At 71.6% G+C, this 57671-nt stretch carries 47 protein-coding genes, 2 pseudogenes and 1 riboswitch (1 of these 50 running past the window's edge); of the genes and pseudogenes, 20 read left to right on the plus strand and 29 right to left on the minus strand.

The features are described 5' to 3' along the window. Positions 1-27 precede the first annotated feature (27 nt). Together lysA and AOK03_RS02720 are read left to right on the plus strand one after the other, a co-directional pair. Positions 28-1317 carry a diaminopimelate decarboxylase gene (lysA, locus tag AOK03_RS02715; protein WP_079074437.1) on the plus strand — a complete coding sequence of 430 codons (1290 nt, stop codon included), beginning with the start codon at positions 28-30 and terminating at the stop codon, positions 1315-1317. A gap of 190 nt (positions 1318-1507) precedes the next feature. Next, entirely contained in the window at positions 1508-2344 is an 837-nt protein-coding gene (locus AOK03_RS02720; RefSeq protein ID WP_055563494.1) for a SigB/SigF/SigG family RNA polymerase sigma factor, read from the plus strand. 89 nt (positions 2345-2433) lie between these two features. Here the strand turns inward: AOK03_RS02720 and purB are convergent, their stop codons facing one another. From purB to AOK03_RS02740, 4 genes are all read right to left on the minus strand, one after another. Beyond that, positions 2434-3876, minus strand: a complete 1443-nt coding sequence (gene purB, locus AOK03_RS02725) for an adenylosuccinate lyase (protein WP_055563495.1) — start codon at positions 3874-3876, stop codon at positions 2434-2436. A gap of 130 nt (positions 3877-4006) precedes the next feature. After that, positions 4007-4876 carry a TauD/TfdA dioxygenase family protein gene (locus AOK03_RS02730; protein WP_055563496.1) on the minus strand — a complete coding sequence of 290 codons (870 nt, stop codon included), beginning with the start codon at positions 4874-4876 and terminating at the stop codon, positions 4007-4009. 115 nt (positions 4877-4991) lie between these two features. Continuing rightward, positions 4992-14339 (minus strand): non-ribosomal peptide synthetase, encoded by a 9348-nt coding sequence (locus tag AOK03_RS02735; protein WP_055563497.1) that lies wholly within the window; start codon positions 14337-14339, stop codon positions 4992-4994. Continuing rightward, positions 14339-18322 (minus strand): non-ribosomal peptide synthetase, encoded by a 3984-nt coding sequence (locus tag AOK03_RS02740; protein ID WP_063792405.1) that lies wholly within the window; start codon positions 18320-18322, stop codon positions 14339-14341. Before AOK03_RS02740 ends, AOK03_RS02735 begins: the two co-directional genes overlap by 1 nt. Positions 18323-18765: 443 nt before the next feature. Between AOK03_RS02740 and AOK03_RS02745 the strand changes: the two genes are divergently transcribed. After that, positions 18766-19881, plus strand: a complete 1116-nt coding sequence (locus AOK03_RS02745) for a MerR family transcriptional regulator (RefSeq protein WP_055563498.1) — start codon at positions 18766-18768, stop codon at positions 19879-19881. 17 nt (positions 19882-19898) lie between these two features. On the opposite strand, the gene AOK03_RS02750 is transcribed toward AOK03_RS02745, so the two are convergent. The 3 genes from AOK03_RS02750 to AOK03_RS02760 form a co-directional block, all read right to left on the minus strand. Beyond that, positions 19899-20282: a winged helix-turn-helix transcriptional regulator gene (locus AOK03_RS02750; RefSeq protein ID WP_055563499.1), complete on the minus strand. Its 384-nt coding sequence runs from the start codon at positions 20280-20282 to the stop codon at positions 19899-19901. A gap of 84 nt (positions 20283-20366) precedes the next feature. Beyond that, positions 20367-20789: a hypothetical protein gene (locus tag AOK03_RS02755; RefSeq protein WP_055563500.1), complete on the minus strand. Its 423-nt coding sequence runs from the start codon at positions 20787-20789 to the stop codon at positions 20367-20369. 135 nt (positions 20790-20924) lie between these two features. Further along, entirely contained in the window at positions 20925-21908 is a 984-nt protein-coding gene (locus tag AOK03_RS02760; protein WP_055563501.1) for an ArsR/SmtB family transcription factor, read from the minus strand. A 176-nt stretch (positions 21909-22084) separates the two neighbouring features. On the opposite strand from AOK03_RS02760, the gene AOK03_RS02765 reads away from it, so the two are divergent. Further along, complete coding sequence (locus AOK03_RS02765) at positions 22085-22996, plus strand: glutaminase (RefSeq protein WP_055563502.1); 912 nt, start codon at positions 22085-22087, stop codon at positions 22994-22996. Positions 22997-23029: 33 nt separating this feature from the next. Here AOK03_RS02765 and AOK03_RS02770 read toward each other — a convergent pair whose 3' ends face one another. Further along, positions 23030-23809 (minus strand): SGNH/GDSL hydrolase family protein, encoded by a 780-nt coding sequence (locus tag AOK03_RS02770; RefSeq protein WP_055563503.1) that lies wholly within the window; start codon positions 23807-23809, stop codon positions 23030-23032. A 117-nt stretch (positions 23810-23926) separates the two neighbouring features. Between AOK03_RS02770 and AOK03_RS02775 the strand changes: the two genes are divergently transcribed. Further along, positions 23927-24202 carry a holin gene (locus AOK03_RS02775; protein WP_055563504.1) on the plus strand — a complete coding sequence of 92 codons (276 nt, stop codon included), beginning with the start codon at positions 23927-23929 and terminating at the stop codon, positions 24200-24202. A gap of 60 nt (positions 24203-24262) precedes the next feature. On the opposite strand, the gene AOK03_RS02780 is transcribed toward AOK03_RS02775, so the two are convergent. The 6 genes and pseudogenes from AOK03_RS02780 to AOK03_RS02805 all read right to left on the minus strand — a co-directional run bounded on the left by AOK03_RS02780 (position 24263) and on the right by AOK03_RS02805 (position 31656). Beyond that, positions 24263-25276, minus strand: coding sequence for a hemolysin family protein (locus AOK03_RS02780; RefSeq protein WP_055563505.1), 1014 nt, complete (start codon positions 25274-25276; stop codon positions 24263-24265). Then, entirely contained in the window at positions 25273-26610 is a 1338-nt protein-coding gene (locus AOK03_RS02785; protein WP_055563506.1) for a hemolysin family protein, read from the minus strand. Before AOK03_RS02785 ends, AOK03_RS02780 begins: the two co-directional genes overlap by 4 nt. 168 nt (positions 26611-26778) lie before the next feature. Further along, positions 26779-27222: pseudogene (locus AOK03_RS02790) on the minus strand (GNAT family N-acetyltransferase); the annotation flags it as partial. 63 nt (positions 27223-27285) lie between these two features. Then, complete coding sequence (locus AOK03_RS02795) at positions 27286-28176, minus strand: LLM class F420-dependent oxidoreductase (protein ID WP_055563508.1); 891 nt, start codon at positions 28174-28176, stop codon at positions 27286-27288. A gap of 50 nt (positions 28177-28226) precedes the next feature. After that, positions 28227-30791: an ABC transporter permease gene (locus tag AOK03_RS02800; RefSeq protein WP_055563509.1), complete on the minus strand. Its 2565-nt coding sequence runs from the start codon at positions 30789-30791 to the stop codon at positions 28227-28229. 13 nt (positions 30792-30804) lie between these two features. Then, complete coding sequence (locus AOK03_RS02805) at positions 30805-31656, minus strand: ABC transporter ATP-binding protein (RefSeq protein WP_055563510.1); 852 nt, start codon at positions 31654-31656, stop codon at positions 30805-30807. 164 nt (positions 31657-31820) lie between these two features. Between AOK03_RS02805 and AOK03_RS02810 the strand changes: the two genes are divergently transcribed. Both AOK03_RS02810 and AOK03_RS02815 read left to right on the plus strand, forming a co-directional pair. Continuing rightward, positions 31821-32069, plus strand: a complete 249-nt coding sequence (locus AOK03_RS02810) for a hypothetical protein (protein WP_055563511.1) — start codon at positions 31821-31823, stop codon at positions 32067-32069. Positions 32070-32073: 4 nt separating this feature from the next. Further along, positions 32074-32445 (plus strand): fic family toxin-antitoxin system, toxin component, encoded by a 372-nt coding sequence (locus tag AOK03_RS02815; protein ID WP_208609488.1) that lies wholly within the window; start codon positions 32074-32076, stop codon positions 32443-32445. Between the two features lie 33 nt (positions 32446-32478). Here the strand turns inward: AOK03_RS02815 and AOK03_RS02820 are convergent, their stop codons facing one another. From AOK03_RS02820 to bioB, 4 genes are all read right to left on the minus strand, one after another. Next, on the minus strand, positions 32479-33150 hold the full coding sequence (locus AOK03_RS02820) for a class I SAM-dependent methyltransferase (RefSeq protein WP_055563512.1): 672 nt from the start codon (positions 33148-33150) through the stop codon (positions 32479-32481). Between the two features lie 142 nt (positions 33151-33292). Then, positions 33293-34036, minus strand: a complete 744-nt coding sequence (gene bioD, locus AOK03_RS02825) for a dethiobiotin synthase (RefSeq protein ID WP_055563513.1) — start codon at positions 34034-34036, stop codon at positions 33293-33295. A gap of 1 nt (position 34037) precedes the next feature. Further along, positions 34038-35354, minus strand: a complete 1317-nt coding sequence (locus tag AOK03_RS02830) for an adenosylmethionine--8-amino-7-oxononanoate transaminase (protein WP_055563514.1) — start codon at positions 35352-35354, stop codon at positions 34038-34040. Beyond that, complete coding sequence (bioB, locus tag AOK03_RS02835; protein ID WP_055563515.1) at positions 35347-36552, minus strand: biotin synthase BioB; 1206 nt, start codon at positions 36550-36552, stop codon at positions 35347-35349. The genes AOK03_RS02830 and bioB overlap by 8 nt, the downstream gene beginning before the upstream one ends. Before the next feature lie 120 nt (positions 36553-36672). On the opposite strand from bioB, the gene AOK03_RS02840 reads away from it, so the two are divergent. Beyond that, positions 36673-37866: an 8-amino-7-oxononanoate synthase gene (locus AOK03_RS02840; RefSeq protein ID WP_079074431.1), complete on the plus strand. Its 1194-nt coding sequence runs from the start codon at positions 36673-36675 to the stop codon at positions 37864-37866. Positions 37867-37898: 32 nt separating this feature from the next. Here the strand turns inward: AOK03_RS02840 and AOK03_RS02845 are convergent, their stop codons facing one another. Further along, positions 37899-38123, minus strand: coding sequence for a DUF397 domain-containing protein (locus AOK03_RS02845; protein WP_055563517.1), 225 nt, complete (start codon positions 38121-38123; stop codon positions 37899-37901). A 9-nt stretch (positions 38124-38132) separates the two neighbouring features. Beyond that, positions 38133-38996: a helix-turn-helix domain-containing protein gene (locus tag AOK03_RS02850; protein WP_055563518.1), complete on the minus strand. Its 864-nt coding sequence runs from the start codon at positions 38994-38996 to the stop codon at positions 38133-38135. Between the two features lie 272 nt (positions 38997-39268). On the opposite strand from AOK03_RS02850, the gene AOK03_RS02855 reads away from it, so the two are divergent. Beyond that, positions 39269-39721, plus strand: a complete 453-nt coding sequence (locus AOK03_RS02855) for an ATP-binding protein (RefSeq protein WP_055563519.1) — start codon at positions 39269-39271, stop codon at positions 39719-39721. A 45-nt stretch (positions 39722-39766) separates the two neighbouring features. Here the strand turns inward: AOK03_RS02855 and AOK03_RS02860 are convergent, their stop codons facing one another. From AOK03_RS02860 to AOK03_RS02870, 3 genes are all read right to left on the minus strand, one after another. Beyond that, the gene (locus AOK03_RS02860) at positions 39767-40240 is read right to left on the minus strand and encodes a C40 family peptidase (protein ID WP_055563520.1); all 474 of its coding nucleotides are present in this window, start codon (positions 40238-40240) and stop codon (positions 39767-39769) included. Between the two features lie 3 nt (positions 40241-40243). Continuing rightward, a riboswitch (cyclic di-AMP (ydaO/yuaA leader) is annotated at positions 40244-40420 on the minus strand. Between the two features lie 358 nt (positions 40421-40778). Then, on the minus strand, positions 40779-41087 hold the full coding sequence (locus tag AOK03_RS02865; protein ID WP_055563521.1) for a hypothetical protein: 309 nt from the start codon (positions 41085-41087) through the stop codon (positions 40779-40781). A gap of 7 nt (positions 41088-41094) precedes the next feature. Continuing rightward, positions 41095-41730 carry an ATP-dependent Clp protease proteolytic subunit gene (locus AOK03_RS02870; protein ID WP_055563522.1) on the minus strand — a complete coding sequence of 212 codons (636 nt, stop codon included), beginning with the start codon at positions 41728-41730 and terminating at the stop codon, positions 41095-41097. Positions 41731-42115: 385 nt separating this feature from the next. Here AOK03_RS02870 and AOK03_RS02875 point away from each other — a divergent pair, with 385 nt between their 5' ends. The 9 genes from AOK03_RS02875 to AOK03_RS02915 all read left to right on the plus strand — a co-directional run bounded on the left by AOK03_RS02875 (position 42116) and on the right by AOK03_RS02915 (position 48332). Next, a complete protein-coding gene (locus AOK03_RS02875) occupies positions 42116-42523 on the plus strand; it encodes a hypothetical protein (protein ID WP_055563523.1) in 408 nt (135 codons plus the stop codon). Between the two features lie 158 nt (positions 42524-42681). Continuing rightward, the gene (locus AOK03_RS02880; RefSeq protein WP_055563524.1) at positions 42682-42960 is read left to right on the plus strand and encodes a type II toxin-antitoxin system Phd/YefM family antitoxin; all 279 of its coding nucleotides are present in this window, start codon (positions 42682-42684) and stop codon (positions 42958-42960) included. Between the two features lie 320 nt (positions 42961-43280). Further along, positions 43281-43583 (plus strand): urease subunit gamma, encoded by a 303-nt coding sequence (locus AOK03_RS02885; protein ID WP_055563552.1) that lies wholly within the window; start codon positions 43281-43283, stop codon positions 43581-43583. A 49-nt stretch (positions 43584-43632) separates the two neighbouring features. Then, positions 43633-43944: an urease subunit beta gene (locus AOK03_RS02890; protein ID WP_055563553.1), complete on the plus strand. Its 312-nt coding sequence runs from the start codon at positions 43633-43635 to the stop codon at positions 43942-43944. Then, positions 43937-45658 (plus strand): urease subunit alpha, encoded by a 1722-nt coding sequence (locus AOK03_RS02895; protein ID WP_055563525.1) that lies wholly within the window; start codon positions 43937-43939, stop codon positions 45656-45658. Before AOK03_RS02890 ends, AOK03_RS02895 begins: the two co-directional genes overlap by 8 nt. 28 nt (positions 45659-45686) lie before the next feature. Next, complete coding sequence (locus tag AOK03_RS02900) at positions 45687-46361, plus strand: urease accessory protein UreF (RefSeq protein WP_055563526.1); 675 nt, start codon at positions 45687-45689, stop codon at positions 46359-46361. Between the two features lie 83 nt (positions 46362-46444). Next, the gene (gene ureG / locus AOK03_RS02905) at positions 46445-47128 is read left to right on the plus strand and encodes an urease accessory protein UreG (protein WP_055563527.1); all 684 of its coding nucleotides are present in this window, start codon (positions 46445-46447) and stop codon (positions 47126-47128) included. 74 nt (positions 47129-47202) lie between these two features. Continuing rightward, positions 47203-47997, plus strand: coding sequence for an urease accessory protein UreD (locus AOK03_RS02910; RefSeq protein WP_055563554.1), 795 nt, complete (start codon positions 47203-47205; stop codon positions 47995-47997). A 74-nt stretch (positions 47998-48071) separates the two neighbouring features. Next, positions 48072-48332: a histidine kinase dimerization/phospho-acceptor domain-containing protein gene (locus AOK03_RS02915; RefSeq protein WP_055563528.1), complete on the plus strand. Its 261-nt coding sequence runs from the start codon at positions 48072-48074 to the stop codon at positions 48330-48332. 175 nt (positions 48333-48507) lie between these two features. Here AOK03_RS02915 and AOK03_RS02920 read toward each other — a convergent pair whose 3' ends face one another. Both AOK03_RS02920 and AOK03_RS42380 read right to left on the minus strand, forming a co-directional pair. Continuing rightward, complete coding sequence (locus AOK03_RS02920) at positions 48508-49716, minus strand: MAB_1171c family putative transporter (protein ID WP_055563529.1); 1209 nt, start codon at positions 49714-49716, stop codon at positions 48508-48510. After that, complete coding sequence (locus AOK03_RS42380) at positions 49709-49981, minus strand: hypothetical protein (RefSeq protein WP_157868841.1); 273 nt, start codon at positions 49979-49981, stop codon at positions 49709-49711. The genes AOK03_RS02920 and AOK03_RS42380 overlap by 8 nt, the downstream gene beginning before the upstream one ends. An 827-nt stretch (positions 49982-50808) precedes the next feature. Here AOK03_RS42380 and AOK03_RS02930 point away from each other — a divergent pair. Together AOK03_RS02930 and AOK03_RS02935 are read left to right on the plus strand one after the other, a co-directional pair. Continuing rightward, positions 50809-52644, plus strand: coding sequence for an ABC transporter ATP-binding protein (locus AOK03_RS02930; protein WP_079074432.1), 1836 nt, complete (start codon positions 50809-50811; stop codon positions 52642-52644). Continuing rightward, positions 52641-54476 (plus strand): annotated as a pseudogene (locus AOK03_RS02935) (ABC transporter ATP-binding protein); the annotation flags it as partial. The gene AOK03_RS02930 and the pseudogene AOK03_RS02935, both read left to right, overlap by 4 nt. A gap of 24 nt (positions 54477-54500) precedes the next feature. Here the strand turns inward: AOK03_RS02935 and AOK03_RS40465 are convergent. From AOK03_RS40465 to AOK03_RS02950, 4 genes are all read right to left on the minus strand, one after another. Next, complete coding sequence (locus AOK03_RS40465) at positions 54501-55133, minus strand: LysE family transporter (protein WP_079074433.1); 633 nt, start codon at positions 55131-55133, stop codon at positions 54501-54503. Continuing rightward, positions 55126-55890 carry a class I SAM-dependent methyltransferase gene (locus AOK03_RS02940; RefSeq protein ID WP_055563533.1) on the minus strand — a complete coding sequence of 255 codons (765 nt, stop codon included), beginning with the start codon at positions 55888-55890 and terminating at the stop codon, positions 55126-55128. The genes AOK03_RS40465 and AOK03_RS02940 overlap by 8 nt, the downstream gene beginning before the upstream one ends. Beyond that, the gene (locus AOK03_RS02945) at positions 55887-57011 is read right to left on the minus strand and encodes an aromatic ring-hydroxylating oxygenase subunit alpha (protein ID WP_055563534.1); all 1125 of its coding nucleotides are present in this window, start codon (positions 57009-57011) and stop codon (positions 55887-55889) included. The genes AOK03_RS02940 and AOK03_RS02945 overlap by 4 nt, the downstream gene beginning before the upstream one ends. A gap of 77 nt (positions 57012-57088) precedes the next feature. After that, positions 57089-57671 carry the 3' portion of an SDR family oxidoreductase gene (locus AOK03_RS02950; protein ID WP_055563535.1) on the minus strand. It continues 554 nt past the right edge of the window, so 583 of the gene's 1137 nt are visible here — the last part of the coding sequence; its start codon lies off the right edge, out of view — the gene reads right to left on this strand; its stop codon occupies positions 57089-57091.

Below are 57671 nucleotides of genomic sequence, written 5' to 3' on the forward strand. Positions count from 1 at the left end.
GTCCCCGCCACCCCGCCCGACGCCGACCTGTCCGTCTGGCCCACGACCACCACGACCCCGGCCCACGGTGACCTCACCGTCGGCGGTGTCCCGCTCACCGACATCGCGGAGCGCTTTGGCACCCCCGCGTACCTCATCGACGAAGCCGACGTACGCACCCGCTGCCGCACGTACCGGCAGGCCTTCCCGGACGCCGAAGTCCTCTACGCCGCCAAGGCGTTCCTGTGCCGCGCCATGGCGCACTGGATGGAGGAGGAAGGGCTCGGCCTGGACGTGTGCTCCGCCGGTGAGCTGGAGCTCGCCGTCACCACGGGCTTCCCCGCGGAACGCATCGTGCTGCACGGCAACGCCAAGAGCCCGCACGACCTGCGGGCGGCGCTCCGGCTCGGTGTGGGCCGGATCGTCATCGACAGCGCGTCGGAGATCGCCCGGCTCGCCGCGGCCGTGCCGCCGGGCAGCCGCCAGAAGGTGATGGTGCGGGTGGTGCCCGGCATCGCCGCCGGCGGCCACACCAAGATCCGCACGGGCACGGACGACCAGAAGTTCGGCCTGTCGCTCGCGGACGGCTCGGCTCAGCACGCGGTCGCCCGCATCCTCGGCCAGCCGACGCTCGAACTGGTGGGCCTGCACTGCCACCTCGGCTCACAGATCACGACGGAGAAGCCCTTCCTCGCCGCGGTGCGCCGCATGGTCGGGCTGATGGCCCGCATCAAGGACCAGCACGGGCTCACACTGCCCGAACTGGACCTCGGCGGCGGGCACGGCGTCGCGTACCGCCCCGGCGAGGACGCGCTCGACGTTCCCGCGCTCGCCCGCCGGGTGCGGGCCGAGCTGGTCGAGAGCTGCGCGGTGGCGGGCCTTGCCGTGCCCCGCCTGATCGTGGAGCCGGGGCGGGCCATCGCGGGCCCGGCGGGAGTGGCGCTCTACCGGGTCCTCGCGGTCAAGCGCACCGCCGGGCACACCTTCGTCGCCGTCGACGGCGGCATGAGCGACAACCCGCGTCCGGCCCTGTACGGCGTGCGCTACCTGCCCCGGCTGGTCGGGCGGCGCTCCACGGCCGAGCCCGCCGCGGTGACCGTGGTCGGACGGCACTGCGAGGCCGGTGACATCCTCGCCTCGGACGTCCTGCTGCCCGGTGACGTACGGCCGGGGGACCTGCTCGGCGTTCCTGTCGCCGGGGCGTACCACCTGTCGATGGCCTCCGGCTACAACCTCGTCGGCCGCCCACCCGTGGTCGCCGTGTCCGACGGGCACGCCAGGCTGCTGGTCCGCCGGGAGTCGCTGGAGGACTTCCGGAGCCGGGACGTGGGCCTGTAGCGCCTCGGCACGGGCATTCCCGACTGCCTTGTGCGGACACCTGTTTGGTGCCGGATCGCAAGGGCAGGCGAATGTCGTGCTTCGGACCGGAGGCGCGTTCGCGGGAGCGGTGTGTTTGCTCCTGGTGGATGCCCGCCGGGGCGCCCCGTTTCTCGCGGTCCATGTCGGCGCACCGTTGAGGAGCGAACTGATGCTCACGAATCTCACTGAATACTCGACCCGCCACCGCACGGCGGTCCGGCACTCCCACCACGACGCACCCGACACCACCGCGGAGTTCGCCCGGCTCGCCGCGCTGGAGGACGGCCCGGAGCGGGACGTCCTGTGCGAGGAGATCGTCGGCGCATGGCTGCCCATGGCCCACCGGCTGGCCGCCCGTTACCGCAACAAGGGCGAGAGCCTGGAGGACTTGAGGCAGGTCGCCGCGATGGGCCTGGTCAAGGCAGTCAACCGGTACGAGCCCGGTCGCGGCGCCTTCGAGAGCTACGCAGTGCCCACCATCACGGGTGAACTGCGCAGGCACTTCCGCGACCGCATGTGGGACGTACGGGTTCCCCGGCGCGTCCAGGACCTGCGCAACAAGGTCCGGGTCGCGCGCCGCGAACTCCGTGACATGCCGGGCGGCGGACCCGAGCCCGCCATTGCCGACATCGCCGCGCACGCGGGGCTGACGGAGGACGAGGTGCGGGACGGCATGCAGGCCATGGAGGGCTACAGCGCCCTGTCGCTGGACGCGGAGCTCTCGTCCACCGAGGCCGACGGGTTCAGCCTCGCCGACACCTTGGGGGCGCCCGACGCGGCGTACGACGTCGTCACCGACCGGGAGGCTGCGAAGAGGGGGCTGCGGAAGCTGCCGGAGCGCGAGCGGACCATCCTGTACCTGCGCTTCTTCGAGGACATGACGCAGAGCCGGATCGCGCAGGAGCTCGGCATCTCGCAGATGCACGTCTCGCGCCTGATCAGCCGCAGTTGCGCCCGCGTGCGCGCCGAGGCCGACCACGGGTCCCCGGCCACGCGGGCGGCCTGACCCCCGGCCCCGGCACGCGAAACGGCTCGGCCCGCCCACCGACGGGTGGGCGGGCCGAGCCGCTCGGACGCGGGCCGCGGGCTCCGGGGCTAGAGGATCGCGCCCGGCGTGTAGGCCGCGGCCTCGGGGTGCTCCTTCAGCAGGGCCTCGATCTGCCCGACGACCGCGGTGACCTGGTCGCTCGCGGCGCCGGTGAACGACAGCTTGTCGGCCATCAGCTCGTCCAACTGTGCGCGGTCCAGCGGGATCCGCTCGTCCGCGGCGAGCTTGTCGAGCAGTTCGTTGCGCTCGGCGCCCTGCTCGCGCATCGCCAGCGCGGAGGCGACCGCGTTCTCCTTGATGGCCTCGTGGGCCTCCTCGCGGCCGACGCCCGCGCGCACCGAGGCCATCAGGACCTTGGTGGTGGCGAGGAAGGGGAGGTAGCGGTCCAGCTCGCGTGCCACGACCGCAGGGAAGGCGCCGAACTCGTCGAGCACCGTCAGGAAGGTCTCCAGGAGGCCGTCGAGCGCGAAGAACGCGTCGGGCAGGGCGACCCGGCGCACGACGGAGCAGGAGACGTCGCCTTCGTTCCACTGGTCGCCCGCCAGTTCGCCGGTCATCGAGGCGTAACCCCGCAGGATGACGGTGAGGCCGTTGACGCGCTCGCAGGAGCGGGTGTTCATCTTGTGGGGCATCGCGGACGAACCGACCTGGCCGGGCTTGAAGCCTTCGGTGACCAGCTCGTGACCCGCCATCAGACGGATCGTCTTGGCCAGCGAGGAGGGCGCCGCGGCGACCTGCACCAGGGCGGTGACGACCTCGTAGTCGAGCGAGCGCGGGTAGACCTGGCCGACCGAGGTGAAGGCGCTGTCGAAGCCGAGGTGCCCGGCGATGCGCCGCTCCAGGTCGGTCAGCTTGGCGGCGTCGCCGCCGAGCAGGTCGAGCATGTCCTGGGCGGTGCCGACCGGGCCCTTGATGCCGCGCAGCGGGTAGCGGCCGAGCAGGTCGTCCACGCGGCGGTAGGCGACGAGGAGCTCGTCGGCGCCGGTCGCGAAACGCTTGCCCAGCGTCGTCGCCTGCGCGGCGACGTTGTGCGAGCGGCCGGCCATGACCAGCTCGCCGTACTCACCGGCGAGCTTGCCGAGCCGGGCGAGGACCGCGACGGTGCGGGAGCGGATCAGCTCCAGGGAGAGCCGGATCTGCAGCTGCTCCACGTTCTCGGTCAGGTCGCGCGAGGTCATGCCCTTGTGGACGTGCTCGTGCCCGGCGAGGGCGTTGAACTCCTCGATGCGGGCCTTCACGTCATGGCGCGTGACCTTCTCGCGCTCGGCGATCGAGGCCAGGTCGACCTGGTCGAGCACGCGCTCGTAGTCGGCGATGGCGGCGTCGGGAACCTCGATCCCGAGGTCCTTCTGGGCGCGGAGCACGGCGAGCCAGAGCTGACGCTCCAGCTTCACCTTCTGCTCGGGCGACCAGAGGGTGGCGAGCTCGGCGGAGGCATAACGTCCGGCGAGGACGTTCGGGATACGGGGCTTTGCGGGCGCGGCAGTCACGTGTACGGAGTTTACCGGGCGTCCATACAGGCTCCGAACCATCTGCATGTGTAGGAACCTCCAGGTCAGAGGCGCCTGGATCTTCACTTCGGCGCCCGGGCCGCCCCGTGGGCGGCCCGGCACGCGACGGTCAGCCCTTCAGCGGGCCCCCGTTGATCGCGACGCGTCGGCCGTAGCGGGTCATCGGGTAGTAGTCGTACGTCGCATGGTGCTGGACGCACCGGTTGTCCCAGAAGACCAGGGTGTTCGGGGCCCAGCGGACGCGGCAGGCGAGCATCGCGCGGTGCGGGACGAGGGCGAAGAGCATGTCGAGCACCGCACGGCTCTCGTCCTCCGACAGCTGCGGGATGCGGGAGGTGTACGCCTGGTTCACGTAGAGGATCGGGCGGTCCGTCTCGGGGTGCCGGACCACGAGCGGGTGTTCGTTGACCGGGACCTCGTAGTTCGGCGGCACGGTGTAGCCCCGGAAGCTCTGGTAGCCGTCGTGCACGGCGGTCAGACCGTCGAGGAGCCCGCGCCAGGTGGGGGAGAGCATCTCGTAGGCCAGGTGCATGTTGGCGAACAGCGTGTCGCCGCCGCTCCCGCCCGCCGGCGTCTCGGTGATGTACAGCATCGAGCCGAGAGAGGGCTCGGCGTCCGCGGTGCCGTCCGCGTGCCAGGCGTTGCCCGCGACGTTCACCGCCGCCGCGCTGGTCTTGATCTCCAGCACGTACGGGTCGCCCTCCGGCGGCGGGGGGTTCACCGGGCGCAGCTCGCCGAAGTGCCCGGCGAAGCGCTTGTGCTCCTCGTCGGTGATCTCCTGGTCGCGGAAGACCAGCACGTGGTGGTCGAGGAAGGCGGTCTTCACCTCGGCCAGCTGGGCTTCGGACAGCCGGGCGAGGTCCACGCCGGAGACCTCGGCGCCGATGACGGGGGTCAGGGGAGCGACGGATATCTCCCGGTAGTCCCTCGGCGGCCTGGTCGTGATGGCTTCGAGGGCGTCCAGCTCGTACTGCTCCACAGGGTCCTCCTGGGTTGCGGCGGGTCGGGGTGTCCGGATGGTGCACTGGGGCCGGGGCCGTGGCGCGGCCCCGGCGGGGACTGCGGGTCAGGGGCGGTGCGGTGGTGATCGCGGGTCAGGGACGGCGCGGCACGGCGCCGCTCGCGACGTTGATCGCCTCCGCCACCGTCCCGGCGTGCGGCGGCCGGACGACGCCGTAGTGATCCGTGGCCAGCACGCCCCACTCCAGCGATTCCGGCAGGTGGGCATGCCACCGGGCGCGCTGCTCCGCCGGGCTGCCGAGCGCCGGAAGCCCGGCGAACGGCCGCTCGGCCTGCCAGAGCCGGGTGACGGTGGTGGCGATCCGGGGCACCTGGTGGGTGGCCATGCTGCGCAGGTTGGTCCGGCAGCAGCGGGCGAGCCGGTCGGCGTACGCGCGGGCCTGCTGCCCCCCGGGGCCGTCCCCGGCGATGCCGAGCTCGGCGGCGAACACCGTGCTCAGCCGGGTGTCGTCGTACGCCTCGAAGACCGGGCCGCTGCCGGGCGGCGGCGGGTCGACCAGGTGCAGCGAGCGGGCCGGGTGTCCGGCCGCCTCGGCCTCGGCCGCCATGTCCGTGGCGACCCATGCCCCGAAGGACCAGCCCGCCAGGTGCCAGCGCCAGGCGTCCTGGGGGAAGCGGGCCCGCAGCGCCGAGGCGTACCGCCGGGCGCGGTCGCGCAGCGTCCAGTCGGCAGGTGCCGTCTGCCGCAGGCCGGGGTCGGCGATCAGTACGACGGACAGGCTCGGGTCGAGGGCGGCGACCAGGGGACGGTAGGACTGGATGTCCCCGCCGACCGGGTGCACGAGGCACACCACGTCGGTGCCGGTGCCCTCCTGCCACACCTCCAGCGCGACCTGGTCGGTGCCGGTCTCCGTGCCCGCGCCTTCCTGGCCCGTCGGCTCGCCCCGCTGTTCGGCCAGGAGCCGCACGATCTCGGTGAGGCTGGCCCGGTGGCTGAAGGAGGCCAGGTCCAGCTCCACCCCGAAGTGCCGGTCGATCTTCTCGATGAGGTCCAGGAGGGTCAGCGAGTCGGCCCCCAGGTCGTACAGCGACGCGTCGGGGGCGAGATCGTCGACGTCCAGCGCGTCCCGCGTCCACTCGGCCAACAGGTCGCAGGGCTCCCGGTGCTCCTCGGCGGGCCGCTCGGCGGGTGCGCCGTCCCGACGCGGCGTGCCGGGCACCGGTCCGGCGTAGAAGACGCGTGACCGGTCGAGGTCGGTGGTGGACACCAGCACGTGCGGCAGCCGGAGTTCGAGCGCCCGCGCGAACGTGCGCGCTCCCTCGGCGGCGGTCAGACCGACCGCGAGGTGCGCCTGGTGACGGCTGTCGCTCCGGGTCCCGCGCACCGCCATCCCGGCCTCCCGCCACACGTCCCAGCCGATGCCGATCCGCGCGGTCCGCCCCGTCCCGTCGCCGCCGTACCGGGCGAACGCGTCGAGCAGGGCGTTGGCAGCCGCGTAGTCGTACTGGCCGACTCCGCCGAGCTGCGCCGACATGGAGGAGCAGTAGACCGCGACGTCCGGCCGGAACTGCTCGACGAGGAGTTCCACCAGCAGGGCGCCGCGCACCTTGGCGGCATGGGCCCCGTGCGCGGAGCCCGCCTCACGAAGGGACAGCAGACCGCCCGCAGGCACCCCTACGGCGTGCACCACGGAGGCCAGTGCCACCGTGCGGGCGGCGATCAGGGCTGCCACCTCCTTCGGCGGCGTGACGGCGAGATCCGCCTCGACGAGATCGACGCGGTCCGCCCAGCGGGTGAGTTCCTCGGGCAGCCGAGGCCGCCGGGACAGCAGCAGCACGCGTCCCTCGGTGTGCTGCAGCAGCCAGGCGGCGAGGCCGGAGCCGATGCCGCCGGTGCCGCCGAGGATCAGATGGTCACCGCCCGCGGGCGCCGCGGCGGCCGTCTGTACCGCGTCTCCCGACGCCGGAGCCGCCGCGCGCAGGGGCAGCGTCACCTGCTCCCACCAGTAGCCCTCGCGCAGCGCCAGATGGCGCGGCGGCGGTGCGGAGGCCGACGCGACCAGCAGCGCGGACAGCCGCGGGGCCCAGCCGTCCGGGTCCTCGACGTCCACCCAGTGCCCGTCGGGGGCACCCTCCTGCGGCGCGACCTCGGTGACGCCGGCGAGCAGCGCAGCCTCGGGGCGGGTGACCGCGCCGAGTACCGGCCGGGCCCCGCACGACAGCCACCACGGCCGTACGGTCAGCTCCCGTGGCGCCCCCTGGAGGGCGCGGACCACGGCGGCGGGGGTGTCCAGGCAGGCCCAGGCCGCCCGGTCGAGCGACTTGTCGCCGACCGACCCGTCGATGCCGAGCGGGAGCGTGTGCAGCCAGTCGACCTCCGTGCAGCCCTCGTCGACGAGGGTGTCCAGGACGCGTCGCAGCTGCCCGGGGTCGGCCGGGTCGGCCTCGAATCGGTCGTGTTCGGGGCGGGCGAAGTGCTCCGCGGCCCTGACCCACACCACGCGGCGGTGGCCCGCGGCGAGCGCGCCGGGGGCGGCGCCGTCCGGCGGCCCGTCCGCGACGACGACCAACGTCCGCGCGCACGGCGCGACGGCGGCGCCTGCCGTGGCCCGCCGCAGCCGGGTCCACTGCGGCTGGTGCAGCCAGTCCGCCTCGGGCAGCCGAACCGGTACGGCCACGACGTCGGGTGCGGTGTGCCCGCCGGTCGACGGGGGCGCCGAGGGCCGGGCGGTCGCACGGGGGAAGTCGTACGGGGCGAGGTCGAACGCCGGGGCGGGGAAGTCCCACGGCGGCTGCGCAGGGCCGTCCGGCCAGGCGAGCGTGCGGCCCGCCAGCCAGGCGTCGGCCAGCTCCGCTGCCGGGCGGCCACGGGTCTCCAGGGCGGGCCCGGGAACGGGCTCGGGGCGCGCCGCGGCCGCCGTACGCAGCCAAGCGACGGCGGTCCCCGCGTCCCGGCAGACGGCTGCCGCCCGCAGCGGACCCTGCGGGCGGCCCGCCTGAAGGTGCCGCAACGTGCGGGCGTAGCTCTCGGGATGCCGTGCGAGGTGGGCGGCCACGCGCGCGGCGTCCGCGGCGAGTTGGGCCTCGCTCACGGCCGACAGCACGACGAGCGGCACCGTCCCGGCACCCGTGGCCTCCTGCGGGTCCGTGACCACGGACGGAGCCGGCGCCTCCACGATCACGTGCGCGTTGGTGCCGCCGATGCCGAAGCTGCTCACCGCGGCGACCCGCTCCCGGCCCTCCGGCCAGGGAAGCGCCTGCGTCGGTATGTAGAACGGCGCCGGGGAGGGACCGATCTCCGGGTTGAGCGCGCGGAAATCACGGGTGGGCGGAACCTGCCCGTGGTGGACCGCGAGCACGGCCCTGATCAGGCCGACGGCCCCGGCGGCGGCGCCCAGATGACCGATCTGGCTCTTCACCGAGCTGAGGGCGACGTGGTCCGGCTCGTCCACCCCGAGGGCCTGGCGCAGCGCACCGGCCTCCACCGGGTCGCCGAGCCGGGTACCGGTGCCGTGCGCCTCGACGTACGCCACGTCGGAGCCCGCGCGGCCGCTGCGGGTCAGCGCGCTGCGGATCACCTCGCGCTGACCCGCCAGGGACGGGGCGCTGTAACTGAGCTTGGCCGCGCCGTCGTTGTTCACCGCGGAACCGCTGATCAGCGCGTAGACGGTGTCGCCGTCGCGGCGCGCGAGGGCGAGCGGCTTCAGCACGAGCACCCCGGCGCCGCTGCCCCCGACGGTGCCGCCCGCGTCGTCACTGAAGGGCCGGCAGTGGCCGTCGGGCGAGAAGATGTGCTGCGGACGGTAGCGGTATCCGTCGGTCAGCTCCGGGTCGACGAGCACACCGCCCGCGAGCATCACGTCGGCGTCGCCGAGCCGCAGCAGCGAAGCCGCCAGGTGTACGGCGACGAGCGAACTGGAGCACGCCGTCTGGGCGGCGAGCGCGGGTCCGGTGAGCCCGAGATGGAAGGCGACCTTGGTGGCGAGGAAGTCCTTCTCGTGGTGGAGGGCCAGCTGGAAGTCGTCGGGCAGCGCGTCGGAACCGGTCTCGCGGAGCATCGCCCGGAAGTAGGTGTTCTCACCGGCGCCCGCGATCAGGCCGGTCCGCAGCGCACCGGGATCGGCGATGCCCGCGTGGGCGAGCGCCTCGACACAGGTCATGAGCAGCTGGCGCTGCTGCGGGTCCATCAGCCGGGCTTCCTGACGGCTGATGCCGAACCGTGCCGGGTCGAAGTCCAGCATCCCGTCCAGTTGGCTGCGCGCGCCGACCAGGCCGTCCGGCGCGTCGAAGTGCTCGATGCCGCTCCGCCCGGAGACCACCAGGTCCCAGAAGGCCGCGAGGTCCGGTGCGCCGGGCGCGCGGACGGCCATCCCGATGACGGCGACGGGGTCGTCCGCGGCGGCAGTGGGGGAGTCGGTCGTACGCGGGTCGGTCGCCGGATCCGTGCCCGGGTCCGTGCGCCGGAGGAATCCCGCCAACTCCCTGGGAGTGACGTGTTCGAAGAGGTCGGCGACGGTGAAGCGGAGCCCGAGCCCCGCGGTGCAGCGCAGATGGAAGCGCATCAGGCCGAGGCTGGAGGCGCCCGCCGCGAAGTAGGTCTGGTCCGGCGCGATGGGCAGGCCGGTCACTTCTTCGAAGACGGCGGCCAGTTGCGCCTCCCGCGCGGACGGCGGCGGCGCGGTGCCGCTGCCGCCGTCGGGGGTGCCCGTGAGCTCCCGGCCGGGCGCGCGCAGCGCGGCGTCCCGGTCGAGCTTGCCGCTCGGGGTGCGCGGCAGCCGTTCGAGGAGACGGAAGCGCTCGACCCGTATGTGCCCGGGGAGCAGCCCGGCCAGGTGCTCGCGCAGCTCGGCGGGCGACGGCGCGTCGCCGCGGCACTGGAGACAGGCGACCAGCGCGGACCCCTCGACGGCGACGACGGCCCCGAGGACGGCGTCGTGCCGCGTCAGCGCGGCCTCGACCTGCCCCGGCTCCAGCCGGTGGCCGCTCAGTTTGATCTGGTCGTCCGCGCGGCCGAGGCAGTGCAGAAGACCGTCGTGGTCGAAGCGCGCACGGTCGCCGCTGCGGTAGAAGAGCCCGTCGCCGGGGAGCCGGACGAACCGCTCCCGGTTCAGCGGGGTCTCACCCAGATAGCAGGGCTCGTCCGGCACGCCGCCGATGAGCAGTTCACCGGCGCAGCCGGGCGGCAGTGGGAGGTCGGCCTCGTCGACGACGCGCAGCACCGCACCGGCCACCGGGTGACCGATCGCCGGACGGTCCGGCCAGTCCGCCGGATCGCCGTCCAGGCACAGACCGCTGACGACGTGCGTCTCGGTCGGGCCGTAATGGTTGAACAGCCGTGAGCCGGGCATGCCCGCGAACCACCTGCGGACGGCGCCGGTGCAGACCAGCTGCTCGCCCGCGGTCACCACCTCCCGCAGCCGGGACGGGTATCGGCCCAGGTGCACGGCGTGCTCGGCGAGCAACTGCAGGGCCACGTACGGCAGGAAGAGCCGTTCGACGCCCTCCGACTCCAGCTGGTCGAGCAGCGCGGGGACGTCGCGTCGCAGGGCGGGATCGATCAGCCGCAGACAGCCGCCGGTGCACAGGGTCCCGAAGATCTCCTGGAAGGAGACGTCGAAGGAGAGCATGGCGAACTGCTGGGTCAGCGCGGGCGCGCCCAGGCCGCCGGGCCCCGCCTGCCAGTGCAGCAGGTTGCTCAGCGTGCGGTCGAAGACCCGCACACCCTTCGGGCGTCCGGTGGAGCCGGAGGTGAAGAGGGTGTACAGCGGCCGGGTGCCCCGGTGCGCGGGGAGCGACGGTCCGTCGGCGGCATCCTCGGCCCCGGCGTCGGAACCCGCGCCGGACCCCGCCTCGGACAGCGTGACGTGCAGGCGGGGCGCGCCGCCGGGGTCCACCCCGTCGAACGCCGTCCCGTCGCCCGGCAGGAGCAGCACGCACAGCGGGTCGGTCTGCTCCAGCACCTGCCGGAGCAGCGCGGGTGGGTACGACGGGTCGAGCGGGACCGCCGTCAGGTTCAGCCGGGCCAGCGCGAGGAGCGCCACCACGTGCTCGACGGACGGTTCGAGGAAGAGCGCGACGTGGCTCTGTTCGTGCGCTTCCGGCAGCCGCAGCGTCGAGGCCAGCTCCGCCGCGAGCCCGGCGGCGTACCCGTCGAGTGCCGCGTAGGAGACGGTTCCTGTCGCGGTCCGCAGCGCCGGTGCGTCCGGGGTCCGGGCCGCCTGGCGGGCGAAGCCCTCGGCGACCGTGGTCCACGGCAGCTCGGCGGGTACGCCCCGGCCCGGCTCGGGCAGCGAGCCGCGGTACGGCGCGACCAGCTCCGCCGGTGTGGTGTCCGGGGTCCCGGACAGCGCGGTCAGACCCTGCCGGAACAGGGACGCCAGTGCGGCGGCCTGGTCGGCGTCGAGGCGGTCGTCGGCGTACTCCCAGAGACACTCCAGGCCCTCGGGACGGTCGACGACCGTCAGGGTCACCGGGCACTTGGCCTCGGCGGGCACCGGCCACAGCGGGCGCGCGGCGCATCCCGGCAGGGTGAGGGAGTCGTAGTCGGTGTTCTCCAGTACGAGGAGGAAGTCGAACGGCGCGTCGTTCTCGGCCCCGCGCGCGAGCGCGGGCAGGACGTCGGCGAGCGCCACGTCCTGACGCTGCATCAACGCGCGTACGGCCGTGCCGGTCCGCGCCACCTCGTCCCGCACGGACGCCCGCGGGTCCACGGACAGCGGCAGGAGCACGGTGTTGGCGAACATGCCGACGCTGTCCGTGAACTCGCGCACCGGCCGGTGCGCGACCGGCGCCGCGACGCGCAGCCGGGTCCGGCCGGTCACGCCGTACAGCGCCCAGGCGTAGACACCGGCCAACAGCTCGAAGCGCGTCAGCCCGTGCTCGCCGCAGAGCCGGTCCAGAGCGGCGCGGCCGGACGCGTCGAGCGCGTCGCACAGCAGCCGTCCCCCGGCGTCGTGACCGGGCCGGGGCAGCGGGAGCGACTGCGCTCCGGCGGAGTCCGCCGCGGCGGCGGCGGTCCCGGCGTACAGGGCGGACAACTCGTCGCGCTGCGCCGCGTACCCGGGGCTCGTGTGCCAACGGTGCTGCCAGTCGGCGAAGTCCAGCGGGGTGGGAGTCCCGTCGGACGACGTGGGCACCGCGTCGTCGGCGACGGCCGCCGCGTACCCGGCCGACAGGTCGCGCAGCAGCACGTTGACCGACCAGCCGTCCACGGCGACGTGGTGCAGGTGCAGCAGCAGCGTGCCGCCGTCCTTTGACGGCAGCCAGCACGCGCGCAGCATCCTGGGCGACGACAGGTCGAACGGCACGGCGAAGAAGGCGTCCTGCGGACCGTCCGCTCCGCCCGCGCTTCCACCACTGGTCGCGTCCACGGACGGCGCGGTCGACGGCGCGGTCGTCCAGGGGTCGTACGGCTCGCCCACCCGCTGCCGCAGCCCGTCGGCGGTCGCCGCGAAACCGGTGCGCAGCGCCGGATGCCGCGCGACCAGCGCGGCGAGAGCCGCACGCAGCGCCTCCTGGCACACCGGGCCCGTGACGTCGAAGGCCAGCCGGACGTCGTAGGCGCGGGAGTCCGGCGACCGCTGCTGCAAGAACCAGAGGCGTTCCTGCTCGCCGGTGGCGGGGCCGGACAGGGCCCCGGCCGCGGTGGCTTCCGGCAGCGCGGGAGCGTCGTCGGTCCGCGCCTCGCGCACGGCGTCCGCGACACCGGCGAGGTCGCCGTGCAGCACACGGTGCGCGGGCACCTCGCAGCCCAGACGGCGACGGATCCCGTACCGCAGCCGCAGCGCCTTCAGCGAGTCGCCGCCGGACGCGATCCACCGGTCCTCGGGGCGGAGCCCTGGAACGCCCAGGATCTCGCCCGCGAGGCCGAGCACCACGCGCAGCGCTTCGTCCGCGGGCTCCTGAGCGGGGTCCGTCGGGCGGCTCGCGGCCTCGGGGCGCCACGGCGCGGCGCCGCTCGCGCGAAGCGCCGCCTCGTCGACCTTGCCGTTTGCGGTGAGCGGCAGGGCGGGGACGCGGTAGAGGTGGTGCGGGCGCATGTAGCCGGGCAGCCCGGCAGCCAGGTGTTCCTCGAACCCGGCCCAGGTGAGGGCGGGTTCGGCGACGAGATAGGCGAGCAGCTCAGCCGGGCCGCCCTGCTCGTCCCGGCGGGCGCACACGTGCACCTGTCGCACGGAAGGGTGCTCGGCGATGTGCCGCTCCACCTCGCCGGGCTCGATGCGGAAGCCGCGCACCTTGACCTGCCGGTCGGCGCGGCCGACGTAGGTGAGGTCGCCGTCGGCGGAGCGCACCAGGTCGCCGGTGCGGTAGTACGCGGTGGCCGTGCCGTCGTCGCCGGGCAGCGTCACGAAGCGGCGGGCGGTCTCCGCGGGCAGGTTGCGGTAGCCGGCCGCCACGCCCGTGCCGGAGAGGAGGAGCTCGGCCTCCTCGCCGGGCGCGGCAGGACGGGTGGTGCCCGGCGCGACCAACGCCATGCCGGTCTCCGGCAGCAGGCGCCCGAGGGGCACGACGGAGGCGTCGAAGTCCCGCGGGATCGGGTGGTGCAGCGCGAACGTCGTGCACTCGGTGGGGCCGTAGACGTTGTGGACCCGGGTGCGGCTGCCGGGCGCGGCGTTGTGGCGGTACCAGCGCCGGACGAGCGGCGCGTTGAGCTGCTCGCCGCCGACCAGCAGATCCGTCAGCCCGGAGAAGCAGCCGGGCTCCGTGTCCACCACGGCGTTGAACAGCGACGTGGTGACGAAGGCGGTCTGGACCCGTTCGCGGCGCAGCACGGCGGCCAGCCGTTCCGGGGACTGCACGTCCTCGTCGGCGAGGACGACGCAGCAGCCGCCGGTCAGCAGCGGCGCCCACACCTCGAAGCTCAGCGCGTCGAAGGCGGGGTTCGACAGGAAGGCGAAGCGGGCGCCTTGCGCGTCCGGCAGGAACTCCGGGTCGGCCAGGCGCAGGATGCCCGCGTCGCGCACCTCCACGCCCTTGGGGCGGCCCGTGGTGCCCGAGGTGTAGAAGACGAAGGAGACCGGCGCGGGCGCGGCGGGCGGCGGCCCGTCCGCCGTACGGACCGGAACGCCGAGCAGCGCGTCGGCCGACAACGCGGTGACCCCGTCGGGCAGCTCGGAGAGGAGAGCCCGGGCGGACGGGAACGTGCCGTCGTGCACGAGGAGCCGGGCGCCGGAGTCGTCGAGGATGTGACCGATGCGGTCGGCGGGGCTCAGCCGGTCGGTGGGGACGACCCGGCCACCGAGCCGGAGGATGCCCAGCATGACGCAGACGAGCCGCCACGACCGGGAGAGTCCCACGGCGACCGCGTCGCCGGGGCCGATCCCGCGTGCGCGCAGCCCGGCCGCGACGGCGGCTGCCGACGCGTCGAGCACGGCGTGGCTGAGGGTCTGATCACCGTCGACGACGGCAGGGGCGGTGGGGGTCCGCAGGCTCTGTTCGTGTACCGCTCGGGCCAGGCCGACGGAACGGGATGAGGTGCGCATCAGTCCTCGGTCGTAGCGGTCGTAGCGGTCGTAGCGGTCGTAGCGGTTTCGGCGGTCGTGGCGGGTGCGTCGCCGGGCCGGGCGAGCCGGTCCGCGATCAGGTCGGCGATCCGGGGTATCCGCTCGCCCTCCAGGACGTCCCAATGGCCGCCGTCGACCATCTCCACGGTGAGCCCGGCACCGGCGCGGTCGCGCCAGAACCGTCGCAGCGCCTCGCCCGCGGCCACGGGGTCGCCGCCCTCGACGACCTCCGCCTCGGCGGCCTGTACGAGGAGCAGCGGGGCGTCCGAGCGCTCCGGCACGTAGTCGCGGGCAGCCTCACGGTTGTGGTTGTAGATCCTGAAGTAGCGGTCGATCTGGGCGTCGTCGATCCCGGGGTACATGCCGTTGAAGCGGACCAGCTTGTCGCGGAACTCGGCGGCGTCCACCGGCGCGAACCTCGCCCGTTCCACCGGGTCGTCCGTCCCGTGCGTGTCGAGCAGCACGACGGACACCCCGTGGTGCCCGGCCTGCGCGAGCCGCCGCCCCATCTCGTGGGCGACGAGTCCGCCGAAGGAGAGACCGCAGATCACCAGGGACTCGTCCGGTTTGGCCTGCAGCAGCGTCAGGTAGTGCTCCGCCATCGCCTCCACCGAGCGCAGCGGCTCCTCGCCCGGGTCGATGCCCTGTGCCTGGACGCCCTGCACGTGGATGCCGTCCGGCAGGGCGCCGGCCAGCGGGAGATAGCAGAAGGCGGTGCCGCCCGCCGGATGGACGCAGACCACCCGGCGTCCGTCGTCCCGGCCCGCCCGGATCTCGACGAGGCCGTCGTCGGGCGTCACCGGTGTCTGCCCGCGCAGCCGTGCCGCGAGCCGTTCCACCGTCGGGTACTGGAGGACGTCGCGGGTCGACAGGGTCTGGCCGAACTCCTCCCGGATCAGGTGCGCCACCTTGATGGCGGAGAGCGAGGTGCCGCCCACCGCGAAGAAGTCGTCGGTGATGCCGATGTCGCGGTGCAGCAGCACCTGCCGCCATATTCGGTACAGCGCCATCTCGACCCGGTCGCGTGGCGCCAGGGTGTTGACCTGGTCGGACCGCGACGCGCGGGCGCGCTCCAGGACTTCCTTGCGGTCCAGCTTTCCGTTGCGGTTCAGCGGCAGCCGGGGGAACTCGGCGAAGAGCGACGGAATCATGTAGTCCGGCAGCCGTTCGGCGAGCGCCGCGCGCCACTGGGCGGGTGTGGAGTCCGGGGCCTCGCCCCGGCCGATGCCCGCGACGAGGCACAGTTCCCCGGTCTCGTCCCGGTCGGCGAGGACCGCGGCCTCCTGCACACCGGGCAGCTCGCGCAGGGCCGCCGCGACCTCACCGGGCTCGATGCGGAATCCGCGCAGCTTGACCTGGTCGTCGGCCCGGCCGACGAACTCGTAGTTCCCGTCGGGCAGGCGGCGTGCCAGATCACCCGTGCGGTACACCCGCTCGCCCGGTACGAACGGGTCGGCGGGGAAGCGCTCCTCGGTCAGGTCGGGCCGGTTGAGGTAGCCCCGGGTGACACCGGCCCCGCCGATGTACACCTCGCCGACGACCCCGGGAGGCACCGGTTCGCGGCGCCGGTCGAGCAGATAGATCCGGGTGTTGTCGACCGGCCGCCCGATCGGGGAGCGACGGTCCAGGTCCCGCGGCTCGTTGTGGGTGATGCTGTAGACGGTGGTCTCGGTCGGCCCGTAGACGTAGCAGACGCGCAGGCCCGGCAGGGCCGCACGGAGCCGCCACAGCGCCTGCTCCGGCAACGGTTCGGCGCCGGTGGCCAGTTGACGCAGCGACAGCCCGTCGAGGCGGGTGTCCGGGTCCTCGTCGATCCAGGTGATGTACGAGGCGGGCAGCCATGCGTGCGCGATCCGGTGCTCCCGCATCCAGTCGAGCAGCACCTCGGGGTCGCCGCGCACTTCGTCGGGCACGAGATGCAGTACGCCACCGGTGGTCGGCGGCAGGAACAGCTCGTGCACGGACGCGTCGAAGCCGATGCTGGCCCATACGGAGGACGGCTCACCGGGCAGTGCGCCGTAGGCGGCGAGCCAGTTCTCCAACAGGTTGGCAACGTTGCCATGGGTGGCCGCGACGCCCTTGGGGCGCCCGGTCGAGCCCGACGTGTAGATCACGTAGGCGAGCTGAGACGGCGACGGCGGCTCCCAGGGCGCGTCGTCGCGGTCCCCCTCGGCCTCCACCGCCGCCAGCTCCTGCCACGGCCCCGGCGGGTCGGCGACATCGCCGATCACCAAGGTGGGCGCGGCCTCCTCGACGATGGCCCGGAGCCGCCCGGGCGGCTGGCCGGGATCCAGCGGCAGATACGCGGCACCGGCCTTCAGGACGCCCCAGATGCCGACGATCAACTCGGCCGTGCGGCCGCAGTGCAGGCCGACGACCTGCCCGGGCCGCACACCACGGGCGTGCAGGGCGTGCGCGAGCCGGTTGGCCCGCCGGTCCAGCTCGGCGTAGCTCAGCCGCGTACCGCCGCAGACCAGCGCCGGTGCGTCGGGCCGCAGCCGTACCTGCTCGGCGAACCGCTCGACGGGCCCGGCCACCGGACCCGAGGTGACCCGGCCCTGCCCCTCCGCGAGGAGCTCCGCGCGCTCGTCCGCGTCGAGCAGCGCGTATCCGGTGATCTCGCGCTCGGGGTGCCGGGCCAACTGCTCCAGCACACGGGTGAAATAGCGGCCGAACCGCTCGGCCGTGTCGTGGTCGAACAGCGCGCGGGCGTAGTCGAGGTGCCCGACGACGCCACCGTTCTCCTCGTGCACCGACAGCGTGAGGTCGAACTTCGCGGGTGCGTACGGGATGTCGAGGGGCTCGACCCGTGCCCCGGGCAGCCGCAGCTGGCCCCGACGGGTGGCGCCCCACGCGAGCATCGTCTGGAACAGCGGGCTGTGCGAGAGGTCGCGGTGCGGGTTGACCGCGCTCACCACCCGCTCGAAGGGCAGGTCCTGGTGGTCGAGCGCCCCGCGCAGCGCCGCACGTACGCGGCCGAGCGCCTCGGCGCCGGTCGGGTCGCCGGACAGATCGGTGCGCAGCGCCAGGGAGTTGACGAAGAAGCCGATCAGCTGTGCGTCCTCCGGGCGGCGTCGGCCAGAGACCGGAATGCCCACGACCGTGTCCGACTCCCCGGAGAGCAGACCGAGGAGGACGTGCCAGCCGGTGAGGACCGCGGTGAACAGGGTGCCGCGCTGGGCGCGGGCGGCGGCGCGCAGCGCGTCCGTGAGCCCGGGGGAGAGGCGGATCGGAACCCGGCCGCCCGAGTGGTCCTGGAGCAGCGGACGCGGCCGGTCGGTCGGGAGCGCGAGCAGCGCGGGAGCGTCCGCCAACTGCTCCCGCCAGTACGCGGTCTGCGCGGCGGCCTCCTCGCCTTCGACCCATGCGTGCTGCCGCGCCGCGTGGTCGGCGAACTGCGCGGGCAGCGGCGGCAACGGGTCCGGCTCGCCGCGCAGCAGGGCGGCGTAGACCGTGCTCAGCTCCGGCAGCATGATCTCCATCGACCGTCCGTCGAAGACGGAGTGATGCAGCGTCAGCAGCAGGGCGTGCCGGTCCGGCGCGAGCGTGAGGAGCCGTCCCCGGGCGAGCGGCCCGGCGCCGAGGTCGAAGGGGGTCTCGCACTCCTCGCGCTGCCGGGCGACGAGGAGTTCCTCGGCGTCGGGGCGGCCGGACAGATCCTCCGAGCGCAGCGCGAACCCGGCCCCGGGCGGCGCGACTTCCTGCCGCGCCTCGCCCTCCACCGCGACGAAACGCGTGCGGAGCGTCTCGTGCCGCGCGGCCACGGCGTCGAGGGCCCGCGCGAGCAGTGCCCGGTCCAGGTCCCCCTCGATGAGGTAGGCCATCTGCTCGTTGTACGCCGCGTGGGAGCCCTCGGCCTGCTCCAGCGCCCACAGGCGCTGCTGGCCGAAGGAGGAGAGCGGCCGTGCACCGGATCGCGGTGCGGTGGAGGACTCGGGGCGGGGGGTGTGTATCGCCGTCAAGGAGCGGTCCTTCTGCCGTGAGGTGAACGATCTGTGCCGACGAGAGCCGCTGTCGCGGTGTTGCCGCTACGGGGGCGGGGGAGTGGGAAATGCCGGGTCGGCGGAGCGCGGACGATCTGGTGGGGCTCCGGGCGCCGACGCGTCTCCGGTCTCTCGTGGGGGACGGGTTCTGTTGCGCGAATGGGGGCGGCGTGGGCTGCGTGGGCGAATCGCGGGCCATCGTCAGGCCTGGTCAGAGGGGCGGGGGTCCGGCCAGCCACAATCATTCGCTCCGGTTCTTCGCTGTGTCAACGGACGCATGTGCCCCGATTGCTGCCCGTTTGGGCATTGCGGGCAGCAACCCGGGCATCCTGGAGTGCCCTTCGGGCACGGGGGCGGGCGAGCGCGGCACCGGAAGGGGAGTGCTTGACCCTCACGTGGCGTGATGCCCGATAGTCCGTGGCATGGAGGAGCACCTGACCGTGGGGCGTGTGGCCGAGCTGGCCGACGTGAGCGTCCGCACGCTGCACCACTACGACGAGATAGGCCTCGTACGACCGTCCGCGCGGACCGGGGCCGGGTACCGGGCCTACTCCGCGGGCGACGTCGAGCGACTGCGGGAGGTGCTCGGCTACCGACGGCTGGGCTTCGGACTGCGGGAGATCGCGGACCTGGTCGACGACCCGGCCACCGACGCCGTCGCGCACCTGCGCCGGATGCGCGGTCTGCTGCTGGAACAGCGCGATCGCGCCGCCGCCACGGTGACGGCCATCGACAGGGAACTGGAGGCACGTGCCATGGGGATCAGGACGACGCCGGAGGAGCAGTTGAAGGTGTTCGGCACGCAGTTGTACGACACCATCGGGTCCGCCTACCCGGCGACGCGGCGCACCGAGCCGCGGATCGCCGCGCGGATCTGGGATGCGCTGGGGGACGCGCGGACGGTGCTGAACGTCGGGGCGGGCACCGGTTCCTACGAGCCCCAGGACCGCGATGTCACGGCGGTGGAACCGTCGGCCGTCATGCGGGCGCAGCGTCCGGCGGGCGCGGCGCCGTGCGTGGCCGCCGCCGCGGAGAGCCTCCCGTTCGAGGACCGGTCCTTCGACGCCGCGATGGCGGTCAGCACCGTTCACCACTGGCCGGATCCGGTCGCCGGGCTGCGCGAGATGCGGCGCGTGGCCCGCCGCGTGGTGGTGTTCACGTACGACGCGAGTGACACCGGCTGGCGTCAACGCTTCTGGCTCACCCGCGACTACCTGCCCGAATTCGCCGGCCTTCTCGCCGACTGGCCCTCTCTGGCCGATCTGACCCGTGCGATCGACGGCCGCGCGGAACCGGTGCTCGTCCCGTGGGACTGCGCCGACGGCTTCTTCGAGGCCTACTGGCGCCGTCCCGAGGCGTATCTGGAGGACCATGTGCGCCGCGCGGTGTCGGTGTGGACCCGAGTCGGCCCGGAGGCCGAGCGGCGCGCGGTGGACAGGCTGCGCGACGACCTCTCCTCGGGCCGGTGGGCGGAGCGCAACCGCGACCTCGTCGCCCTGGACGCGGCGGAGTTGGGCCTCCGCCTGCTCGTGGTCTGACGGGAACGGCCTGCCCGTCAGGAGTCGAAGCGGCCGCGGGCGCTCTCGATGTGACCGAGGTGCTGCTGGGTCCAGTCACAGATGACGTCGACGGCGGCGCGCAGGGCCCGGCCCGGCGCGGTGAGGGTGTACTCGACCCGAGGCGGCACGGTGGGGTGCACCTTCCGGTCGACCAGGCCGTTGCGCTCCAGCATGCGCAGGTTCTGGGTGAGCATCTTGTGGCTGATGCCCTCGACCTCGTCGCGCAGTTCGCTGAAGCGCAGCGTGCCCTCGCCGAGCGCCTCGATGATCAGAAGCGCCCACTTGTTGGCGACGTCCGAGAAGATCTCCCGCGCCAGCGAGTCCGCGCGCCGCAGATCGGCGTCCTCGGGCAGGCCGTTGAGCTGCAGTTTGGATCTCATCAGGTTCCTCGGTCACCGAAAAGCACGTTCTTCCAGGTCGGCGCCGACTCTCCTACAGTTCCCGAGTCACCACAAGAGAGCACGTCAGCAAGGGCGGATGTACCACGCGTCGGACCAGTTGCCCCAGCCCTTCTTGTTGTTCGGCGGTATCTCCGGCCACACGAGCTTCTTGTCCGCGTTGAGCACCTTGGCGTACGCGCCGTCCTGGTTGTTGATGTAGGCCCCGACCTTCTCCCAGTTGGAGAGCTCGTAGGTGCCGCACTTCCAGAACACGTGGATCTTCCAGCTCTTCTTCGCCTCGTCCCAGGTCTCCGTGCAGAAGCGGCCGCTCGGACAGGAGCTCAGCCCGTCCGTGGTGTGGAAGACCCTCTCGGGCGCGGGAGAGACCGTCGGTGATACCGCCGCCGGCGACACCGGCCCACTGGCCTGGGCCTGGGTCGTCACCAGGGCTCCTGACAGGGCGGCCAGGGCGACGGCTGTCGTGAGTACGGAGTGTTTGATCGGCATGGGCTCGAACTCCCTCGGTTGCGTTCGGCGTGGTGCGGGCCTTTCGCGCACAGCCTGGGCGAGCCGGGGAGGGGAGCGCCCGTGGTTTTGGCTCCAGCCGAAACGTCGAGGGGCCGCAACATCGAGGGGGCGTCCTCAGCAACCGCCGAGGAGCCGGAGCCCCAAGGGGGTCGCGGTGTGCAGGATCCGCTTTCCGTCGCGTCGGGACGCGATGAGTCCTCCCTCCCGCAGTACGGCCAGCTGCTGGCTGGCGCTCGGCAGGGAGACGCCTGTCGCGTGGGCGAGTTCGGAGGTGGTGGGGCAGGTGAGCGCGGCGGTCTCGTACAGGAGCGCGGCGCGGGTGGGACCCAGCAGCCGGGCCAGCGACGAGGGGGAGCCGGCAGGCGCCGAGGGTGTCTTGTCGACCGGGTAGATGAGCACCGGCCGCAGTTGGGTGTCGGCCAGCGTGATGGGGCGCCGCCAGCAGAAGTACGACGGGATCAGGAGCAGGCCCCGGCCCTGTAGATGCAGGTCGTGCCGGACCGGATAGTCGACCGTCAGCACGGGCGGCTCCCACACCGCCATCGGCCGCAGGCTGTCCAACAGGGCCCGTGTCCCGCCGTCCGCGAGGGCGCGGGTGCGCAGGGCCCGGTCCGCCGCCGTCGCCGCGTCGATCCGGTCCCACACCGGCGTGATGAGCTCCCGGTGGTAGGTGCGGAGCTTTCCGCCGAGCTCAGTGAGCGCGGCCCTGTCACCGCGCGCCAACTCCGCACCAGCCCAAGGGCGTCCACCGCCCGCCGACAGCAGGGACAGCTCGTGGCGCAGTCGGCGGCGCGGCGTCGCGAGCACCCGGTCGATGCCCACCCGCAGCTCAGGAGGTCCGCCTTCGACGGGCGGGGTGAGGAAGTCGGGGAAGTAGGACGCCCGCGGCACCAGACTCGTCAGCGCCGACGCCGCCGCTCGGCCGCCCCGCCCCTGCCGCAGCAGTCCTCCGGCCATCCGCCGCCACGGCGCGAAGGCGAGGGCCCCCTCGCGCGTCTGCAGGCGGCACAGGCTGCATACGATCTCCCACAGCGGGTCCGGATTCCGGGCGAGTCGTACGTTCGCCAAGTCGTCGCCGGTGAAATGGATGCGCAGCATGGCTTCCCCCCCCGTTGGCCTTCGACGCTCCACCAAGACTCTGACACGCTCGACATCCCGGACGAGGGCACATCTCGGCCAGGCGTTATCCTGTGGCCGCGACCGACCACAAAGCCCCGTAACCAGCGGCTTTTCAGGAGGAAACGGCCGCGTCATACAGGCAGAAAGCTCAGATTGTGGACTACCAGGCCGTTCTCGAAGAAGTCGCCGCCTACGTCCGGCCGTTGGTGGGCCGGGGCCAAGTGGCCCAGTACATCCCGGCGCTCGCGGACGTGGACGCCGAGCGCTTCGGCATAGCGGTCGCCGACGTCGACGGCCAGGTGCACGGGGTGGGGGACTGGCAGGAGCCGTTCTCCGTCCAGTCCATTTCCAAGGCCTTCAGTCTCGCGCTGGTTCTCGCGGAGGGCGGTGAGCGCATCTGGGACCGGGTCGGCACGGAGCCGTCCGGCAACCCCTTCAACTCGCTCGTCCAACTCGAGTACGAGAACGGCATCCCGCGCAATCCCTTCATCAACGCCGGTGCGCTGGTCGTCACGGACCGGCTGCAGAGCCTCACCGGGGACGCGGGCACGACGATGCTGGAGTTCCTGCGCGCGGAGAGCGGCAATCCCGATGTCGCCTTCGACCCGGTGGTGGCGGCCTCCGAGGCCGAGCACGGCGACCGCAACGCGGCCCTCGCGCACTTCATGGCGAGCTACGGCAACCTCGACAATCCGGTGTCCACGGTGCTGGAGCACTACTTCCGGCAGTGCGCGATCCGGATGAGCTGCCGCGACCTCGCCCTCGCGGGCGCCTTCCTGGCCCGGCACGGGCTGCGCGGCGACGGCACGCGCCTGCTGCCCGCGCGCGAGGCGAAGCAGGTCAACGCGGTCATGCTCACCTGCGGTACGTACGACGCGGCCGGCAGCTTCGCCTACCGCGTCGGCCTGCCCGGCAAGAGCGGCGTCGGCGGCGGCATCGTCGCGGTGATCCCGGGCCGCTGCACCCTGTGCGTCTGGAGCCCTGGCCTGGACACGTACGGCAACTCCGTGGCGGGCGTCTCCGCGCTCGACCACTTCACCACGGTGACGGGCTGGTCGGTGTTCTAGACGCCGAGCGGCGCCGGTGCCGCTCGGGCGTGGCTAGGAGAGCGGGCCGTCGTACGGGAGCAGGTCGGGGCGCTTCGGGGCCCGTCCGTCGCCGGACGAGCGGCCGGTGAGGCGGCGGCCGATCCACGGGCCGAGGTACTGCTTCGCGAACCGGGCGTCGGCGATGCGGCGCGTGGCCCAGCCCGGCGGCACGGCGAGGGGCAGCGGCGCCTGCCAGTCGTCCTCCGGGGCGTACCCGAGCGCCTGCCACACCGCCTCGGCGATCCTGCGGTGACCCTCGGCCGTGGGGTGCAGCCGGTCCACGTCCCACATGCGCTGGTCGCCGAGGACGGCCGAGCCGTAGAGGTCCACGACGATCGCGCCGTGCCGGGACGCCAGGTCGTCGACGTACGAATAGAGCTCCTCCATGCGCGGACGGAACCGCTCCATCACCGGGCCGTTCCGCCCCGGGCTGCGCATCAGGACGAGCTGCTTGCAGGAGGGGGCGAGCCGTTCGACGGCCTCCTCGAGCAGGCCGCGGACCCGGCTCATGTCGCACTTGGGGCGCAGGGTGTCGTTGAGGCCGCCCACCAGGGTGACCACGTCCGCCTGCATCGCGGCCGCGACGTCCACCTGCTCGTCGACGATCTGGCCGATGAGCTTGCCGCGCACGGCGAGGTTCGCGTAGCGGAAACCGGGGCTCTGCGCGGCCATCCGGGCGGCGAGGAGGTCGGCCCATCCGCGGTAGGTTCCGTCGGGGAGCAGATCCGACATGCCCTCGGTGAAGGAGTCGCCCACCGCGACGAGACTGGTGTAGTTGGCATTCATCTGCATGGCGAAAGTGATGGTAACCCGCCGGGGCGCCCGGCGGTGCGGTGCGGCGGATCTGGGCAGCGCGGCTCGACGGCGGTATGTCATAGGCACGCCATCGTCACGAGAGAGCGAGCCGCCATGTGGACCGCAGCCTTCTGGAAGGCCACCACTGAACGCGCGATCCGCACCTTCGCGCAGGCGCTGGCCGCCGTGCTGGTGGCGGGGGCGACCAGCCTGCTGGACGTCGAGTGGGGCGCGGCCTTCGCGACGGCGGGGCTGGCCGCGGTCCTGGCGGTTCTCACGGCGATCGGCACCGCGGAGGTCGGGGCGGCAGGCCCCGGCATCACCGAGCAGCCGACCACGAAGCCGAAGAAGCCGCAGAAGCCGAAAGAGGCGGGCGAGCCCGCGGCCTGAGCGTGGGACCGGGCCGGGGCCACGACACCGCCGCCCCGGCCCGGTCCCACCGCTACCCGCTCACACCGGCTGGCCGAACAGCCTCTGCAGGACGTCCTCCATCGTGACCATCCCGGCGAGACGTCCGTCCGAGCCGAGAACCGCCGCCACATGGGTGCGGCTGCCGCGCATGGCGGTCAGGACGTCGTCCAGCGGTGTCGTCTCGCGCACCTGGGCGATCTTGCGCATGTCCGGCACCCGGAACGGCAGATCGCGCGGCGCCCGGTCCAGGGCGTCCTTCACGTGCAGATAGCCGACGATCCGGCGGCCGTCGTCGACCACGGGGAAGCGGGAGAAGCCGGACTCCGCCGACAGCTGCTCCAGCCGCTCCGGGGTGACGCCCACGCGTGCGTAGACCACGTCCTCCAGCGGCAGGACGACGTCCCTGACCGGGCGGCGGCCCAGTTCGAGGGCGTCGTGCAGCCGCTCCTGCGCACGGTTGTCGATCAGACCCGCGTCCCCGGAGTCCTTGACCATGCGGGCGAGGTCGTCGTCGGAGAAGCTCGCCGACACCTCGTCCTTGGCCTCGACGTGCAGCAGCTTCAGCAGACCGTTGGCGAACGCGTTGATCGTGAAGATCACGGGGCGCAGCGCCCGCGCGAGCGCCACCAGCGGCGGGCCGAGCAGCAGCGCCGAGCGCACGGGCTCCGCCAGCGCGATGTTCTTCGGGATCATCTCGCCGAGCAGCATGTGCAGGTACGTGGCCAGGGTCAGCGCGATGACGAACGAGATGGGGTGGACCAGGCCGTGCGGCACGCCCACCGCGTCGAACGCGGGCTCCAGCAGATGCGCGATCGCCGGCTCCGCGACGATGCCGAGGACGAGGGTGCACAGCGTGATGCCCAGTTGCGCCGCGGCGAGCAGTGCCGACACGTGCTGCAGGCCCCACATCACGCTCTTGGCGCGCTTGTTGCCCTCCTCCGCGTGCGGCTCGATCTGGCTGCGGCGCACGGAGATCAGGGCGAACTCGGCGCCCACGAAGAAGGCGTTGACGACGAGCGTCGCCAGACCGATCAGCAACTGAACGGCGATCATCGGACATCCCCCTTGTCGTGGTCGTCGTCGGCGAGCGGGGCGTGCAGCATGACGCGGGCGGCGCGGCGCCCGGCCGCGTCGACGACGTCGAGCCGCCAGCCGCCCACCTGGACGCCGTCACCGACGGCGGGAATGCGGCCGAGCTCCGTGGCGACGAGACCGGCGAGCGTCTCGTACGGCCCGTCGGGCACCCGCAGGCCGACCCGCGCGAGCTGGTCGGTGCGTGCCGAGCCGTCGGCGGAGTAGAGCGTCCTGCCGTCGTCGTCGGTGCCCGCGTGGGCGATGTCGGGCGTCTCGTGCGGGTCGTGCTCGTCCCGCACCTCGCCGACGACTTCCTCGACGATGTCCTCCAGGGTGGCCACCCCGGCGGTGCCTCCGTACTCGTCGATGACCACGGCCATCGTGCGCTTGCCCGACAGCCGGTCCAGGAGCCGGTCGACGGTGAGCGTCTCCGGCACGAGCAGGGGCTCGCGCATCAGCTCGGCGACGGGCACCCGCTGCCTGCGCTCCGCGGGCACGGCGAGGACGTCCTTGATGTGCGCGACGCCGACGACCGTGTCCAGGTTCCCGCGGTACACGGGAAAGCGGGAGAGGCCGGTGGCGCGCGTGGCGTTCGCGACGTCCTCGCACGTGGCGTGCACGTCGAGGGCCATGACCTGCACGCGGGGCGTCATCACGTTCTCCGCGGTGAGGTCGGCGAGGTTCAGCGTGCGCACGAACAGCTCGGCGGTGTCCGCCTCCAGGGCGCCCTCCTTGGCGGAGTGGCGGGCCAGGGCCACCAGCTCCTTGGGGCCGCGCGCGGAGGCGAGCTCCTCGGCGGGCTCGATGCCGAAGCGGCGTACGGAACGGTTCGCGGTGTTGTTGAGATGCGCGATGAACGGCCGGAACGCGGCGCTGAACAGCCGCTGCGGCGTGGCCACCCGCTTGGCGACGGCGAGCGGCGAGGAGATCGCCCAGTTCTTGGGCACCAGCTCGCCGATGACCATCAGGAAGACCGTCGACAGGGCCGTCCCGAGCACCAGGGCGATGGACGCCGCCGCTGACCGGGGCACGCCGAGGTCCCGCAGCGGGCCCGCGATCAGCGCGGCGATGGACGGCTCGGAGAGCATGCCGACGACCAGATTGGTGACGGTGATGCCGAGCTGGGCGCCCGAGAGCTGGAAGGTGAGGTTCTTGACGGCTTTGAGGGCTCCGGCGGCGCCGCGCTCGCCGCGCTCGACGGCCCGCTCGAGCTCACTGCGCTCGACCGTCGTGAGGGAGAACTCCGCGGCGACGAACACACCGCACGCCAGGCAGAGCAGCACCGCCACGAGGAGCAGGAGCACTTCGGTCATCGGGTCACCTCCGTCCCATGATCGGGCAGGGGCAGGAGGAATGCGCGATGTCGGGTACTGGGAGGCTCGCCCATGGGCGGACGCTCACACCTTTCAGTTGGATTCGAGTGGTGCATCCATGGTAAAGGATCAGCAAAGCCGCTCGAACCTCTGTCGGGATTTAACCGACTACCCCGGATGAAGCGGCTTCACCCAGCGGCTCCACTGCGGTTCCGGAGCGTAGCCCGCCGCGCGCCACGCGTGGTGGGCGAGGTCATTGCGGTCCAGGACCATGGCGTCGCCGCGGCGGCCGCCGAGCCGCACGAACCGCTCCTCCGCGGCGGCGAGCAGCGCCGCGCCCACGCCCCGGCGGCGGTGGTCCGGGTGCACGGCCAGGCGGTAGAGGTGGCAGCGCCAGCCGTCGAAGCCCGCGATGACCGTCCCCGCCAGCTCACCGTCGCGCTCGGCGAGGATCAGGGACTCCGGGTCACGGGCGACGAGCCGCTCCACGCCCGAGCGGTCGTCGCTGATGCTCGTGCCTTCGGCGGCCGCCTTCCAGAAGGCGAGCACCGCGTCCAGGTCCCCGGCCGCAGCGGCCCGTATTCGAAGATCGCTCATGCGGCCATCCCACCACCGGCCGCGCCTCGGCGCGCGAAGATTTCCACGATGTGGACGGCGGGGCGCGGCAACCGCCCGTCAGCTGCCGGCGAGCTCCTCGATGACGGGGCCGAACGCCTCGAAGGAGGGCTCAAGGACCGTGATGTACGAGAAGCCGTACCGCTCCCGCTGCGCGCGCAGCTGGTCGGCCATCTGGCGGACGGTGCCGATGAGCAGGATCGGGAGTGCGAGCGCGGTGTCCTCGGTGAGGTGCGGGACGTGCTGGAGGAGGGGCCGGACCGCGGCGCGCCGGTCGTCCGTCACCTCGACCAGCTGGATCAGCAGATTCAGCTCGGCCGGTTCGGCGCGGTCCGCGGCGAACCGGTGGTAGGCGGCGACCCGCTCGTCCAGCTCCTCGGCCGTGAGGTGGCGCAGCGCACCGCTCGTGTCGCCCGGAACCGCCTTGGCCCCGGTGAAGGCCGCGATGTCGGCGTGCTCGGCGGTCAGCTTCATCATGCGGTCCCCGTTGCCGCCGACCAGGAGCGGCGGGCGGGGCTTCTGCAGCGGCTGCGGCTGGTGTTCCGTCGAGCCGAGGAGCGTGTCCAACTCCTCGATGGTGCGCCGCAGATGGTCCACCCGCTCACCGGGCGAGCCCCAGGGCAGCCCGGCCGCGTCGTGTTCCGGTTTGACGTACCCCGTACCGAGCCCCAGTTCGAGCCGACCACCGGTGAGGGCGTCCGTCGTGGCGACCTCGCGCGCAAGGAGTGCGGGGTTCCAGAAGCCCGTGTTCAGCACGAAGGTGCCGACCCGGGGGCGCTCGGTGGCCTCGGCGGCCGCGACGAGCGCCGGGAACGGCGCGGGTGCGCCCAGATGGTCGGGGACCAGGATCACGTCGTAGCCGAGCTCCTCCGCTCGGCGGCACTTCTTGCCCCACTCCACTCCTGCCGCCGGAGTGACCATGTTGACACCGAAGCGGAACGGCCGTGTCATGAACTCCCCTTGTCTGTCGTGCGGTCGAGGTGATCCGAGGGATCGGTCCATCACTCGTGCGCGATGGCCGCCAGTACATTCATGCGCGACGCGCGCAGTGCGGGCAGCAGCGCCGCCGCGAGGCCGACGACCACCGAGCCGATCACCACCGCGACGATCGTCGTCCAGGGGAACGCCAGCTCCTTCATGCCCTGCAGCGCGAGCACCTGCTGTACGGCGACGCCCCAGACCAGCCCGAGTGAGAGTCCGAGCAGCGCCCCGAACACCGCGATCACCACCGACTCCAGACGGATCATCCGGCGCAGCTGACGGCGTCCGAGCCCGATGGCGCGCAGCAGCCCGATCTCCCGGGTGCGCTCCACGACCGACAGGGCCAGCGTGTTCACGACGCCCAGCACCGCGATGACGATCGCGAGACCGAGGAGGGCGTAGACGAGGTAGAGCATCACGGCGATCTGCTGCCGGATCAGCTCCTTGTAGTCGGCCTGGTCGCGCACCTGCACCTGCGGATACGGGTCGAGGGTCCTGTCCAGGCGCTCGCGCAGGGTGTCCGCGTCCGTGCCGGACGCCGCGTTGACGTACAGCGCGGAGTCCTGGCCGCCCGGCACGTACTTCTCGACCGTGCCGAACCCCATGAAGAGCCCGCCCTCGACGCCGAAGCCCTCGGGCGAGTCCTGGTCGGTGAGCGCGCCGACCGTCAGCTTCGTCCCGCGCCCGCCGGGGAACGTGGCGTCCAGCGCGTCACCGACGCGCACCTTGTGCTTCTTCGCGAAGTCCACGTCCATGCCGATCCGTCCCGCGGCGAGCGCGGCCCGTGAACTGCCCTGCGCGTACGTCACCTTGGCCACGTCGTCGAGGCGCGGGTCGTAGCCCGCGGCGGTCGACTCGACGTTCTTCCCGTCGGGCAGCGCCAGTTCGATGGGGGTGAAGCGCTGGCGTACGACGAGGCCCGCGCCCTCGGTGTCCTCGACCTTCCCGGTGATCTCCGACGAGAACGGCATGAAGTTGCTGTTCTGCACGACGAAGTCGGCGCCCAGCGTCTTGTCGATCTGCCGGTCGAACGACTTCGTCATCGACGCGCTCGCCACCGACAGCCCTCCGACCAGCGCGAGCCCCACCATGAGCGCGGCCGCCGTGGCCCCCGTGCGGCGCGGGTTGCGCAGCGCGTTGCGCTGGCTCATCCGGCCGACGGACCCGAAGACCGCGGGAAAGACGCCGCCGAGGACCCGGATCACCGGGCGCACCAGGAGCGGCCCCGCGATGACCGTGGCGATCAGGGTCAGGACGATGCCCAGGCCGAGCAGGGACGCCGCGGACGAGGTCTTCTCCGCGGTCGCGCAGCCCACCAGCGCGGCGGCACCGGCCGCCCCGACGAGGCCGCCGGCGACCGCCCGTACCTTCAACGGCCGCCCCACACCGGCGATCTCGGCGTCCGCGAGCGCGGCCATCGGCGAGACGTGCGCGGCCCGCCGCGCGGGGAGGTACGCCGCGACGAACGTGACGCCGACCCCGACGACGTACGAGGCGACGGGCGTCGCCCACCCGATGACCATCTCCGTGGACTTCAGGTTCATCCCGAGCAGGCCCATCAGCTCGATCAGACCGAGGGCCAGACCTATACCGGCGGCGAGTCCCAGCGTCGAGCCGACGAGACCCAGCAGGAGCGCCTCGATGAGCACCGACCGGCGCACCTGCCTGCGGTCGGCGCCGAGCGCGCGCAGCAGCCCCAGCTCCCGGGTGCGCTGCGCGATGAGCATCGAGAAGGTGTTGACGATCAGGAAGATGCCCACGAGCACGGCGACACCGGCGAAGCCGAGCATCACGTACTTGATGACGTCCAGGAAGCCGCCGAGCTCGGACGCCGCGGACTCGGCCTGCTCGTCGGCGGTCTCCAGGTCGTAGCCGGAGCCCAGTTCGGCGCCGATGCGCCGCTTGAGGGCCGTGTCGCTCACGCCGTCGTCGGCGGTCACGTCGATGCTCGTCGCCACCCTCCGCGAACCGAGCAGCTCGCGCTGGGCGCTCGCGGTGTCCAGGAAGACGAGCGCGGCACCCGGGTTGGTGGTGGTGAAGGTGGCGATGCCGACGACCCGGACCTCGAACGAGCCGGGGCGGGCGAGGACGGTGAGCGTGTCCCCGATCTTCACGTCCTTCTTGTCGGCCGTGTCGGCGTCGATCAGTGCCTGGCCGCCGCCGCGCGGGGCGTGGCCCGAGGTGAGCTCCACGGGGCTGCGGTCGGTGGGGTACCAGTTCGTGGCGATCGTGGGAGCGCCCGTCGTGGAGCCCACGGATTCGTTGTCCCGGTCGACGATGGTGATGTTCTCGACGGACACGTCGATGTGCGCGGCCGCGACCCCGGGGACCGTGGACACCCGCTCCTTGAGGCGCGCCGGCACCGTCGGCGTCTGCCCGGAGGGCACGGCCTCGTCCAGGTCCTCCTTCGGCGCCACCGTCACATCGGCGGAGGTGGAGGCGAACAGCCGGTCGAAGGTGCGGGTGACCGTGTCCGAGAAGATCAGGCTGCCCGCGACGAACGCGACCGAGAGGATGACGGCAAGCGCGGAGAGCGCGAGCCTGCCCTTGTGCGCGAGGAAGCTCCTGAGCGTCGCCTTCAGCACCGAGGCCCCCCGCTCAGCTCTGCTCGGACGGGCGCTCGGCGGGTGCGGGAGGGGGTGAGCCCGGTTTGTCGTGCGCGCCGGGCGCCCCCGTGTGCAAGGCGTCGAACCGCTTCATCCGCTCCAGGACCGCGTCCGCCGTCGGCCGCGTCATGTCGTCCACGATCCGCCCGTCACCGAGGAAGAGGACCAGGTCGGAGTGGCCGGCCGCGCTCGGGTCATGGGTCACCATCACCACGGTCTGGCCGAGCTGGTCCACCGCGTCGCGCAGGAAGCCCAGGACTTCGAGCCCGGCCCGCGAATCGAGGTTGCCCGTCGGCTCGTCGGCGAAGATCAGCTCGGGCTTCGCGGCGAGCGCCCGCGCGCAGGCCACCCGCTGCTGCTGGCCGCCGGACAACTGCGCCGGACGGTGCTTCAGCCGGTCCCGCAGACCCAGCGTGTCGATGACGTGCTCCAGCCAGTCGCGGTCGGGCCGCTGCCCCGCGATGTCCATCGGGAGCGTCATGTTCTCCAGGGCATTCAGCGTGGGGATGAGGTTGAAGGACTGGAACATGAAGCCGATGCGGTCGCGCCGCAGCCGCGTCAGCTCACGCTCCTTCAGGCCCGTGATCTCGGTGTCGCCGAGCCACACCTGGCCCGCCGATACGCTGTCGAGCCCGGCCAGGCAGTGCATCAGGGTGGACTTCCCTGAACCGGAAGGGCCCATGACGGCCGTGAAGCGCCCGCGGGCGATGTCCACGTCGACCGAGTCGAGGGCGAGGACGGTCGTCTCGCCGGAGCCGTACGCCTTGGTGAGGCCGCGGGCACGCGCGGCGATCCCGGCGGGCTCCGAACTGTCCGTGAACGGTGCCGAAGCAGGTGTGGACAAGGCGGCCTCCTGGGTTGTGGCCGTTCCAACTCCCGTATTGCCGCGAAGAGTAGTAGGGCTCCCCGGGTGTCCGGTATCCCTCCGAGGTCGGGCCCCAGGACGTATGTAAGGGACATGGTCCTGGCGGTCTTGTCGTGCTAGCACTCCGGCGCTAGCTTGACGGTATGGCGAAGACTCAGCTGAACGTGCGAGTGGACGAGGACACCGCCCGGGCCGCGCGCGAGCGCGCCCTGGCCCGCGGCATGAGTGTCAACCGCTACATAGAAGAACTGGTCAAGCAGGACGCCGGCGAAATCGGACACACCTTCGTGGAGTCCGCCGCCGACTTCATGAAGCAGTACGAATCCGTCTTCGCCGAAGAGTTCGGCGTCGGGCGCGAGGGCAGCCGCCCGGTGCGTGAAGGTCGTCGCTGAGCCGTTGGACCTCAGAATCGACCTTGCCTGGCTCCTGATGATCGCCGAACACAAGACGCCCGGAGACCCCCAGGTCACCGACTGGGGCGCACTCGTCGCCGCCGTCAGCAGACACGAGGCGGAGATATTCGGCGTTCCCGTCTACGAGACCCCGCACGACCGTGCGGCGGCGCTGCTCCAGGTCCTGCTCCACATCCCGGCGCTCGAACGCTCCAACGCCCTCTTCGCCTCCTCCGTCGCCTACGCCTACCTCGTCTCCAGCGGCCTGAAGGTCGTCACATCGCCCGAGCAGGTGCGTGACCTCGCCCGGCTGGTGAAGGAGGGCGACGCGAGCGTGCACGCCATCGCCGAACAGCTCCGCAAGTGGAGTCTGTGAGCCCACCACGGGCCGGACGCCGACGCGGGCGCGTCAGGGAGCGTCGGAGCGGTGGGCCGTACCGAGCACGCAGTACGACGTCGGCAGGCGCGGCCCCTTCGCGGGCACCAGAAGCCGTCGGTACGCACCGAGCTCGAACCCCGCCTCGCGCAGCGCCTCCGGCGTGTCCCGCGAGACGTGACAGCCCCCGAACAGGGGAGGCCACACCGTGCGGTCCAGGACGCGCTGGGCGCCCGCCATCAGCCTCCCCGGCGCCCTGCCGTGCTCGAAGAACCGCAGCTCGCCGCCGGGCCGGAGCACTCGGCGCAGCTCGCCCAGCGCCCGCGGCACGTCCCGCACACTGCACAGCACCAAAGAGACGACCGCCGCGTCGAACGCCTCGCTCTTGACGGGCAGCGCCTCGGCGGCGCCCGGCACGACGTCCACCGGCACGTCCGCCCGCAGGGCCGCGGACACCGCAAGCCGCCGCAGCAGCCGCTCCGGCTCGATCGCCACCACTTCGGAGACCGCGCCCGGGTAGTGCGCGAAGTTCAGCCCGTTGCCCGCGCCGACCTCGATGACCCGACCCGAGAGACCGGCGAGCAGCTCCCGGCGGTGGGTACCGATCACGGGCTCGGCGGCCACGCTCTGGCGGGCGTAGAAACGGGCGAAGACGGGGTGGTGCACGACATCCCGGGACGTGGGCTTGGCGGAGCGCGGCGACATGGGCCCTCCTCGGTGGAGATCCTCGGCGGAGCGAGCGGATACCGCCATGGTGCCCGGACGGCGGGGCAGTCGACCCTGCAGAGCGGACGCGCCTCGCCGGCCGCGTCCCGGGGTCACCCGCCCCGCCGTCCTGCTCACCGCGTCAGTGCGCCGATGCCCCGGGCGCCCCGGGCGCCTCCCGCTCGGCGAAGGACACCGCGTCCCACGTGCCGCCCAGCTCCGGCCCGAGCCAACCACCGGCCGCGGCACGGAAGGCGGCCCCGTCGAGTGCCCCGGCCCCCTCGGGAACGGCACCGAGCAGCGGTGTGCCCGCGTCCTTCGGCAGGTCCGCGAGGTTGCAGCGGGACGCCAGGTCGGGCCGGGACGGCCAGCTGCCGATCAGCGGACCCAGTTGGCGCACCCCGCGCGCCCGCAGCGCCTCCGCGGTCAGGCCCGTCGTGTTGAGCGAGCCGAGGCCCGCCGACACCACCATCAGCACCGGCGCGCCGAGGAGCCGGGCGGCGTCCGCGAGGGTGCCGCCCTCGTCGTCCAGGCGTACGAGCAGGCCGCCCGCCCCCTCGACGAGCACCAGATCGTGCTCGGTCGCGAGCTTCGCCGCCGCGTCGGCCACGTCGCTCGGGTGGACCTGGGCGCGACCCGACCGCCGCGCCGCCACGTCGGGCGCCAACGGCTCCGGGTAGCGGGCGAGTTCACGCGTGGTGATGCCGTCCCCCGCGAGCCGCAGCACCTCCTGGGCGTCGCCGGGCTCGCCGGGGCCGACGCCGGTCTGTGCCGGTTTGAGCACCGCGACGCTGCGCCCGGCCGCGCGGGCGACGGCGGCCACCGCGGCCGTCGTCACCGTCTTGCCGATCTCCGTGCCCGTACCGGACACCACGATCACCGTCACGTCAGCCCTCCTTCGCCGCCGCGCACACCGCGCGCGCGATCCGTGCCACGTCGTCGTCGCCCGTGATGAACGGCGGCATCGTGTAGATCAGGTCGCGGAACGGCCGCACCCACACGCCCTCGCGCACCGCCGCCCGGGTCGCCGCGGCCATGTCCACCGGGTGGTCGAGCTGTACGACGCCGATGGCCCCGAGGACACGGACCTCCCGGACCGAAGGGAGGGCGGCCGCCTCCGCCAGACCGCCCCGCAGACCCGTCTCGATCCGCTTGACCTCGGTCTGCCAGTCCTGCCCGAGCAGCAGGTCGATCGAGGCACCGGCCACCGCGGCGGCCAGCGGGTTCCCCATGAACGTCGGGCCGTGTGCCAGGACCGGCACCTCGCCCCGCGAGATGCCGTCGGCGATGCGGGAGGTGCACAACGTCGCCGCCATCGACAGATAACCGCCGGTCAGGGCCTTGCCCACGCACATCACATCGGGTGTGACAGCCGCGTGATCCGCCGCGAAGAGCGCCCCCGTGCGGCCGAAGCCCGTCGCGATCTCGTCGAACACCAGCAGCACGTCATGGGCGTCGCACGCCTCCCGCAGCGCGCGCAGATAGCCGGGGGAGTGGAAGCGCATCCCGCCCGCGCCCTGCACCACCGGCTCGACGATCACCGCGGCCAGTTCGTGGGCGTGTCGGCCGATCAGCTCATGTAGGTGATCGGCGTACGACTCCTCGTACGCGTCGAATCCGCTGGGCGGCGCGTCCGCGAACACCTGTCGCGGCAGCACGCCCTGCCACAGCTCGTGCATGCCCCCCTTGGGGTCGCACACGGCCATCGGCTGCCAGGTGTCGCCGTGGTAGCCGCCGCGCCAGGTCAGCATCCGCTGCTTCTCGGGGCGGCCGAGCGAGCGCCAGTGCTGCAGACACATCTTGACCGCGACCTCGACCGCGACCGAACCCGAGTCGGAGAGGAAGACGTGCTCCAGACCGTCCGGCGTCATGTCGACGAGGCGCTTGGCGAGCGAGACGGCCGGCTCGTGCGTGAGCCCGCCGAACATCACGTGGCTCATGCGGTCCAGCTGGCCGCGCACCGCCTCGTTCAGGACCGGGTGGTTGTAGCCGTGGATCGCCGACCACCAGGACGACATGCCGTCGATCAGCTCGCCCCCGCCGCCCGCCAGACGCATCCGGACGCCGCTCGCCGACTCGACGACCAGGGGTTCCTGGCGGCCGGGCATCGGCCCGTAGGGGTGCCAGACGTGCTGCCGGTCGAGTGCGAGCAGCTGCTCCGTGGACAGGGGGGACAGGGGAGACTGGGGGGACTGGTCAGGCATTGGGCGCCAGATCCGTTCCCGCGCCCCGACGGCGTACCGCCACCAGGTCCGTACGCGCCTCGTTGGAATCCGCCCCGGTCCCGGCCTCGGCCCCGTCCACGGCCTCGGCGGCGGGCTCGGCCGACCCGCAGGGACCGCAGCCGCCACCCCCGTGCGAGCCGCAGCCCGCCGCGTCGGCGGCCGCGGCCGCGTCGACGCGGTGCTCCGGCAGCGTCACCTGGTCCGTGCCCTCGACCTCGAACCCGGCGTCCGCGATCATCGCCAGGTCGTCCTTGCCCGCCTGGCCCTCACTGGTCAGATAGTCGCCGAGGAAGATCGAGTTGGCGATGTTCAGGGCGAGCGGCTGCATGGAACGCAGATGCACCTCGCGGCCGCCGGCGATGCGCACCTCGATGTCGGGGCAGACGAAGCGGGCCATCGCGAGGATGCGCAGGCAGCGCTGCGGCGTGAGGTTCCACTCCTTGGCCAGCGGGGTGCCCTCGAAGGGGATCAGGAAGTTCACCGGCACCGAGTCCGGGTCGAGTTCGCGCAGCGAGAAGACGACGTCGACGAGGTCCTCGTCGCGCTCGCCCATACCGGCGATCAACCCCGAACAGGCGGAGAGGCCCGCCGCGTGCGCCTTCTGGACGGTGTCGACGCGGTCGGCGTACGTGTGCGTCTTGGTGATGTCCGCGTACGTCGCTTCCGACGTGTTGAGGTTGTGGTTGTAAGCGTCCGCGCCCGCGCCCCGCAGGCGCTCCGCCTGTCCGTCCGAGAGGAGACCGAGGCAGGCGCACACCTCGACGCCCTCGTTCTGCTCCTTCACCGCCGCGATCGTCTGCGCCACCCGGTCGACGTCCCGGTCCGTCGGGCCGCGGCCGCTGGCGACCAGGCACACCCGCTTGGCGCCGCCCGCGACCCCGGCCGCCGCGGCCTGCGAGGCCTCGTCGGGCTTCAGCCAGGTGTACTTGAGGATCTCGGCCTTGGAGCCGAGGCGCTGCGAACAGTACGAGCAGTCCTCGGGGCACAGGCCCGACTTGAGGTTGACCAGATAGTTGAGTTTCACCCGTCGCCCGAACCAGTGCCGCCGCACCTTCCCGGCGGCGGCCACTACGTCCAGGAGATCGTCGTCGGAGGTGGCCAGTACGGCCAGCGCCTCTTCACGGGTCGGCAGCTCGCGCCGAAGCCCCTTTTCCACCAGCGTGTTCAGCAGGTCCATGGCGCTGATCCTTACGCACGGCAGCCTCCCCGGCCAAGGAGAGTTCGCACAACAGAAACGGTTTGAGGTGTGGGTATTGCCACACCCTGGCCAGGTGGTCCGGCGGCTAAGGTCTGTGCAATGTCTACAAACAGGCACCCCCTGACGGGCGCGTCCACCGTGTCGGGCACCGCGTCGAGCGCGGCCTTCGGCTGGCTCGACGAACAGGCACGGCTGCGCGCGGACGCCGGACTCGTCCGCACCTTGCGCCCGCGCTCCGCGGACCCGGACGGCCTCCTCGATCTGGCGGGCAACGACTACCTCGGGCTGACCCGGCACCCGGAGGTCACCGAGGGCGCGGCGGCCGCGGCACGGCGCTGGGGCGGCGGAGCCACCGGTTCGCGGCTCGTCACCGGCTCCACGGAGCTGCACGCCGAACTGGAGCGTGAGCTCGCCGAGTTCTGCGGCTTCGAGGCGGCCCTCGTCTTCTCCTCCGGTTACGCGGCGAACCTGGCCGCCGTCACCGCTCTCGCCCCGCACGGTTCGCTCGTCGTCTCCGACGCGGGCAACCACGCCTCGCTGATCGACGGGTGCCGTCTCGCGCGCGGCACGACCCAGGTGGTGCCGCACGCCGACCCGGAGGCGGTGCGCAAGACGCTGGACGCCCACGACGGGCCTGCCGTGATGGTGTCCGACTCGGTGTTCTCGGTGGACGGGGACATGGCGCCGCTCGGCGAACTGGCCTCCGTCTGCCGGGAGTTCGGTGCCGGGCTGATCGTCGACGACGCGCACGGACTCGGGGTGCTTGGCGAGGGCGGCCGGGGCGCGCCGCACGCCGTCGGGCTCGCGGGAGCGGACGACACCGTCGCCACCCTCACCCTCTCCAAGTCCCTCGGCAGCCAGGGCGGCGCCGTGCTCGGCCCCGCCAGGGTCATCGAGCACCTGGTGAACGCGGCCCGCACCTTCATCTTCGACACGGGTCTCGCGCCGGCCGCGGCCGGCGCCGCGCTCGCGGCCCTGCGCCTGCTGCGCCGCGAGCCCGAACGTGCGGCGCGGGCCCGCGAGGTCGCCGCCGAGCTGCACCGGCAGCTCACGGCCGAGGGGTTTGCGGCGGTGCGTCCCGACGCGGCCGTGGTCTCCGTGCGCGCGCCGTCGCCGGAGCGGGCCGTCCGGTGGGTGGCCGACTGCCGGGCCGCGGGCCTGGCCGTGGGCTGCTTCAGGCCGCCGTCGGTGCCGGACGGCATCTCAAGGCTGCGGCTGACCGCCCGCGCGGATCTCACCGACGCGCAGATCGCCGGTGCCGTACGGGTGATCAGCCGCAGTGCACACCGGTAGCGTGCCGGGCCCCGACCGGGGCCGGGAACCGCTTACCGGAGGCTGTTGAGGAACGACTCCCAGGGGCCGGGGGAGATGAGCAGGGCGGGCCCTGCGGTGTTCTTGGAGTCACGCACGGCGCACAGGCCGGTCAGCGGACCCGAGTCGAGTGTGGCGGTCTCGACGCAGTTGTTCATTCCGTTGCTGTAGCTGCTGCGCTGCCACCGCGCACCTTGAAGTCTCGTGCTGGAAGGTACGTACCGAGGCATTGCGGTCATGGTGCCTCCTTACGCGCCGTCGCATAGCCCGGCGATGAATTCCGTTGAGTCCTCGGGTGAGAGCGCTTGTACCTGAAGGGAGGTGAAGGCCTCCGAGTACGCCTGGAGGTCTTCTTTCCGTTCGATGTAGAGGCTACTCGTCAAATGGTCGAGAACAACCACATCCAGATCAGCAATGTCCGGAAACGAAAAAATAACGAAAGAACCGATCAGACCTATGTGCTCCCCGGCGGCGAACGGGAGTACCTGCAGCTGGACGTGGGGCAGGAGGGACGCCTGGCGCAACCGGTCCAGCTGCTCGGCGAGGACCTTCGCGCCGCCCACCGGCCGCCGCAGCACCGCCTCGTCCATGACCACGCTCAGGCGCAGCGGCGGATCCGCACGCAGCACGTCCTGGCGGGCGAGCCTGACCTCCACCAGCGCGTCGACCTGCTTCTCCGGCAGCCCGCCGAGCGCGGCCCGGGTGACCGCACGCGCGTAGTCGGGCGTCTGCAACAGACCCGGAACCACGGTGGTTTCGAGCGTGCGCACCCAACTCGCCTGTGACTCCAGGCTGATGAAGTCGCGGTAGGTGGCGGGCAGCAGATCGCGGTACGCCTTCCACCAGTGGTGGCGTCCGGCCCCCGGGTCGTCGGCGCCCGTGAACGCTATGAGCAATTCGCTGAGCTGCGGGTCCTCGACCTGGTACACACCGAGGAGCAGCCGCACGTCGGCGGCCTTCACACCGCTGCGCCCTGTCTCGATCCGGCTCACCTTGGACTGGTGCCAGCCCGCCCTGGCGGCGGCCTCGCTGCTGGTGAGGCCGGCGTGTAAGCGCAGCGCTCGCAGTTCGGCACCGAGCTGACGACGGCGCACCGCGGGGCCGTACTGCATGCCCGTCTCCTTCCGGACGGAGCCGTCGGACATCCCGGCGGCGGGGCAGGGCAGTAGGCGAGATTAGAGGAAGTACCGGTCTCTCGCCCAAATACGGTCTGCCGTAGCAGAGTTCACCGCTTCGAGCGACAGATATATGCACATCTCGGTGGATCGCCACCCGTGACCGGCCAAGGAGTGGCAGGCTGGCGCGAAGCACCAGTCCGGGACTGTCCTCGAGTCATCCGCCGCGGGTCGGAGACCGGTCCCGGTGGGAAAGGGACAGCGCCGCCATGGCAGACCACCAGGAAGCCTCCGTCACCCTGCCGAGCGATCCTGCCTCGGTCCCCGCCGCTCGGAAATACGTCTCGCGCGTGCTCGCGGAATGGGGCCTGCCCGGTGACGCCGAGGTGGCCGACACGATCAGACTCATCATCTCCGAGCTCGCCACCAACGCCGTGCAGCACACCTTGGGGCAGTCGCCCACCTTCACGGTCGACGTCGAGCTCGAACGCGACGAGCATCTGAGGATCGGCGTCACCGACAGTCACCCGCGCTATCCCAAGCGCCTTCCCGCAGCCGTCCAGCAGGACAACGGCCGGGGCATGGTGATCATCCGCTGGCTGACCGCGGAGTGCGGCGGCAGGCTGTCGGTCAGTCCCACCGACGAGGGGGGCAAGACGGTGTGGATCGCCCTGCCGTGGCGCGCCCCGGTCCAACGCAAGGACCGCGACGCCGCACACTGACCGGCGGGCGCCGTGAACGGCGCCCGCCGGACCGGTCGCGGTGGGTCAGCGGACCCTGCCGTACCAGACGCTGTTCGACCAGATCTTCTCCAGGCGGACCACGGTCCCCGTCTTGGGGGCGTGCCAGATGCGGTTGTTACCCGCGTAGATCCCGACGTGGTACACGTTCCGACCGGAGTGGAAGAACACCAGGTCGCCGCGGGTCCGCTGGGACTTGGAGATGTGCTTGGTCTTGTTGTACTGCGCGGCGGCGGTGCGCGGCAGCTTCTTGCCCGTCTTCTTGAACGAGTAGAGCGTCAGCCCCGAGCAGTCGAACCGGTGGGGCCCTGCCGACCCGTAGCGGTACGGGGAACCCTTCTTGGACGCCGCGATCTTGAGCGCCTTCGTCCCGTGAGTGGCCGCCTCGGCCTCCGACGCGAGCCCGGGGGCCAGGACGGTGCCGCCTACGACGGCGAGCGTGAGGACCGATGCGGCACCGGTCCTGCTGAGCAGCGACGGAACATGATTCAGCGCGGTCATGCGCAACCCTTCGTCAGCCGCCTGTGAAAGATGACCTGTCGGGTTCGGGCAGGCGAAGATGCCCGGCCGCGTCGTGCTCTGCGGCTTCACCCCAAGGGCGTCGTCCGGACTGTCCGGACGGGCCCGTCGTACCTGGGTCCTCCACTCCTGCCGTTGCACAGATGTCGACCGGTCATCCGGGTGGCGGCAGGACTCGGCGTCCGCCCGGACCGCCCCGCCGCTGTGGCGGGGGCTTGTCGTCGGAAGGGATCTTGACCCGACATGGGTCAAAAAACCGAGCCGAAACGGCGTTTTGTGAGGCTCCTCACGACTGACCTGTTCAGGTGGACACTGCCGAAATCGTCTCGTCGCCGTGTGGTCCGACGACGGTTCGACCAGCACCGGAATGCGTAATTCCGCCGGTGCTGTACTCGCTCGACGCAACTTTCGTCGGTGTGGACGACGACGTCTTCCTACGCCGTCCGAGGTAGCCCGACTGGTCCGTTTCGAAGTGCTCCCGGACGTCGTGGTGTCCGGTGCGGGGTGGGCCGACGGGGTTTCAGCAGCTGTGCGGGGGCGGCACGGTGACCCGTCCGGCCCGCCGCTCGCCGTCGAGGACGCGCAGCGCCTGGGCGAGGGTCTCGGCGTGCACCTCGCTCTCGCCGCGCCGGTGCATGGTGGCCAGGGCGTCCCGCAGGGCGCTCGCCCGGCCGACAAGGGCCTGGGCGGCACGGAGTCCGCCGTAGGTGTGCTCGGCGCGGGCTGGATTGATCCGGCCGATCAAGTCGACGACCTCGAGATAGCGGTCGATCAGCTCCGCCTCGGCGCGGGTCAGCGCGGGCAGGGGCGGCAGTTCGGGCGGCAGCATCGGCGGGTCACCTCGGGTCGCGGGCGGCGAGCGAGGTCTTGCGGCTCGGAATGATCCGGTCCACGAGCCCGTACTCCTGGGCGGCCGGGGCGTCGAGGATCTTGTCCCGCTCGATGTCCGCGGTGATTCGCTCCCGGCTCTGTCCGGTGTGGCGGGAGAGCAGCTCCTCCAGCAGGCTCCGCGAGCGCAGGAGTTCCTCGGCGTGGATCGCCAGGTCCGAGGCCTGGCCCCGGATCGGTTCGGCGATGGCGGGCTGGTGGATCAGGACCCGCGCCCCGGGCAGCGCGAACCGCTTGCCGGGCGTGCCGGCGGCGAGCAGGACGGCGGCGGTCGATGCGGCCTGGCCCAGGCAGGTCGTCTCCACGTCACAGCTGACGAACTGCATCGTGTCGTAGATCGTGGTCATCGCGCTGAACGAGCCCCCGGGGGAGTTGATGTACAGCGCGATGTCGCGGTCCGGCGCCTGGTATTCGAGGTGCATGAACTGCGCCATCACGTCGTTCGCCGAAGTGGCGTCGATGGGGGTGCCGAGAAACACGATCCGCTCCTCGAGGAGCTTGGAGTACGGATCCATGGTCCGGGCCCCCGAGCTGGTGCGTTCGGTGAACTCGGGCAGGACGTAGCGGGCAGACGGACGATTCATGGCACGCCTCTCTTCCTCCGGTCGCTGGGCGGTCCGGTCTCTGTAAAAAATGTACAGGACGTACGTTACGTGAGGAGGGGGAGCCGGGATGTCTTGCCGCCCGGGGTGCCGCGTACCGTCTCCTAGGCATGGGGCGGATCAGCGGCGAAGAAGAGTTGCTGGCCCTCGAAGTGGACGTCATCCACGGCCTCGGACCGGGGCGACGGGTTGCCGAGGGTGACCGACCCGTCGGTGAGGGCGGTCGTGGCGTGGTCGCCGGAGGTGCGCGTGCTGGCGCTGGGCGCGGCGGAGCCCGGTGGGCCCGGTGCGCTGTGTGACGTCGACGGATTCGGTGATCTCGGTGACGCGGAGCAGGTGTACGCGCCGGGGGGCTCCCGATGTCCTGGTGCGGATCGCCGCCGCCTGCGCGGCCGCCGGTGACCCGGCCTCGCTCCGGGGCGGCCCCTGCTTCACCTTCCCCGAACGGCTCGGCGCGGACTTTCCGTCGCCGCTCCCCCTGCTGCTCTCGGACGCGGAAGGGCGTTCCGCGGCGCGGGAGTTGGCCCGCCCGGACAACTGGCGGCCCGGCGAGTGGGCGGAGCCGGTCTCCGGCGCCGCGGGGGAGTGGGCGATGGCCGTGCGCGACGGCTCACCCGTGTCGATCTGTCACACCCCGGCGGCCGCCTGGTCCCGCCGTGCGCGCCACGGCAAGGGGGTGCTCTTCTACAGCACCACGGCCGACAACCACGCCTCCCGCTCGGTGGCCCGCACCCTGGACCTCGCGCCGCTCGGCCGGATCTGGACGGTGCGCTGAGCCCTCGTCCCGGCCATCGCGCCGGTTCGCCGAACCCATCAGGGTGGACTTGCCGGCGCGCGCTGAAGGCCCGGCCCCCGCGCGCTCCTGCGGAGTTCGCTGTTCAGTGCGTCCCCGGTCACCGGATCGGGGCGAGGCGGGGCGTTTAAGCTGGGTTCATGGCCTACGAGATTCCGGTGACGCAAGCCCGTGCAGAGCTCGCCGAGCTGATCAACCGCGTCGTCTACGGAGGCGAGCGGGTCGTCGTCACCCGGCACGGCAAACCGCTCGTGGCGCTCGTGTCCGCAGCCGACCTGGAGCGCCTCGAAGCACTCGCGGACGCCTCGGAGGAGCGGACGGTCAGCACGGTCACCTCCATCGGGTCCGCGACGCCCGCGTCTTCGGAGCGGCAGCGGTTCGGCATCGCGGCCGAGCACCGCGGTCCCCACGCCACGTGACCACCTACGTCGCCGCCCACGTGACCGCGTAGTCACGCACGGAATCCGCCTGTGTCCTGCGCCGCCCCAAGGATACCGAAAGTTGCCCAGGGCATCGAAAGGTATGGCGTAGACCAGTAGACGGTCATGCGACGGTCAATGACTGGTTAACCTCGTTGAAACTCCTCCCAACTACCCTCCCGTGCCACGCCACCAGCGGTTTCTCTATCCGGGGTGCGCAAGATCGTGCGCATTCGCTGTGTGTTACATCTATATCCGTCGCGGTGGCCGCGGCAGCCGGACCCCGCATGGTTCGGAGCGAGGACTGTGAGGTGGGACGCGTGCAACTGACCCCGCACGAGCAGGAGAGACTGCTCATTCATGTGGCTGCCGACGTGGCCGAGAAGCGAAGGGCGCGGGGACTGCTGCTCAACCACCCCGAGGCGATCGCCCTCATCACGTCCCACATCCTCGAGGGCGCCCGCGACGGCCGTACCGTCGCCGAGCTGATGTCCTCGGGGCGGCGGATCCTTACCCGTGACGACGTCATGGAAGGCATCGCGGAGATGATCCACGACGTCCAGGTCGAGGCAACCTTCCCGGACGGCACCAAGCTCGTCACCGTCCACGAGCCGATCGTCTGACGGGAGTTCGCGCCGCATGCATGCCGCACCGCACGGCACGGGACGAGGCCTGATCCCCGGAGAGATCCTCTTCGCGGACGAGCCCGTCCCCTTCAACGAGAACCGCGAGGTCACCGGCCTCACCGTCCTCAACGCCGCCGACCGGCCCGTCCAGGTCGGCTCCCACTACCACTTCGCCGAGGCCAACCCGGGTCTGGACTTCGACCGCGGCGCCGCGCACGGAAAGCGGCTCAACATCGCCGCCGGAACCGCCGTGCGCTTCGAGCCCGGAATCCCCGTCGACGTCGAACTCGTCCCGCTGACCGGCAAGCGCATCGTGCCCGGTCTGCGCGGCGAGACCGGAGGTGCCCTCGATGCCTGAGCTGTCCCGTGCCGCGTACGCCGATCTGTTCGGCCCCACGACCGGCGACCGGATCCGGCTCGCCGACACCGACCTCTTGATCGAGATCGAGGAGGACCGCTCGGGCGGCCCCGGACGCTCCGGCGACGAGTCGGTGTTCGGCGGCGGCAAGGTCATCCGCGAGTCGATGGGCCAGTCCCGCACCACCCGCGCCGACGGAGCCCCCGACACCGTCATCACCGGCGCCGTGGTCATCGACCACTGGGGCATCGTCAAGGCCGACATAGGCATCCGCGACGGCCGCATCACCGGCATAGGCAAGTCCGGTAACCCGGACACCATGGACGGTGTCCACCCCGACCTCGTCATCGGCCCCGAGACCGAAGTCATCGCGGGCAACGGCAAGATCCTCACCGCGGGCGGCATCGACACCCACATCCACTTCATCTCGCCGACCATCGTCGACGAGGCGCTGGCCTCCGGTGTCACCACGCTCTTCGGCGGCGGCACGGGACCCGCCGAGGGCAGCAAGGCGACGACCATCACCCCCGGCGCCTGGCACCTGTCCCGGATGTTCGCCGCGCTGGAGTCCAGCCCGGTCAACATCGGCTTCCTCGGCAAGGGCAACACCGTCAACGCCGAGTCGATGCACGCCCAGCTCCGCGCCGGCGCCGTCAGCTTCAAGATCCACGAGGACTGGGGCGCGACGCCCGCCACCATCGACGCCTGCCTGAACGTCTGCGAGGAGACCGGCGCCCAACTCGCCGTCCACACCGACACGCTGAACGAGGCCGGCTTCATCGACGCCACCTTCGACGCCGTCGCGGGCCGCACCCTGCACGCCTTCCACGTCGAGGGCGCGGGCGGCGGGCACGCCCCCGACATGATCACGGCGGTCTCGCTGCCCAACATGCTGCCGAGCTCCACCAACCCCACCCGGCCGCACACCGTCAACACCGTCGAGGAACACCTCGACATGCTGATGGTCTGCCACCACCTCAACCCGGCGGTCCCCGAGGACCTCGCCTTCGCCGAGTCCCGCATCCGGCCCACCACGATCGGGGCGGAGGACATCCTGCACGACCTCGGCGCCATCTCGATCATGTCCTCGGACTCCCAGGCCATGGGGCGCATCGGGGAGGTGATCATGCGTACGTGGCAGACCGCGCACGTGATGAAGAAGCGCCGCGGCTTCCTGCCGGGGGACACCCGCGCCGACAACCACCGGGCACGTCGCTATGTCGCCAAGTACACGATCAACGCGGCCGTCGCCCAGGGCATCGACCACGAGGTCGGCTCGGTCGAGTCCGGCAAGCTCGCCGACCTGGTGCTGTGGGAACCGGCGTTCTTCGGCGTCAAGCCGCAGCTCGTCCTGAAGGGCGGCCAGATCGCCTACGCGCAGATGGGCGACGCCAACGCCTCCATCCCGACCCCGCAGCCCGTCCTGCCCCGACGCATGTACGGGGCGCACGGCAGGGCCCCGGTCCTGAACTCGGTCAACTTCGTGACGCAGTCGGCGCTGGACGACGGCCTGCCGGAGCGCCTTGGCCTGGACAAGCCGTTCGCCGCGATCCGCTCCACCCGCGGCCGCAGCAAGGCCGACATGCGCGAGAACGACGCGCTGCCCCGGGTCGAGGTCGCCGCCGACAGCTTCGCCGTCACCATCGACGGCGAACTCGTCGAACCGTCACCGGCCGCCGAACTGCCGCTCGCGCAGCGGTACTTCCTCTTCTGACGGCCCCGAACAGCCTGGCGACGATCCCATGTCACGAGCAGCACTCCTCGTCCTGGCCGACGGCCGCTTCCCCGCCGGCGGGCACGCCCACTCCGGCGGGGCCGAGGCGGCCGTCAAGGCGGGCCGCATCACCGGCGCGGCAAGTCTGGAGTCCTTCTGTCGGGGGCGGCTGCACACCTCCGGTCTGGTGGCGGCCGCACTGGCGGCGGCCGCCGCCCTGGGCGTCGCCCCGGGCACTCTGGACGCGGCGGCGGACGCCCGCACGCCGTCGGCCGCCCTGCGCCACGCCGCGCGGCGCCTCGGCCGACAGATGACCCGGGCCGCCCGCGCCACCTGGCCGCACCCCGAACTCGACGCGCTGGCCCGGCAGTTCCCCAAGGGGGCGCACCAGCCCGTCGTCCTCGGCCTCGCCGCCCGCGCCGCGGGACTCGGCCCCGAGGACGCCGCGTACTGCTCGGCGTACGAAGGGATCAGCGGCCCGGCGACCGCCACCGTGCGGCTGCTCAGCCTCGACCCCTTCGACGCCACGGCAGTCCTGGCCCGGCTCGCGCCGGATGTCGACGACGTGGCGCTCCGGGCGGCCGAGGCCGCGAGACGCGTCGTCGACGAGGGCGTCGACGCGCTGCCCGCGGCCTCCGCGCCGCTCCTGGAGATCAGCGCGGAGGCGCATGCGGCCTGGCCCGTGCGGCTCTTCGCGTCCTAGCGGCGAGTCCCGGCGGCGACACGCCTCCCCCCATCCCCTCCCGTACGACTGGCAACACCGGCACCACCTGAAGGAGCAGAAGCATGCACCTCGACCACTCCCACGACGGCCCCGCCGCCGTATCCGCCGACGCCCACCGCCCCGACGGAAGCCGCCGCGCCCTGCGCATCGGGCTCGGCGGACCGGTCGGTTCCGGCAAGACCGCGACCGTCGCCGCGCTCTGCCGCGACCTGCGCGACGAGCTGTCCCTCGCCGTCGTCACCAACGACATCTACACCCGCGAGGACGCCGAGTTCCTGCTGCGCGAGGCGGTCCTGCCGCCCGAGCGCATCACCGCGGTGGAGACCGGGGCCTGCCCGCACACCGCGATCCGCGACGACATCTCCGCCAACCTGGAGGCCGTGGAGGACCTGGAGGACGAGGTGGGCCCGCTCGACCTGATCCTCGTCGAGTCCGGTGGCGACAACCTCACGGCGACCTTCTCCAAGGGCCTCGTCGACGCGCAGATCTTCGTCATCGACGTCGCGGGCGGCGACGACATCCCGCGCAAGGGCGGCCCCGGTGTCTCCACGGCGGACCTGCTCGTCGTGAACAAGACCGACCTCGCCCCGCACGTCGGCTCCGACCTCGCCCGGATGGCCGCCGACGCGAAGGCGCAGCGCGCCGAACTCCCGGTCGCCTTCCAGTCGTTGCGGTCCGCCGAGGGCGTCGGTCCGGTCGCCGCATGGGTCCGTGAGCAGTACGCGACGTGGACCGCGTCGGAATGACGGTGGACCTCGCCTCGCGGGTGGCCACGGACGCGGAGGGCGACGCGCATCCCGGCGACGCACGCACCGGCGACATGCGTGCCGCCGCCACGCGAACCGGCGGCGTACGAACCGGTGGCGCGGGCATCCGCGCCACCGCCCGCGTCGAGGCGCGCGCCGACGGCCGCGGCGGAGTCGCCCTGCCGGTACTCGACGGAGAGGGCCCGCTCGCGCTGCGCCGCACCCGCTCCACCGGCCCCACGGCGCGCGTCACGCTCGTCGGCGCGATGAGCGGCCCCCTGGGCGGCGACCACCTCACCGTTAAGGCCGCCGCCCACGAGGGGGCGGCACTCCACATCGACTCGGCGGCAGCCACCATCGCCCTGCCGGGCCAGACCGAGACGGCGGCGCACTACGACGTGCGCCTCACGGTCGCCGACGGCGCCGAACTGCGCTGGCTGCCCGAGCAGTTGATCTCCGTGCGCGGCAGCGACCTGCGCGTCACCACCCGCGCGGAGGTGGCGGCCGGGGCCCGTCTGGTGCTGCGCGAGGAGCAGGTGCTCGGCCGTACGGGCGAGGAGCCGGGCCGCCTCACCAGCCGCCTCGCCGTCCGCCGCGCGGATCGGCTCCTGCTGGACCAGGAGCTGGCCTGCGGCCCCGGCGCACCCGGCGGCTGGGACGGCCCCGCGGTCCTGTCCGGTCATCGCGCGGTCGGGCAACTCGTCGTCGTACGCCCGGAGTTCGAGCAGTCCCCGCCGCAGCCCGAGCTCCTGGGGGAGTGGGCCGCACTCACTCCGCTCGCAGGCCCCGGTGTCCTGGTCACCGCTGTCGCGCCGGACGCGCTCCTGGTGCGCCGGGTGCTGGACGAGGCGGTGCGACGGCTGAGCTGAGCCGATCCACGCGGGGCGGTAATGGGGCCCGTTCGGCGCGATTCGGCTCCGCGCTCCTGGACCGCATCCGCACCGTGCTGCGCCACGAACAGCAGCTGACGGGCGAGCTCTCCCACGAACTGCGCACACCGCTCACCCGGATCGTCATGGAACTCGACTGGTGGCGATCCCGCCCCCGCACGGACGCCGACACCCGGGCCGCCGTGGAGGTGATCGCCGAGGTCGCCCGGTCCATGCGCACCATCTCCGGCACCGTCCTGGACGACGCGCGAGTGAACGCCCTCACTGCTGCCCGTGCTGGCCTACGGACTGCTCCAGAAGACGGCCGCGAGTAGAGTCGTACGACAGCGTTGACTTAGCGCCGTGCCAGCGGGGCGGTCGGCCGCCCGCGCTGCACGTTTGTGATCGGCGGCACCGCTGGCACTCAGCGTCCAACGGGTCGCGGCATCGGGCCCGGATGACGCCCGCCAGGACCACGGCACGGACACGGCGGCGCCGCCATCCGGCCTACTAGTAGTAACCCTTGGCGCCAGTTCGACGCGTCCGACAGCGAACACTCAAAGGGCCCCGCTTGAAGGCGCGGGGGACTGGAGCCGACGCGTAGGCTCGCGCCGTCTCCAGGAGGAACGCCTTCTCACCCTCGAGGTCCACGTTGTCGAATCTGACGACGCCGTCGGTCGGCTGCCGACGGGGCAGGCCCGCCAGTTTGGCTCTGCGAGCTTCTCTCATCACGTATGCGAGTACCGCCGCGTCGGATTTGGCGGCCGGGATGCGCGACGCGGCCACCTGGCGGCGCGCACGATTCAACATTTCGGCGGCCACGTAGTCGCTAAGGACGAGGATGGCATCGCAGGTCTCGATCATCTTGCGGTACAGCAGCAGGCGGTGCGGGACGGAAGGCCAGAGGACGTCGAGGAGTCTGGACCGGTTCTTGGCCAGGGCGACGTGCGGTGCAGCGTCCACCAGGTCGTGCCACAGGGGCCACAGACGCCAGGTGGTGACGGCGTCGGCGAGCGTCCGCCCGACCACGAGAACGGAGGACACAAGGATGGCCGCCGCTCTGAGGAAACCGTGCAGATTCATCACCAGGGGCATGACGGACATTGGCCAACGGGTGCCAGAGGCGAGGCGCAGGAGAAGGGCCAGCCAGTACACCCCGACGAGTGCTGTGCCGAGTCCGAACAAGTGCAGACTCACTCGGAGCGAGCGGGTGTGCGCACGCGCTCCATACCGCCAACAGACGTACACACAAGCGACGTTGGCGGCGAGGTGGGTCGTCATCAGGATCAGCCAGTACGGGAGGGAGAAGATCGGATCGCCGAAGGCGGGCGGAATTCCGTGCTCACCATGGGAGGCGGACGTCGCGTCGAGTACGGGCAGCACGGTCATGGTGACGGCCACCGCGACACACAGGGTCCGCCGGAGGCGTCGGCTGCCGGTGGTGGAGACGACGAAGTAGAGCACGGCGCCGGCGGACAGTACCCCGAACATGTTCCTCGCCAGCGAAATGTGCAGGTCCGGCCCGCAGGCGGCAGTCGTCAGGCGGACTCCGACCGGGGAATTCAGTGTCATGGCGGTGGCCGCGGTCGCCACGGCCAGCCAAAGGCCACGCTGTCGCGGCGAGCGAATGGCGCCGGGCAGTCGTACGAGAATGGCGAACCATAGGGTCACGATGCTGGGATAAGTGAGCGATCGGCCGAAGTCGCTCAGCTCATTCATCTGCCGATGCCTCTATCCCCAGAGACGCAGCCAACTTGCCCGCGACGCTGCGCGGTCGGTTCTGGGCCGCGTCGTCCGCGCTCGTCCTGATGAGGCTCGCGAGCATCTCCGCTTCCCTCTCCTGGCGCGTGGTGTAGTCGGTGCGTCCGAGAAGGCCGGTCACCAGGCTGGCATCCAGATCAGGCAGCAGGTCTCCGAACATGTGGGTGTCTTTCGCGCCCACCGCATGATGGTTGAAAAGCAAGTGGCCGATCTCGTGGAGCACGATGTGCTCCTGGTGTACGCGCGACGTCATGCTCTCGTAGAAGATGTGGTCATCCGTCGTGGTCGCGATCCATACTCCGCAGGTTCCGGACAATGAGGCCTGCCGTGGCAGAGGGTGGAGGTGGAGTTCTCTGCCGCGTCGGTCGGCGATACTCCGGCACAGCGCATCGACCGAGAATGGACGCGGAAAATCGATCTTGTCGACCTCCGACTGACAGTACCGACGCAGCCTGAGGTACCTGCGCGACATGGCTTGTTAACCGCCCTTCCTCCGACACTGTCGATGGGCGGTCACATAGCCGGTAAAGCACTGTTCAGCCCCCGCTGCCCGCCTTGCGATCAGAGAGAGGCAGCCCGTCACCTCAGGTATGGCTGCGATCTGTCCACCCAAAGCGAATCGCTGCCCCGCAGGTTGTTCCCCCGTATCGGATAAAAGCCCCACTCGCTGCCCAGCATGACGGCCTGGTTACTAGCGATCAGTGCATACGTAAATGGGTACCGATCTCAGCCAAAGTGAACAAGTATGATCTCGGACAGCCTGATCTCGTCGGACCGGGATGCATACCTCCCCTCCTTGGGCGGATCGGGTTGACGCCGAAGTATCCAGCTCCTGCGTTCCGCCCGGACGTCACCTGCGTCACCTTGGTCCGGGAGTCAAACGCGTGAGCCGTCTTCGTGCCTCTCCCTGCCGAGGTGAGCGGCCTACGCGACATGGCTGGATTTTGCCCCTCCGCTGAGGCCCGAGGGGATATCTGCTCGCGCGAGAGGCCGGGCTGGCCGTGCCGTCGCGGTGACCGCGTGATGATCTCCCACTAGGCTTCCTTTTCGATGCCTGAATCAACGATGCGACGGAATGTTCCTTCTCAACGGCCTTCTGCGGCACGTTCACTGCTCTGCCTGTGGCCCTATGTGAGACCGGTAAGAAACCGTGTGTTCGCCGCATCGCTCCTCGCGGTCATCGCCTCATGCATCGCTCTCATCATGCCATTGGTCTTGAAATGGATGGTGGACGGGCCGGTCAGGGAAGGACATACGGCCGGGGTGTGGCTCGGTGGCGGAATCCTGTTGCTTCTCGGTGTCGCTGAAGCCGCGATTTTCGGAACGCGGCGGCTGCTGGCCGCGCGTCCGCTGGCAGCGGTGGAGGCGTCCATGCGTGACGCTCTTTACAGTCATGTGCAGCGACTGCCCCTTTCCTTCCACGACCGTTGGCCTTCGGGGCAGCTGCTCGCACGGGGCACCACGGATTTGCGTTCTCTCCATACGTTTCTGTCCTTGCCCTTGACCTTCCTGCCGGTCAACGTGGCGACCCTGCTGGTGGGTTGCACGCTTCTCCTGGTGCAGAACTGGTTTTTGGCTCTGGTGTTCCTCATTCCGGTGCTGCCCCTGGTGGCCCTCGGGTACTTCCTGGAGTCGCGCTACGCGCTCGCGTCGCGCCGGGCACGGGACCAAGGCAGTGATCTGACGACCCTTGTGGTGGACTCGGTGCTGGGCGTCCGTGTCATCAAGAGCTTCGGCCACCATCGCCATCTGACGCGGGCCTTCCGCCTGCGCGCCCACCGCCTGCGCGGCACGGAACTGCGCAAGGCCCGTGTGCTGGCCGCCCTCTCCGCGCTGCTGGTGGCCCTGCCGGAGGCGGCGCTCGGAGCGGCAGTCGCAGTAGGCGCGGTGCAGATCGCGGACGGAGACCTGTCGGCCGGGACCCTTCTCGCCTTTCTCGCCATCGCGCTGGAGATGCGACCGGCGGTGACGTCCACCGGGCTCCTGCTCGCCATGAGCGGTGAGGCGGCGACGGCAGCCGACCGGTTCTTCGACGTGCTGGACGAGCCCGCCCCCGCAGACGCGGTAGCCGGGTCACCCATGCGGCGCACGCCTGCCGGTGCACCGCCTGCCGCGCTCACCTTCGATCATGTCGAGTTCCGCTACCCGGATGCTCCGGCGGGCGAACCGGCCGTCCTCAGGGGCGTCGACCTGCGGCTCGCTCCTGGCGAGACTGTGGCCCTAGTGGGTGCCACCGGCAGCGGCAAGACCACGCTGGCCGCGCTCGTACCCCGCTTGCACGAACCGACCGGCGGCCGGGTCCTCCTCGACGGTCAGGACGTCACCACGCTGCCGCGGGCGGAGCTGCGGGGTCAGGTCTCCGTTGCCCTGGACGAACCCACTCTGTTCTCCGCATCGGTCGCCGAGAACGTCCTGCTGGGCGCCGACCACGCCGACGAGCACGACCTCGCAAGGGCTCTGCACATCGTCCAGGCACACGACTTCGTCCAGGAACTGCCGCACGGAGTGCACACCCCTCTTGGGGAGCACGGCATGAACCTCTCGGGCGGGCAGCGGCAGCGGCTCGCGCTCGCCCGCGCGGTCGTCGGCGAACCCCGACTGTTGATCCTCGACGACCCGTTGTCGGCCTTGGACATCCATACCGAGTCGCTCATCGAGGCAGCGCTCCGCAGCGTCCTGGCCACGACGACAGCTTTGGTCATCGCCCACCGACCGTCGACCGTGCTACTCGCCGACCGGGTGGCCCTGCTGTCCGGTGGCCGCATTGCTGCCGTCGGCAACCACGACGAACTCCTGCATGGCAATGAGGAGTACGCATTACTCATGACCGCCCTGGGCTCTGCCGGGAACCTGCTCCACTCCGGCGGAACAGGAGAGTTCCGATGAGTAAGTCGCCTCTCACCCGACCGAACGGAACCGTTCACTCCAATCCCATCGACGGAGCCGAGCTCGGCCAGGACGAGCTTCCGGCACCCGAGCACGCGGCACGGTCGCTGCTGGCGTCCCTCGTCCGTCCGCGACGTGCTCTGGTCTGGCTGTCCGGACTCCTCCTTCTGCTGCAGCGTGGGGCGGCGCTTGCGGGCCCGCTGCTGGTGGCCTACACCATCGACCGGGCGGTTCCCGCTCTGCGAACGGACGAGCCCGGCCCCTTCGTCCGGGCTGTCGTCGGCTACCTCCTCTGTGCGGTGGCCGCCGGCTTGCTGCAGTACGCCTACGTCACCGTGGCCGCCCGGATCAGCCAGGACGTGTTGCTGGATCTGCGCGTACGCCTGTTCGCACACACCCAGGAACTGAGCCTGCACTTTCACGAACGGGTCCCCTCCGGTCTGCTCGTCTCCCGGGCAACCAATGAGGTCGAGGCGCTGCGAGAACTGCTCGACGAAGGGCTCGAAAAGATCGTCGGCGCCGCGATGTCCACTGCCTACATCACAGTCGTCCTGATGTGGCTCGACTGGCGCCTCGGCCTGGCCGCGGTGCTTGTCGTCGGGCCACTCTCCTTGACCATGCGCTCCTACAGGCGCCGCGCTTCGGCGGTGTATCGCGAGCAGTCGAACGCGATGGCGCGCGTCGTCACCAAACTGGCCGAGACTCTGGATGGCATCCGTACGGTGCAGTTGTACCGCCGTGAGCGGTACAACTCCGCAACCTTCACCGCACTCAACGGCCGACACCAGCGGGTCAATGGTGACGCGGGGCTGGAGATGGCCCGTTACGTCACGCTGTCGCGGCTGGTGGCCAACATCGCGGTCACCGCGTTGGTGTTGTGGGGCGCTCACCGGGTTGCGTCCGGCGGACTCGACCTCGGCGTCTTCGCCGCGGCGGTCCTCTATCTGCGGCAGCTGTACGACAACCCGCTCAAGCTCGGCGGCGTGGCCGAGGCCTATCAGTCGGCGGTCGCCTCTCTGGAGAAGATCGCCGCCCTGCTCGCCCAAGGGTCGACGGTCCCCGAAGCGCCCCGGCCCCTGCCCCTGCCTCAGCCGACCCGTTCGGACCGAGGCCGAGGCCGCGTGGTGACCTTCGAGGGGGTGAGCTTCGCCTACCGGACAGGAGGTGACGCACTGACCCGTCTCGACCTCCACGTCCCCGCGGGGCAGACTGTCGCCGTGGTCGGGCGGACCGGTGCGGGCAAGTCCACGCTGGCCAAACTGCTGGCCCGGTTCTACGATCCCGCGACCGGCCGGGTCCTCGTCGACGGTGTGGATCTGCGGGATCTGTCCGCTGACGACTTGCGCCGCACTGTGACGATGGTGCCGCAGGACGCCTTCCTCTTCTCCGGCTCGGTGGCCGAGAACATCGCCGTCGGCAGGCCCGAGGCTGACGCGAACGCCATCGAAGGCGCGGCGAGGGCCATCGGAGCGCACGACTTCATCGCCGCACTGCCAGATGGCTACGCCACTGATGTCCGCAGCCGCGGCGGCAGGCTGTCCGCCGGGCAGCGACAGCTCGTCTCCCTGGCCAGAGCACTGCTCACCGACCCTGCCGTCGTGATCCTCGACGAGGCGACATCCGCCCTGGACATTCCCGGCGAGCGGGCCGTGCAGCACGCCATGCGCACCGTGCTGCACGGCCGTACAGCGCTCCTCATCGCCCATCGCCCCGCTACCGTCGAGATCGCGGACCGCGTAGTGGTCATCGACGGCGGGAGGCTCGTGACGGACAGTACGGTCGCCGAACTCCTGGCGCAGCCGCCCCGGTTCGAGAAGATCCGGCGCGCGTGGTCACCTGCCGAGGAGGGCGGAGCGTTAGGTCGACAGGAGCACGTTCACCGCCATTCCCCCAATGATCAGGCTGGACACCAGACCGGTCACCACCTGGCCGCGTCGGCCTGTGATGAGGCGGCCGAACATCGCGCCGCTGACCGCGAGCAGGACGAACCAGCTCGCCGACGCGGTGAAGACGGCCACCACGTAGCCGCCCTCCGCCGCGGGCTCGACACCTCTCCCGTCCTGTCTGCTGACGACGAGGCTGGCGAAGTAGATGATCGTGAAGGGGTTGAGGAGCGTCATGGCCAGGAACCCGATGAACGCTCCTGACGGCCGGGTCAGTACCCCTTTGGGTGTTGGCCGCTCCGCATCGCCGTCGCGTCTGCGTCGCAGTGCCGTGACGGCGATCCGCACCGCAAGGGCAAGCAGCACCAGGGCGGCGATCCAGCTCAGCGGTGTGGTGAACGGCTCGATGGCCCTTGCCGCCGCCGCACCCCCGACCACGGCCACCACCGCGTAGACGCCGTCGGCGGTGGCGATGCCGAGTGCCGCAAGAACGCCGACGCGGAGTGAGATCTGGGCGGCGAGGCTGATCATGAGTACTGCTATGGCCCCGACAGGAAGGGCCAGCGCATAGCCGGCGACCAGGCCGGAGACCATTGCGTCACGCATCGTCGGGCAGGCGTCCCAGCACAAAGGCGAAAGTCTCGACGAAACTGATGCGTTGCTGCGGGTGGGCCTCACCGATCAGTTGCAACCCGCGTTCGAGTTCCGCGTCGGTGAACGTAGACAGGACCGACATCCAGCGGCCCCGCACCAGCTCCAGCCAGTTGTCCCGTTGGATCTCGACGGAGTACCGCTCGTAGCTCGCCGTCACGTCGAGCCCCGCCCTTCTCAACGCCAGGGCGATGTCCATCGGTTCGGGTTGGCCCTCGGCGAACCGGTCGATCGCTGCCGGGAACAGCGGATAGTCGATCTTGGGTGGCAGGGTGACGACGAGCACTCTGCCACCAGGGGCGAGGAGGGCGGCGAGTCCGCTCAGTGTCCTGTCCAGGTCCGAGAAGTGGTGGACGGCTTCCTTGATGAGGATCGCGTCGAGCGGCTCCGGGGTGAACCCCCCGCGGCCGTCGACCAGTTCCTCAGCTGTCGCCCGCACGGTGCGCACCCGGGGGTCTTGAGGGAGCTTGTCCAGCATGGGCTGGGAGGGGTCGACGGCCAGCACCGGCGCGTCCCCTGTGGCGCACGCCATCAGCCGCTCGACGAACAGACCGGTACCGACGCCGATGTCGGCGACCCGCTCGCCCGGCAGCGGTCGTAGGCTGTCCATGATCTTGCCGGCCATCCACTCCAGATAGTCCGGGCGGTGCTCCCAGGTGGTGTCATACGTGTTCGCGAGGCGTGAGTAGTGCTCGTCCAGGTGCTCGTTCATTTTGCGGAACCCTCCGAACTGGCAGTGGCGGTGCGGTGCAGAGCGTCGTCGACCCACTGGTGGAATGACCCCACGAGGTGCTCGTGCGGTGAATAGACCTGCTCGAAGCGCGCCGATTTCGCGCCGAGTTGAACGCGTTCTATCGCCTCCCAGTCCTGGCGGTTCGTGATGTCGAACAGCTTGACGGCATCCGTGGGGTCGAATGCCGGATCGGCGATCGCGTCGGGGTGGTACAGCCAGTCGGCGACCACGCGGGTGCGGCCGGGGCTGCGCGGCTCGATACGCATGCACAGCGCGTGATCGGACGTGAGGTTGAGGGACACGCTCGGCCAGAGCAGAAGCCCGTAGAACATGGGATCTTCGTCATCGGGCAGTCCGGGCAGTGGAGCGGCGGTCGACTGACCCGAGAGTGAGAACCCGGTGGCGCCATCGGCGAGATGGGCCCCCTCGGCCACCGGTCCGCCCACGGTGCCGTACCCCGACCGGAACTGTGGGACGGTCGCGCAGAGTTCCGGGTGCATCGAGGGGCAGTGGTAGCACTCGCAGAAGTTCTCGTAGACCATCTTCCAGTTGGCGCCGACGTCGTAGCTGATCGTGTGGACGACCTGCAGGTCGGCGAGGCTGTACCTGGACAGGACGTCGACACCCTCGAAACGCGCGTGCACGAGCGGATCCAGTTGGTCCGTCAGTGGCGCAGCGTGCACGTCCAGGTTGACCCACACGAAGCCATTCCATATGTCGACGGCCGCCGAGTACAGATCACGGTCTTCCTTGAGTTCGCGGGGCAGGTCGTTGATGTAAGGAGCACCCACCAGTCGACCGTCGAGGTCGTAGGTCCACCCGTGGTATTCGCAGCGGATGGACTTGCCGAGTTCCCCACGCTCGTCGACGCACAGGAGTGCGCCCCGGTGCCGGCAGAGGTTGAGCATGGCCCGCAGGTTCCCGTTCTTGCCACGAACGATCAGCACGCTCTCCCCGCCGACCTCCGCGCGGAGGAACGAGCCGGTCTTCGGGAGCGCCGAGGAATGGCCCACGCACATCCAGGACTTCTCGAAGATGGCGCGTCGTTCGTCGTCGAACTCCGCTTGCCCTGTGTAGCGCGACCTCGTCCAGGACGACATCGTCGATCACTCCTTCTCTCGGGAAAGTGTGGTTTCGTACAGCTCCCGGCTCGTCGGCGCGCGCCGGGAGACAAGCGCTACGCCGCTGCGCGCAGCCGGTACGCGGCGAAGCGCTCGGCGATCTCCTGCGCGCGCCCCTCCGCGTCTGTGAGGGGCATCTCGGGGCAGTCGTAGCCGAGTTCGTCACTCATGATGTCCATGGCCGAGCTCTCGAAGACCACCGTGCCGTCCGGGCGGATCTCGGCGATGCCGTCCTGCCGTTGGCCCGAGACGTTGATCGCCAGGGCCTCGTCCTGCGACATTCCCTCGGGGAGGCGCAGGCGTATCTTGTCCGACTCGATGGCCACTGGATATCCGCCGAGCAGGCCGTTCGGCCCCGGTGCGTGGACGAAAGCGTCACGTTCGTTGACGAGGGGTTCGAGAACACTGAGCGCGGACGCGGCGGTCATGCCCTGACCGGCCATTCCGCCGGTGCGGCGGTACTCGGTAGGCAGGCGGCGCAGCAGGCCGGGGATGTCGAGTTCCGCCGTGATGTCGCTGCCCCGGTGGAGCACCGCGAGGCTCATCCTCGCGCGACCGCTGTCGCCGCGCCGCGACAGACGATGCGAGACGTAGTGATGGGCGATGAGCCGGACCTCGACGTCGTCCGGGGCACAGGCC

The sequence above is a fragment of the Streptomyces atriruber genome (genome assembly GCF_001418325.1).
Lineage (GTDB): Bacteria > Actinomycetota > Actinomycetes > Streptomycetales > Streptomycetaceae > Streptomyces > Streptomyces atriruber.

What these genes read in the sequence shown, in the direction of transcription:
- ureG (WP_055563527.1), top strand. Translation starts at nt 46,445, where the DNA reads ATGCACCTCGACCACTCCCACGACGGCCCCGCCGCCGTATCCGCCGAC.
- AOK03_RS02945 (WP_055563534.1), bottom strand. Translation starts at nt 57,011, where the DNA reads ATGTCGTCCTGGACGAGGTCGCGCTACACAGGGCAAGCGGAGTTCGAC.
- AOK03_RS02855 (WP_055563519.1), top strand. Translation starts at nt 39,269, where the DNA reads ATGGCAGACCACCAGGAAGCCTCCGTCACCCTGCCGAGCGATCCTGCC.
- AOK03_RS02910 (WP_055563554.1), top strand. Translation starts at nt 47,203, where the DNA reads ATGCGTGCCGCCGCCACGCGAACCGGCGGCGTACGAACCGGTGGCGCG.
- AOK03_RS02760 (WP_055563501.1), bottom strand. Translation starts at nt 21,908, where the DNA reads ATGCTGCGCATCCATTTCACCGGCGACGACTTGGCGAACGTACGACTC.
- AOK03_RS02865 (WP_055563521.1), bottom strand. Translation starts at nt 41,087, where the DNA reads ATGCTGCCGCCCGAACTGCCGCCCCTGCCCGCGCTGACCCGCGCCGAG.
- bioB (WP_055563515.1), bottom strand. Translation starts at nt 36,552, where the DNA reads ATGGACCTGCTGAACACGCTGGTGGAAAAGGGGCTTCGGCGCGAGCTG.
- AOK03_RS02840 (WP_079074431.1), top strand. Translation starts at nt 36,673, where the DNA reads ATGTCTACAAACAGGCACCCCCTGACGGGCGCGTCCACCGTGTCGGGC.
- AOK03_RS02755 (WP_055563500.1), bottom strand. Translation starts at nt 20,789, where the DNA reads ATGCCGATCAAACACTCCGTACTCACGACAGCCGTCGCCCTGGCCGCC.
- AOK03_RS02735 (WP_055563497.1), bottom strand. Translation starts at nt 14,339, where the DNA reads ATGCGCACCTCATCCCGTTCCGTCGGCCTGGCCCGAGCGGTACACGAA.
- AOK03_RS02780 (WP_055563505.1), bottom strand. Translation starts at nt 25,276, where the DNA reads ATGATCGCCGTTCAGTTGCTGATCGGTCTGGCGACGCTCGTCGTCAAC.
- AOK03_RS02830 (WP_055563514.1), bottom strand. Translation starts at nt 35,354, where the DNA reads ATGCCTGACCAGTCCCCCCAGTCTCCCCTGTCCCCCCTGTCCACGGAG.
- AOK03_RS02720 (WP_055563494.1), top strand. Translation starts at nt 1,508, where the DNA reads ATGCTCACGAATCTCACTGAATACTCGACCCGCCACCGCACGGCGGTC.
- AOK03_RS02900 (WP_055563526.1), top strand. Translation starts at nt 45,687, where the DNA reads ATGTCACGAGCAGCACTCCTCGTCCTGGCCGACGGCCGCTTCCCCGCC.
- AOK03_RS02845 (WP_055563517.1), bottom strand. Translation starts at nt 38,123, where the DNA reads ATGACCGCAATGCCTCGGTACGTACCTTCCAGCACGAGACTTCAAGGT.
- AOK03_RS02770 (WP_055563503.1), bottom strand. Translation starts at nt 23,809, where the DNA reads ATGCAGATGAATGCCAACTACACCAGTCTCGTCGCGGTGGGCGACTCC.
- AOK03_RS02820 (WP_055563512.1), bottom strand. Translation starts at nt 33,150, where the DNA reads ATGTCGCCGCGCTCCGCCAAGCCCACGTCCCGGGATGTCGTGCACCAC.
- AOK03_RS02850 (WP_055563518.1), bottom strand. Translation starts at nt 38,996, where the DNA reads ATGCAGTACGGCCCCGCGGTGCGCCGTCGTCAGCTCGGTGCCGAACTG.
- AOK03_RS02750 (WP_055563499.1), bottom strand. Translation starts at nt 20,282, where the DNA reads ATGAGATCCAAACTGCAGCTCAACGGCCTGCCCGAGGACGCCGATCTG.
- AOK03_RS02920 (WP_055563529.1), bottom strand. Translation starts at nt 49,716, where the DNA reads ATGAATGAGCTGAGCGACTTCGGCCGATCGCTCACTTATCCCAGCATC.
- AOK03_RS02940 (WP_055563533.1), bottom strand. Translation starts at nt 55,890, where the DNA reads ATGAACGAGCACCTGGACGAGCACTACTCACGCCTCGCGAACACGTAT.
- AOK03_RS02745 (WP_055563498.1), top strand. Translation starts at nt 18,766, where the DNA reads ATGGAGGAGCACCTGACCGTGGGGCGTGTGGCCGAGCTGGCCGACGTG.
- AOK03_RS02795 (WP_055563508.1), bottom strand. Translation starts at nt 28,176, where the DNA reads ATGACACGGCCGTTCCGCTTCGGTGTCAACATGGTCACTCCGGCGGCA.
- AOK03_RS02785 (WP_055563506.1), bottom strand. Translation starts at nt 26,610, where the DNA reads ATGACCGAAGTGCTCCTGCTCCTCGTGGCGGTGCTGCTCTGCCTGGCG.
- AOK03_RS02860 (WP_055563520.1), bottom strand. Translation starts at nt 40,240, where the DNA reads ATGACCGCGCTGAATCATGTTCCGTCGCTGCTCAGCAGGACCGGTGCC.
- AOK03_RS02880 (WP_055563524.1), top strand. Translation starts at nt 42,682, where the DNA reads ATGGCCTACGAGATTCCGGTGACGCAAGCCCGTGCAGAGCTCGCCGAG.
- AOK03_RS40465 (WP_079074433.1), bottom strand. Translation starts at nt 55,133, where the DNA reads ATGCGTGACGCAATGGTCTCCGGCCTGGTCGCCGGCTATGCGCTGGCC.
- AOK03_RS02895 (WP_055563525.1), top strand. Translation starts at nt 43,937, where the DNA reads ATGCCTGAGCTGTCCCGTGCCGCGTACGCCGATCTGTTCGGCCCCACG.
- AOK03_RS02810 (WP_055563511.1), top strand. Translation starts at nt 31,821, where the DNA reads ATGGCGAAGACTCAGCTGAACGTGCGAGTGGACGAGGACACCGCCCGG.
- AOK03_RS02775 (WP_055563504.1), top strand. Translation starts at nt 23,927, where the DNA reads ATGTGGACCGCAGCCTTCTGGAAGGCCACCACTGAACGCGCGATCCGC.
- AOK03_RS02930 (WP_079074432.1), top strand. Translation starts at nt 50,809, where the DNA reads ATGCCTGAATCAACGATGCGACGGAATGTTCCTTCTCAACGGCCTTCT.
- AOK03_RS02870 (WP_055563522.1), bottom strand. Translation starts at nt 41,730, where the DNA reads ATGAATCGTCCGTCTGCCCGCTACGTCCTGCCCGAGTTCACCGAACGC.